Source organism: Bacteroides sp. OM05-10AA, from assembly GCF_003439055.1.
Lineage (GTDB): Bacteria > Bacteroidota > Bacteroidia > Bacteroidales > Bacteroidaceae > Bacteroides > Bacteroides intestinigallinarum.
In genome coordinates, this window is the sequence record NZ_QSUR01000014.1 from 115,343 (window position 1) to 156,379 (window position 41,037).

A 41,037-nucleotide genomic window follows, 5' to 3' on the forward strand; every position below is an offset into this window, starting at 1 on the left:
CGTACTATGTGCGTCGGCAACTCACGCAGACTACTCCGTTACTGCCGCTCGACCTGTTGCGGATTCCGATTTTACGGTTATCCATCCTGACTTCCATTTGTTCCTTTATCGCTCAAATGTCGGCAATGGTTTCCCTGCCTTTTTTCCTGCAGAACACTTTAGGACACAGTGAGGTGATGACCGGACTTTTGCTTACTCCGTGGCCGTTGGCTACGCTGGTCACGGCTCCATTGGCAGGGTATCTCGTGGAGCGTATTCACCCCGGTATACTGGGAAGTATCGGGATGGCTCTGTTTGCCATCGGACTTTTCTCGCTTTCCAGTCTGACTGCCGAATCATCTGATATAAGTATTATCCTGCGTTTGATGTTATGCGGTGCGGGCTTCGGATTGTTTCAGACGCCGAACAACAGCACGATTATTTCTTCCGCTCCTACGCAGCGTTCGGGAGGGGCCAGTGGGATGCTGGGAATGGCCCGCCTGTTGGGACAGACCACCGGAACAACATTGGTTGCCTTGCTTTTCAGCTTTGTCACTCATAGCCGGAGCACGGCTGTTTGCCTGATGGTGGGGAGTGGATTTGCCGTTGTGGCAGCTATTGTCAGTAGCTTGAGGCTATCGCAGCCTTCCACCCTGAAAAGAAAATAATGAAGTCCTGAAAGAGGATTAAGTCTTTCAGAACTTCACAGGAACATCATACAACATATTAGTAAGTAATCATTCAAGATGAACTTGAAAGATTTGACTTTCTAGTATTTCGTTTCCCGTATGACTTCTACCAGACGGCGGAAGTCTTCCGGATGCACATCACCGATGTTTCCGATACGGAAGGTATCTGCTTTTGAAATCTTTCCCGGGTAAATCACGAATCCTTTATTTTTCAGTGCGTAATAGAATGTTTTGAAGTCGAATCCTTCATGCGGATAAAGGAAAGAAGTGATGATAGGCGACTGGATGTCATCTTCGAGTAATGTTTTGAATCCGAGTGCACGCATACCTTCCACCAAAATACGGTGATTTTCGCAGTAACGTTGGTAACGTGCTTCTACACCTCCTTCTTCAATCAATTCGGTCAGGGCTTGTTTGAAAGCACGGACAACATGTGTCGGTGAAGTGAAGCGCCATTTTCCGTGTCCTTTTTCCATTGTTTCCCATTGGTCGTAGATGTCCAGGGAAAGAGAGCGTGCCACTCCTTTGCAATATTTTAATTCCGAACGGCGGGCGATGATGAATCCGAATCCCGGTACACCCTGAATACATTTGTTGGAGCTGCTGATTAGGAAGTCGATACCAAGTTCGTTTACATCTAAGGGGATACCTCCGAAGCTGCTCATACAGTCTACAATCAGCTTTTTACCGTGCATCTTGACGATGTGGGACAGTTCTTTGATCGGATTCAGGATACCGGTCGTTGTTTCGCAATGAACGAAAGCGACATGTGTGATATCGGAGTTATTGCTAAGATAATCGTCTACATATTCAACTGATACCTGCTCTGTTTCTTCAAAAGCCAGCATGTCGTAGTCGAGGTGGTAATATTCTGCAATGTTGCCCATACGGTCGCCATAGGCTCCGTTGCTACATATCAGGAGTTTGTCTTTCGGGGTGATGGTGGCGCCTAAAACGGCTTCCACGCAATAGGTTCCGCTTCCTTGTAAAAGGATGGAGGTGTATTCTTCCGGTTTTTTAGTGGCGATGTTAACCAGGTCTTTGCGGAGTTCCTGAACGATGCCGAGGTTGTAGTCTTCGTCCCACGTACACCAGTCGGTCATCATGGCTTCTTTTACTGTTTCAGAGGTGGTTAGAGGTCCGGGGGTTAATAACAAATATGGTTTCATAATGATGTTTTCTTTAGAAATGAATAAATAAATGATTTTGATTTTTCTGATTGTTGGGTGCGGGCGTGAATGTTAGTTGCCGGCGTTGATCGTTTCAATCAGTGCGGGAAGTTCTTCGATAGTGCGTATCACGTAAGAAGCTCCTGCGGCAAGCATGCGCTCTTTGACGTCGGCGATGCGGGCTTCGAGTTCGGAGGCAGGCATTGATTTTGTTTCTGCTTCGGTAAGTGCCATTTCATTGCTGCCGAGAATCACGCCTACACTATACACTTTCGCGTTCACCCCTTCGCGAATATCGGCAATCGTGTCACCCACTTTTATAACGGCGTCGAGGCTGGGGATTGCTAATTTCGTCAGGTTCTCAAAAATCATGTAAGGAGCGGGACGTCCGGCGGGAAGCAGGTTGGGAGTGGCGCAATAATCCACGCGATATCCTTTTGCCTGTGCGGCGGGGAGAACTACATCCATCATTTCGCGGGTATAGCCGGTGGTCGATCCTATTTTAATACCTGCGGCACGCAATTTCTCCAAAGTCGGGATTACTCCCGGAATAGGGTCTGTGTAGTTTTCGAGAGAGGCGAAGAGGTGCTTCTCGAAAAGGCGGTTTAGTTCTACCACGTCTTCTTCCGTCCAGGCGCGTTGGTAACGGGCGGTAAACTGTTCGTTCACGTCAGACATGGAAAGTAGTTCGCGGATGTGTTGAATTTTGGGTAGTCCCATTGGTTTGCGGGTCTGTACAACATCGATTACCAGTCCTTTTTCGGCAAATGCTTCGATAAAAGCAGCCACGGGGGCAAAACATCCATAGTCAACGGCTGTACCAGCCCAGTCCATAATAATACATTCAATCTTTTTCATTCTTGTTTCTATATAATATTGGTTTATTCGTCGGAAATTAATAAGAAGCGAGGGAGGGGACGGGGCAGGATTCGTTCCCGCGTATTTCACCCTGTTTCCCTTTTCTGTATTTTTGTGTCAGATAAATCATTGCTAAGGTGAACGCAAAGGTGCAGACGATTCCTACGGTCCCTGCCATCGTATTGTAGAACTCCAGCCAATTCAAATCCGGGTTGAAACATTCTTTCACTACCAATACCACCACTGTGCCTGTGTAGCCGATGGAATCGACCATCGCTATGAAGAAACCTACATTTCCCTTGATGCGGAAACAGGCGATGAAGCGGTCGAAGAAGATGGTTTGAAAGCTCAAGTAGGAAAAATAGAGGCAGAGGCTCTGGATAAATAACCACACGAGCGGAGAAAGTTGCAGGGTGTGATAGTTGAATGCCACAGTGCTAAGTGTGATTGCTCCGGCAATGACAAGGGTCAATAGGACGGAAAGTACTTTGATGTGGCTTTTCATCACTGCCAGGGTGGCGAAAATGGCCAGGATAATCAGTGTGACTATACCGTCTACTTTGGCGAATACCCACGGGGAAAGTCCGGCGGCATTGACGTCTATGATTTTCACCAGAAAGTCTTCCTTGACATCTTGCAAAACGGTGAGAAAGAGGTTGGCGAAGAAAAGCAGTGTCAATATGGGAGCAAAGCTGCGGAACAGGTTCCAGCGTTGTTGCTTGTCGAGGGTGACACGTTCCACACGCAGCGCCTTGTCTTCGGCAGTCGGTTTGGGCAGGTGATCGAGGATATAGCCCAGTCCTGCCAGCAGGGGCAATGCTACCGCACCGATCAGTGCAGGCATCCAGAATTCACTGACGTGCAGGGTGTCGACAACGAAAAGTCCGATGGATTTGGCTGTGCCGCTACTGACTGCGATACTGAGTCCGAAAAGGGAAGCGAGCAGATCCGTCACCCGGCGTCCTTCGAGGAAGCTGAAGATGACTCCCCACATGCAGCCAAGTGACAGTCCGTTGAAGAACAACGCCAATACATTGAACGGGCGGGGCAGGCATCCGAAAAGAACCAAAGAGAGTTCGGCCACTAAAATAGAAACAAGAATGAATTTCAGGCGGCCTTCTCTCTTTAGTTCGGAAATAAGTTTGATCCCGATAAACTTGGATACCATATATCCTAATATCTGGATGATGCTGGTGGCTATCTTATAGTCCATACCAAATAGTTCCATGCCGTCGAACGTGGCGGCAGTGAACGGTTTGCGTAGTGCATAGACTAATGAATAGGACAGCAGTGCCGCTCCTCCCGCATAAAGGATAAAGAGTAAATCGGAAAGTTTCTTTTGGGCCGAAGGCGACAGTTTTTCTTTGAAATTCATAATGCTATTTTTTTGTTTCCGGTGCAAAAGTAGGGTGTCGGAGCGAACGAAAAAATGAATTTCAATGAATCATATTGTATATATGAGCCTTTATGTGTACTGAAATATTAATGTAATATTCATGCAATACAAACATAATACTTTAGTCATTCCTTTGCAACGGAATCAATTAACAAACCGAAAAATCATGGACGAACTTACGGATATTTATAAAAGAATAGAGTACCTGCGTAACAATGGGGTGAAGATGAAAGAAATTGCCGACCGGGTGGATATGGCTCCGAGTGTGTTGTCTGCTTTGTATTCGAGTGTGCTTCCCGCTTATATCGACTTATTGAAAACACGTACACCGGACGAGGCGCTGGATGAGGCTTTGGCGCTGGTGAATAATGTTTCCAAGAAACGTTTATTAAATAATGTGGGATCGGTGAGGCTGTTGCTTCAGGAGATGGAGCCGGACGTGCAGAGCGAGGCGGAGAGTGGCAACTCTTTTATCAAGTTGCTGGGGAAGGAGGCGAAGGAGTCTGTGCAGGAGGTGTATAATTATAGTGGTATGTATCTTAGTTACAGTTTGTCGTCTTCTACGGATAGCCTGAAGATCGAGCCGTACATGATTTGTGCTTCCGAGAATAATGAGTATGTGAAAGTGGGGATGATTAATGCGTATAAGTCGGTGCATTGGGGGAGCGGGATTATCAGTAATCATCAGAACTCTTACCTGATGTTCAACGAAAGGGATTTGCCACAGTTTGCGCTGGTGACTATTTACCTGCAACTTCCGCATTATGAGTTTCCGAATATGCTGAAAGGGCTTTATCTCTGTCTGGACTACAATCATAATCCGATTGCACGTCGTATTGTGCTGGTGAAACAGTCGGATAGTACGGATGTTAATCAGTTTCTGGAGATGGAAGGGTGTCTGGTTCCGCGGGCGGATTTGACTCCGGAATTGGAGGTGTACTATAATTATACGTGTCAGGAGGGGGATTATATCAAAACGTGCACGGTACCTTCACCTAAGTTGGATGAGACGGATTTGGAGAGAGAGAAGAAGATGTTGAAGATTTAAAGACAAACAACAATAAAAAGAGGAGCTGTCAAAACATCTGCATTGATATAATTTAGGCACGGATTACACAGATTTCGCGGTCTTTTTTAAACTAAAACCGTGTAATCTGTGTAATCCGTGCCTAAATTATATTCCTCTTATTCTTTGTGTATACTTTCTATTGTTGCGCTCACTAGAAGAAGAATCGCAAAATATCATTGAAGTTAGCCCATATCAACAGACCGAAGAGCAGAATCATACCGGTCATCTGGGCGTATTCCATAAACTTGTCGCTCGGTTTGCGGCGGGCTATCATCTCGTAGAAGAGGAAGAGCACGTGGCCACCGTCTAATGCGGGGATAGGGAGGATGTTCATGAAAGCCAGGATGATGGAAAGGAAGGCAGTCATATACCAGAACTGATGCCAGTCCCAGGTAGCGGGGAAGATGCTGCCGATCGTTCCGAAGCCGCCCAGCTGTTTGGCTCCTTCTTTCGAGAAGAGGTATTTCATGTTTCCTACATAGCCTTTCAGGGTTTTTACACCGAGGGAGACACCTGCGGGGAAGGATTCAAAGAAGGCATATTCTTTTTTTACCATAGGGAGCAGACGGTCTGTGACGAGACAGGCGGTTACCCCCATCAGGTAGGCGGAGTCTACACGCATACTTAGTGTGTCTGTTGCACCGTTACGCACATAAGTCAGCGTGATTAGGCGCGGGTCTATGCTGTCTTTGAGCAGGGTCGCTTCGTTTTTCTTGCGTTCTGCCATCGCTTCTTTGAAGTCGGAGAAAGAGATCGGGGTTCCGTTCAGGGCGATGATGCTGTCACCTGCCTGGATTCCTGCTTGTGCGGCAGGAGAGTTCACCATTACGCTGTCTATAACATACGGGAAACGGTAGGAGGCGAAGCGGACGCTGTCTGCCAAGAGGCGTTGCATCAGGTCTTCCGGGATATAGACGGAGGCTTTTGCTCCGTTACGGATGACGCTTACTTCACGTGCATCGGCAATCTGGCTCAACATGTCGCCATCATAACGTTCGAAAGGAACACCGTCGGCAGAAAGGAGGATATCACCGTCCTGAAAACCTACCGCTTTGGCAGTCTCGTTGAATTCCATACCAAGAGGAGCTTCCTGTACCTTTATATATTGGTCGCCCCATGCAAAAAGGATCATGGAGTAGATGAACAGTGCCAACAGGAAGTTGAACAGTACGCCACCCACCATTATCAGCAGACGTTGCCACGCCGGCTTGGAGCGGAACTCCCACGGTTGTTCGGGTTGTTTCATCTGTTCGGTATCCATCGATTCATCAATCATACCGGCTATTTTGACATAACCGCCCAATGGCAACCACCCTACTGCATACTCTGTGTCACTTTTCTTGGGTTTGAACTTAAAAAGGGTGAACCAAGGGTCAAAAAATAAGCAGAATTTTTCTACACGCACCTTAAACAAACGGGCAAAAAGAAAATGCCCGCCTTCATGAACGATAACGAGCAAGGATAAGCTCATAATCAATTGCAGGGCACGAATCAAAAATGTTTCCATATAGTCTATTTACAGTTTAAAGCCTTCAACGAATTCTCTACCAAAGAGAGGATATAAAGGCTATTTTCAATTTATATTAATACTAATCAATTTCTTTATTTTCTTTGTTCATCAATGGGATGAAGCGGATCATATCAGACTGGCTGCTATTTTCCTTGCTTCCGCATCCGTAGCTACATAATCGTCGTATGTCGGATTGGCGATGAAGGCAACCCGTTCCATTGTTTTCTCTATTACGTCGCTCATGCCGAGGAAGCTGATGCCGTCTTTCAGGAAAGAGGCTACCACTACTTCATTGGCAGCATTGACGATACAGGGCATATTCCCTCCGCGATACATCGCTTCGTAGGCGAGTGCCAGGTTGCGGAACCGTTTCGTATCGGGTTGCTCAAACGTCAGATTCGTGCATTGGGAGAAATCGAGTCTGTCGAAAGAAGAGCTGATACGGTCGGGGTAGGAGAATGCGTACTGGATGGGCAGGCGCATATCCGGCATCCCAAGTTGTGCCTTGACAGCTCCGTCTTCAAACTGCACCATCGAGTGGATGACTGATTGTGGATGTACCACCACTTCGATCTGGCTAGGCTGAACACCGAACAACCATTTGGCTTCGATTACCTCAAAACCTTTATTCATCATGGAAGCGGAGTCGATTGTGATTTTTGCTCCCATTTCCCAGTTGGGGTGTTTCAAGGCTTGCGTCTTTGTGACGGATTTCAGCTGTTCCAAGGTGCAAGTGCGGAACGGACCTCCGGAGGCTGTCAATATCACTTTCTCAATCGGGTTACCCACTTCTCCCGCTAAACACTGAAAAACAGCAGAGTGTTCAGAGTCTACCGGCAGAATCGGAGTGCGATATTGTTGTGCCAACTGATTAATCAGTTCACCCGCTACTACCAATGTTTCTTTATTGGCCAACGCAATCGCTTTCTTGGCGCGGATGGCGTTGATGGTTGGTTTTAGTCCGGCATAACCGACCATGGCTGTCAACACCATGTCGATGGGACCTGCTTCTACAATCTGACAGATAGCGTCTGTGCCTGCGTACACTTTGATAGGCAGGTCGCTCAATGCTTCTTTCAGTTCGGAATACTTTTCTTCGTTGGCTATCACTACCACTTCCGGCTGGAACTTCCGTGCCTGGGCAATCAGTAGTTCCACGCGGTTGTTGGCTGTCAGCGCATAGGCTTCGTACAGGTCGGGATGTTCTTCGATGACTTGCAGAGCCTGCGTCCCGATGGAGCCTGTTGAGCCCAGGATAGCTATTTGTTTTTTCTTTTTGTTAGTCTCTATATTCATTTTTCTATTATCACTTAAAATACGATGTATTTTTCGGGATTTACCGGATGACCTTTATACCAAAGTTCGAAATGGAGGTGCGGCCCTGTACTAAGTGTGCCGCTGTTTCCTACCAGAGCGATGGCTTCGCCTCCTTTCACGCGTTCACCTTCCTTTTTCAGGAGGGAGCCGCAGTGTTTATAGATTGAAATTAAATCCTGGTTATGTTGTACGCCAATCAGGTAACCCGTCTCGGCGGTGTATGTGCTTAGGATGACGGTTCCGTCCATGGTTGCCAGTACGCTTTCGTTGGGATTGGCGGCGATGTCGGTGCCGTAATGTTTCTTTTCGGCATTGAAGTGGTCGGACACCATACCTCGTGTCGGACGGTATAAAATGAGTCCGGTCACGTCCGGTTGGGAAGTGATGGAGGTCAGGTTATATTTTTCATTCTCTTCATACTGACGACGGAATTCTTCTTCACGTTTGGTACGTTCCATCAGTGTGTCTTCGCGGGCAGCGGTCAGCGAATCGAGTGTCTGTACGCTGTCGATGGGTACTTTTCCACTGAAGATATCCTGAATGTTCATGATGTAAAGATTCTGCTTGTTGAGCACTTGTTGCAAAGAGTCTACACGCAGGGCATTGTCCACGATTTGTGTACGGACTTCACTGTTCATGTATCCGGGGAGGTAGTTGCGCAGCGGGGTGAAGGCGATGATGCAGGAAGCGATCAGGAAGAGCACCGCCAGCACGCAAAGTAATACGGAAAGTCCATTGAGCTTGGATACACGAAGTCCGACAATTTCTTCAAGTGTATTTTCATTAACGATCGTTAGTTTATACTTGAACTTGAAATTTTTCCAGAAAGCTTTACTTCGTCTTCTCTTTGGCATCTCGGGTATTTACTGTTTTTACGATTTACTATTTACTATTTTCAGTGGATGAGCGGCTCATCGTTTGATTCGTTCTCACCGGTCATCTTCCAATTCCTCCAGATTGAGCAACCCTTCGGGAAGTTCCACCGTGATGAGTTTCTGTTTCTGGTCTATTCCTACGATAAATTCCTCCTGGGCGGGAACGAGCAGTTCCTCTTCTTCCGCTCCTTCAACCACGAAAAGGGTGTTTACCGTAGTGGTATCTACATCTATGACTTCTCCCAGAAGTCCGTGATGGATGTCTTCCATCCGGAAACCGATGAAGAAGTTCCATGATAGTTCGCCGTCTTCCGCTTCTTCGGCGTGTTTCACAGGGAAGTAGACTTCAATGTTGGTGAACATTCGGGCACGTTCGGCGCTGTCGACTCCTTCCAGTTTCACCAAGGCGGTGGAGTCTGAACGGAAGCGGTATTCTTCGATGAAGAAAGGCACGAAGATGCCATCGAGCAGGCATATCAGGTAATCACAGTCCACACGGTCGAAAATATCGTCCGTGAAGGTAAACTGCAATTCGCCGTGGATGCCGTGCGGTTTATTGAATAATCCTATCTTGTATACTTCTTCTTTCTTTATCATATCCGGGTGATTCTGGCTCCGATAGCGTTCAGACGTCCTTCGATGTTCTGATAACCACGGTCTATCTGTTCAATGTTACTAATGGTACTGGTTCCTTCGGCACTCATGGCGGCAATCAGAAGGGCGATACCGGCACGTATATCCGGTGAAGTCAGGCGGGCACCGCGCAGCTTGAAGCCGTGGTTGTGTCCGATGACTACGGCCCGGTGAGGGTCGCAGAGAATGATCTGTGCACCCATGTCGATCAGTTTGTCCACAAAGAACAGGCGGCTTTCGAACATTTTCTGATGGATCAGTACGCTGCCTTTGGCTTGTGTGGCTACAACGAGCATCACACTTAGCAAGTCGGGAGTCAGTCCCGGCCAGGTGGCGTCGGCTATCGTCATGATGGAGCCGTCGATAAATGATTCTATCTGGTATGTTTCCTGTGCGGGAACGTAAATATCGTCTCCTCTCTGTTCGAGCTTGATGCCCAGGCGGCGGAAGCTCTCGGGGATGATTCCAAGATTCTCGTAAGAAACATTCTTGATGGTAATTTCGCTTTTCGTCATTGCCGCCATGCCGATGAAGCTGCCCACTTCAATCATGTCGGGCAGTACGGTGTGTTGCGTGCCGTGCAGTTCTTCCACACCTTCGATGGTGAGCAGGTTGGATGCGATACCGCTGATTTTGGCTCCCATCCGGTTGAGTAACCGGCAGAGTTGTTGCACGTAGGGTTCGCAGGCGGCATTGTAAATGGTGGTCGTACCTTTGGCAAGTACGGCTGCCATGACGATGTTGGCTGTTCCGGTGACGGATGCTTCATCCAGTAGCATATAGCTTCCTTGAAGTCTGTCGGCCGTTATTTCGTAGATACCCCGCTCTTCGTCGTAGCGGAAGTCGGCCCCTAAATTCTGAATACCTACAAAGTGAGTGTCCAGACGGCGGCGACCGATTTTATCTCCTCCCGGCTTGGAAATCAATGCCTTGCCGAAACGTGCCACCATGGGACCTATAAGCATCACAGAGCCTCGCAGACTGGAACATTTCTTCAGGAATTCATCGCTTTCCAGATAAGCCAGGTCTACATTTTCTGCTTTAAAACTATAAGAATCAATGCCTTTCTTTGCAACCGTCACTCCCATCTCCCGCAAGAGCTGAATCAGGTTGTTGACATCAAGAATGTCAGGTATATTGTTCACCGTTACTTCCTCTGCGGTCAGCAACGTGGCACAGATTATCTGCAAAACTTCGTTTTTAGCTCCTTGCGGGTGGATTTCTCCGCTAAGCCGATGTCCTCCTTCGATTACAAATGAAGCCATTAATTTTTTTAGTATTAAGTATAAAGTGTTTAGTATCTTCTTTTATTGTTCTGACGATTGTTGGTATAGTTCGTCTTCGGACGATAGTTCTGGTTCAGGCGTTCTGCCATCAGCCGGACGATATCGTCGGTCATTTGGAGTTCCCCGTTGGACAGTTCGTACAGGTCTTCGGCAATCTTTTTGTCGTCCACTGTATCTTTGTTCCATGCCAGGTAATCCTTCTTCATGTGGTTGCAGATAAGGGCGATCAGGTTTCTCTTTTCGTTTCCTTCAGGGAATTCGATCGCTTTTTTTATCAGTACTTCCAGCGTATGTCCGTAGTGACGGTAACGCATACGGGCGGTGGAGTAGGGGATATGGTCCGGGCGGGTCACCAGATTGTCCTTGCGGATGATTTCATACGGGTAGTCAATATCCAGCTCAAAACCGGACATGATAGCCAGGTGATCCCAAAGCTTGTGTTTGAAATCGGGTACATCACGCAAATGAGGGAACATATTTCCCATAATGTTGATGATGGTGTTGGCACAACGCTGACGTTCTGCACGATCCTGAATGGTCAACGCATAATCTACCATGTTCTGGATGCTACGTCCGTATTCGGGAAGCGGCATTCTTTTCTGTTGAGTATTGTATTGCATCTTGTGACAATTAAAGATTAAAAATTAAAAATTAAAAACTTGACGAGTGAACCATTGATCGTACCATCTATCATTTATCACCTGTCATCTATCATCTAAAGAAGCTTTTTCGGCATGGAGGCAACGAATTCTTTCAGGTAGAAAGGTTCGAAGTAAGCCACGTCTTTATAGTCTTCATCGGCCACTGCTTTTTCTGCCAGTGGGAACATCATTTTAGCCAACGGATGGATATTGTCGATAAAATGTGCGTTCGGATGCGTGATCTGTTCGCGGCATTTGTCGGCTCCGTCTCCAAAGAAATAAACCGGTTGTTCGTTCAGGAACTCCAGGTAAGAGTTCTCATCTACGATGTCGGCGGCAACTGCACGTTTCACTTGTAGACGACGGTCATAGACGGCTGCATATACTTCCATGCGGCGGGCGTCGATCATCGGACAAAGCAAAGCGTTTTCGGGCAAGTCGTGATACAACAGCACCGGAACACTCAATACTTCCAGCGTCGGGATACCGATCAAGGGGATATTGCGCCCGTAACAAACTCCTTTCGCCATAGAAACCCCGATTCGGAGTCCGGTGTACGAACCCGGTCCGCAACTCACTGCAACGGCATCCAAAGGGATGGCATGACTGTCTATGAATGACAATGCTTCATCTACAAAAACTCCTAAAGACACGGCGTGTGAAGGGCCTTTCAAGTCTTCTTTCACAAAAATCGTCTGTCCGTCTTGACTGGCCGCTACCGAGCAAACAGAGGTAGAGGTTTCAATATTCAGTATACACGACATAAAAATCAGCTTATTAAATTGTCGCAAATTTACATGATTATTTCCAATTCTTAAAATATTCGTGTACTTTTGCACAAAACTTTAAGGTTATGATACAGTCTATGACAGGATACGGTAAAGCTACGGCCGAACTTCCTGATAAAAAAATAAATGTAGAAATCAAGTCGCTCAACAGCAAGGCAATGGATTTGTCCACTCGCATCGCTCCGGCGTATCGTGAAAAAGAGATTGAAATCCGTAATGAGATTTCTAAAGTTCTGGAACGTGGAAAAGCTGACTTCAGCCTGTGGATAGAGAAGAAGGAGGGCGCGGATGCTGCTCCCATCAATAAGGATGTGCTGAAAAGTTATTATAGCCAGTTGGATTCGATAAGCCGCGAACTGGGGATTCCTTGTCCCGCACCGGAAGACTGGCTTCAACTATTGCTCCGCATGCCGGACGTGATGACGAAAACGGAAATCCAGGAACTGACGGAAGAGGAATGGAGCGTGGTGCATGCTACCATACTTGAAGCCATCAGTCATTTGGTCGATTTCCGCAAACAGGAGGGGGCTGCATTGGAAAAGAAATTCCGTGAGAAGATTGCCAACATCAACAGCTTGCTCGAACAGATTGCTCCTTACGAGAAAGAACGTGTAGAGAAAGTGAAGGAACGCATCACTGATGCTCTCGAAAAGACGTTAAGCGTAGACTACGACAAGAATCGTCTGGAACAGGAACTGATTTACTACATCGAAAAGCTGGATGTCAACGAAGAAAAACAACGTCTTAGCAACCATCTGAAATATTTCATCAGTACGATGGAAGGTGGTAGCGGACAAGGTAAGAAACTCGGTTTTATCGCCCAGGAAATGGGTCGGGAGATCAACACGTTAGGCAGCAAGTCCAATCATGCTGAAATGCAGAAGATCGTAGTTCAGATGAAGGATGAACTGGAACAGATTAAGGAACAGGTGCTGAACGTGATGTAAAGCAGTATCTATCATTTTTAATTCTTAATTCTTCATTAAACTTATGACCGGTAAGCTAATTATTTTCTCTGCTCCGTCGGGTTCGGGCAAATCTACTATCATCAATTATCTGCTGACGCAGAATTTGAATTTAGCGTTTTCAATTTCTGCTACCAGCCGTCCTCCGCGTGGAACGGAGCAGCATGGGGTTGAATATTTCTTCCTTACACCGGAAGAATTTCGCCAACGCATTGAGAACAACGAATTTCTGGAGTATGAGGAGGTGTATAAGGACCGTTATTACGGAACGCTGAAAGCGCAGGTAGAAAAGCAATTGGAAGCGGGTCAGAATGTGGTGTTTGATGTAGATGTGGTTGGCGGATGCAATATCAAGAAGTTTTATGGTGATCGTGCGTTGTCGGTGTTTATCCAGCCGCCTTCGGTGGAAGAATTACGCTGCCGGTTGGAAGGACGCGGAACGGATGCGCCGGAAGTGATTGAAAGTCGCATCGCTAAGGCGGAATATGAATTGGGTTTTGCTTCGCAATTCGATCGTGTGATTGTCAATGACGATTTGGAAGCTGCTAAAGCGGAAGCTTTGAAAGTTATCAGAGAGTTTTTAAATTCTTAGGGTTTTCTAAATGAGTATCTCTTCATAGAGAAACTAAAAGCATTAGAATATGTTTGTGTTAATTTTGACCTATAAAGCTCCTATCGAAAAAGTACTCGAATTATTGGATGCACATTGTCGTTTTCTTGATAAATATTATAATGCTGGAAACTTTCTTGCCTCTGGTCCACAAATTCCTCGTACAGGAGGTGTGATTCTCTGCCGGGCTACAGATAGGGTAGAGGTGGAAGAAATAATTAAAGAAGATCCTTTTAACGAAATTGCTGATTATCAAATTATAGAGTTTGAGCCCAATAAGTCGATAGAAGGATTTAAAGATTTGCTGAATGTGTAAGTTCTATTTTCTCATTTGAGCAAATCGCAGTAATTGAATCATCCATAAAGGTGACTCTAAAATTGATTATATAATGACTAAACTTAAAACCGGAATCTTCAGCGGATCATTCAATCCGATTCATATCGGACATCTTGCTCTTGCCAACTACCTTTGCGAGTATGAAGGGTTGGATGAGATCTGGTTTATGGTGAGTCCACAGAACCCTTTGAAGGCACAGGAGAAGTTATGGAATGATGAATTACGTCTCGAACTGGTAAAGTTGAGCATCAGTGACTATCCTCGTTTTCAGGCTTCAGATTTTGAGTTTCATTTGCCTCGCCCCTCATATAGTGTATATACGTTGGAGAAACTGCGCGAGACATTTCCCGATCGCGAGTTTTATTTCATTATCGGTTCCGATAATTGGGAACGTTTTGGATATTGGTATCAGTCCGAACGTATCATTAAAGAGAATCAGATTCTTATTTACCCCCGTCCCGGCTTTCCCGTCAAAGAGGAGGAATTGCTGGAAACGGTGCGTCTCGTTCATTCCCCTGTATTTGAAATCAGTTCTACTTTTATTCGAGAAGCATTGGATGCAGGGAAAGATGTTCGATATTTTGTGCATCCAAAGGTCTGGGAAGCTATCAGTTTACTCCGTCAATCGATGAAGAGTAATAACGATGATTTCTGCCGGAGCACCAACACGGATTGGTAATTTGGAGGTTCCTATTCCGTTTGTTATAATCAAAGGTATTTTTGCAGAATTATATGCCAGTCCGGTGATGAAACGATTGCCATAGTGTGAGTTAAGTGCCGGGGCAACTCCGAATACACGGACTTGTCCGCCGTGGGTGTGTCCTGCCAGGGCAAGGTCGGTGTTAGCTACTGAAACATCTTCTATGTAATCCGGAGTATGAACCAGTAAGATGACAAAATCTTTGGGAGAGAGTGCCAGAGTAGGCGATACTCCGTTGCGCCCCAGATCAAAAGGATTGCGCACTCCAGCGATAATGATCTGCTGCCCGTCTTTACGAAGCGTATCTACTTCATGTTCTAACGGACGCATGCCGTAATGTTTCATTGTATTCACAATATCGTCGTGGCAACGTTCGTAGTCGTTATTGCCCATTACCCCATAAGTTCCCATCGGCGTTTTTACGCGTGCCAGTGCGGAAAACAAAGGTTCCACATATTCACAACCTTCCTGATAGTCACCACCCATTAGAAGAACATCAGCCTTTTGAGCAATCAGTAGGCGGACAAGGTCGTTCAGACCTTTTTCTTTCAGCAGACTTTTGTAGTGTAAGTCGGAAATGAAAGCGATACGGAAACCTTCGAAGGCTTCGGGAACATCGCGGTGGGTAAAGTCATATTTTACTACACGGTCCACTCCGGTATAGACAGAAGATACATCTACGCTGGAAGAAGTGATTTTTGTTCCCCGCAGTACCAGATCCGATGATTCGTGTGTATCGGTAGAAGTCTTTTTCTTTGTATTCTGCTTTTTGTTTTTGGAAACATTCAGCTCTTTGAGTTGCGAGTGGTCGGGGGAGAATAACCCGGCTATGGCATTAGCCGTATCCGGATAAATAGAATCTGAATTTAAAACAGGGCGTGGCAAGGTAGACACCATATTCTTTTTCGATTTACAGGAAACCAGCAAAAGCAATGTCAACAGGATAACAGGGTAGATTGTTTTTATTTTCTTCATCTTCTCTTAGTTTGAAGTTTTTCGGGGTGCAAAGATACGAAAAATCATGTATCTTTGTCCGTCAAAACTATTTATAATATATTAAAGTATGGAAGAAGTAAAGCGTAACTCGCTACAAGCATGGATATTAGCTGCACGTCCCAAAACGCTGACAGGGGCCATAACTCCGGTTATGATAGGTACTGCTCTTGCTGCAATGGACGGACGTTTTCACTGGTTGCCTGCACTGATCTGCTGTCTGTTTGCAAGTCTGATGCAAATTGCCGCTAATTTCATCAATGACCTTTTCGACTTCCTCAAAGGAACAGACCGGGAAGACCGGTTAGGCCCCGAACGTGCTTGTGCGCAAGGATGGATTTCTCCGCAAGCGATGAAAACCGGGATTGTTATTACAGTTGCTCTTGCCTGCCTTATCGGCTGTACGTTACTCTTCTTTGCCGGGTGGGAATTGATTATCGTAGGAGTGCTTTGTGTGTTATTTGCCTTTCTTTATACCACCGGTCCTTATCCTCTTTCTTACAACGGTTGGGGCGATGTATTGGTGATTGTCTTTTTCGGCTTTGTACCCGTAGGCGGAACATATTACGTACAGGCGCTAACTTGGACACCGGATGTCACTATCGCCTCTTTAATCTGCGGACTGCTTATCGATACATTGTTGGTAGTCAATAATTATCGTGACCGCGAAGCGGATGCACGCAGTGGAAAAAGGACAGTGATCGTTCGTTTCGGCGAGAAATTCGGTCGCTATTTTTATTTGATGCTGGGGATTACCGCTTCTCTTCTCTGCTTGTGTTTCCTTCGTGAAGGTCATTTCTACGCCGCTTTTCTTCCGCAACTTTATCTGATCCCTCATTTCCTTACCTGGAAACGGATGGTGAAAATATACAGCGGTAAAAAATTAAACAGCATATTAGGCGAGACTTCGCGTAATATGCTGCTTATGGGTATTCTTATTGCAATAGGAATGTTGATAAATTGAGAATTGAGAATTAAAAATTGAGAAATGGCTGCGCTTATAATGCTGTGCAATAGTATTATTTTTCAATTCTCAATTTTTCCCGTACATCTTTTCGTAGTAACCTTGATAATCTCCGCTGGTAACTTCTTCCACCCAAGCTTGGTTGGCTAAATACCATTCGATTGTTTTTACGATACCGACTTCGAATTTAGTTTCGGGATACCATCCTAAGGCATTTGTTATCTTGGTGGGGTCGATAGCATAACGTTGGTCGTGTCCCAGACGGTCTTTAACGAAAGTAATCAGATCTTCGTTGATCCAGTCGATTGAAATATCTCCGTTTTCGTCTTTCACTTTCTTTTTGAGAACCTGACGATATTCGGGATTTTCTGCCATCAGACGGTGGATAGTCGAAATTGTCAGTTTCACGATTTCGAGGTTTGTTTTCTCGTTGTGTCCACCAACGTTGTACACTTCTCCGTCTTGACCTTCACGCACAACGAGGTCGATTGCTTTGCAGTGGTCTTCCACATAAAGCCAGTCGCGCACATTGCTACCGTCACCGTAGACGGGGAGATGCTTTCCTTCGAGGATATTCTTGATAATCAACGGAATCAATTTTTCCGGGAAGTGGTACGGACCGTAGTTGTTGGAGCAACGGGTAATCGTTACCGGCATTTTATAAGTGTCGTGGTAAGCCATTACCACCATGTCTGCACTTGTCTTAGAAGCACTGTACGGGCTGTGAGGACAAAGCGGAGTTGCTTCAGTGAAATACCCTTCGGCTCCCAATGAACCATACACCTCATCGGTAGATACCTGATGATAGCGTACACCTTTTCTCCAGGTCGGATATCCTTGTTCGTCTTTCCCCATCACCCATGCACGGCGTGCACAATCCAGTAAGTTCTGTGTTCCGAGAATGTTGGTAATCAGAAACAGTTGCGGATTTTCAATGCTGCGGTCCACATGGCTCTCGGCAGCGAAATTCACCACATAGTCAAAACGATACTCAGCAAAAAGACCGTCTACCACATCGCGGCTACAAATGTCTCCTTTGATAAAGACACAGCGTTCGTTGTCGATGTCTTTGGCAATCGTTCCTAAGTTACCTGCATACGTCAAAGCGTCCAATATCACGACTTTGATGTCGTTATGTTTGGCTAAGATGTACTTGATGTAATTTGCCCCGATAAATCCTGCGGCACCGGTCACTAGATAAGTTTTCATATTTTATTCTTTATGTTGATTTTAGGATTGTTTAGCCAATTCGATAAGGTACTTTCCATACTCGGTTTTTTCGAGCTGTTGACCCAGTAGAAGCAACTGCTCCGTCGGAATCCATCCCTGACGCCAGGCGATTTCTTCAATGCAGCTGACGTAGAAACCTTGGCGGTTCTGAATAGTGGCCACGAAGTTGGAAGCTTCCAGCAGACTGTCGCAGTTACCCGTATCGAGCCATGCAAATCCGCGTCCGAAGAGTTCCACTTTCAATGTACCTTCTTCCAGATACAGACGGTTCAAGTCTGTTATCTCATATTCTCCACGTGCTGAAGGACGAAGAGCCGCTGCTTTTTCCGTCACACTGGCATCGTAGAAATAAAGTCCCGGAACGGCATAATTACTTTTCGGCACTTCCGGCTTTTCTTCCAGTGAAATCACTTTTCCCTGTTCGTCAAATTCCACTACACCATAAGCGCGCGGGTCTTTCACGTAGTAACCGAAGATGCAGGCGCCCTTTTCTATATTGGCAGCCCGGCGGAGCATGGCGGAGAAGCCCTGTCCGTAAAACATATTATCCCCAAGAATCAGACAGCCCGGTTCGCCGTTTAGGAAATCGGCTCCCAATACGAAAGCTTGTGCCAGTCCGTTAGGTTGTTCCTGAATTTTATAGGAGAAAGACATACCCAGTTCCTCACCCGTTCCCAATAAGTCGCGGAACATCGGCAAATCGCGTGGAGTCGAAATAATCAACACTTCGCGTATTCCTGCCAACATAAGTGTTGACAACGGATAATAAATCATCGGCTTGTCATACACAGGCATGATTTGTTTGGAAATCGCTTTAGAGAGCGGATAAAGTCGGGTGGCACTACCACCGGCTAGAATAATTCCTTTCATGTTCGTCTGAGTTATTCATTAACTGCGTGCAAAGGTCGGAAAGAATTCCGACGTGGCAAAATTTTAAAATAATTTTTCAATCTGGCAGGAACATTTATTTTATTTGTCCGCCAATTCGATGACTTCCAAGTCCTGAAAAGCCCCCTGGTTGATAACAAAACGTACCAAAGTCCGCACCTTGTGGAAACCGGACATGCCGGCAGCTCCCGGATTAATATGCAACATATCCAGCGTTTTATCATATTTCACCTTTAATATATGAGAATGTCCGCTGATAAAAAGTTTGGGCGGACGTGTCATCAGACTGCCGATGATGGAAGGATCGTATTTCCCCGGATAACCGCCGATATGTTTAATCAGTACTTCTGCACCATCCACCGTGAAACGGTTTATTTGCGGATACAGCTTTCTGATTTCCTGTCCGTCAATATTTCCATATACCGCCCGGAATGGACGGAAGGCGGCTAACCTTTCCGCTACTTCCAGCGAACCGATGTCTCCGGCATGCCAGATTTCGTCACATGGTTCAAAATATTCCAGATATTTCTCGTCCCAGTAAGCGTGAGTATCAGATAATAATCCAATTCTTGTCATAAATTTCTTTGTTTAATCCCACAAAGATACTATATTTGGAAAAATCTTAAAGCACATGGAAAGCAAATATAATTATTTCAAGCGAGATATTAGTTGGCTCTCATTTAATTATCGCGTATTGTTGGAGGCTCTGGACGAGCGTCTACCGCTCTACGAACGTATCAACTTCATCTCTATCTACTCTTCCAACCTCGAAGAATTTTACAAAATCCGTGTAGCCGACCATAAAGCTGTTGCCTCCGGCGCTACGGAAAGTGATGAAGAAACCGTACAATCCGCCCGCGAACTGGTAGAAGAAATAAATAAAGAAGTCACCCGCCAGTTGGATGACCGTGTACGCATTTATGAAGAGAAACTATTACCTGCCCTGCGCAAGAATCACATCATCTTTTATCAGGACAGACATGTAGAACCGTTCCACCAGCAGTTTGTTAAAGACTTTTTCCGGGAAGAAATTTTTCCCTACCTACAACCTGTGCCTGTATCCAAAGATAAAATAGTCTCCTTCCTGCGGGATAACCGCCTTTACCTGGCCATACGAGTCTATCCGAAGAAAGAAGGAAATGAAGGAACTACCAGTTTAACAGAATCCCGGCAACCCCTTTACTTCGTGATGAAGCAACCCTACGCCAAAGTGCCCCGCTTCATCGAACTTCCATCCCGCGAGAAAAACCATTACCTGATGTTTACCGAAGATATAATCAAAGCAAACCTCAACCTTATTTTCCCCGGCTACGATGTCGATTCCAGCTACTGCATCAAAATCTCCCGTGACGCTGACATATTGATTGACGACACCGCCAGCAGTGCCGACCTTGTCGCTCAACTCAAGAAGAAAGTGAAGAAACGTAAGATCGGTGACGTCTGCCGTTTCGTCTACGACCGTGGTATGCCTCATGACTTTCTGGACTTTCTGGTAGACGCTTTCCATATTCAGCGTGATGAACTTGTCCCCGGCGACAAGCACCTGAATCTTGAAGACCTGCGTCATCTTCCCAACCCGAACAAATCTCTTCACAGCCTCGAAAAGCCGAAACCCATGAAGCTGACCATTCTTGACGAAAAAGAATCTATCTTCAACTATGTCGCCAAGAAAGACCTGCTATTATATTACCCTTATCACTCTTTCGAGCACTTCATCCACTTCCTGTATGAAGCCGTGCACAACCCGGAAACCCGTGAAATCATGGTAACCCAATACCGCGTAGCTGAAAACTCCGCCGTCATCAACACCCTGATAGCCGCCGCCCAAAACGGCAAGAAGGTCACCGTATTCGTGGAACTGAAAGCCCGTTTCGACGAAGAAAACAACCTTGCCACGGCCGAAATGATGCAAGCCGCCGGCATTAAAATAATATACAGCATACCCGGTCTGAAAGTACACGCCAAAGTAGCCCTTATCCGCCGCCGCGGACTGAACGGTGAAAAAATACCCAGCTACGCCTATATCAGCACCGGTAACTTTAATGAAAAGACCGCTACCCTCTACGCCGACTGTGGCCTTTTCACCTGCCGTCCAAAGATAGTGGCCGACCTCTATAACCTCTTCCGCACCCTGCAAGGCAAAGAAGACCCGAAGTTCACCACCCTTCTTGTCGCCCGTTTCAACCTCATCCCCGAATTGAACCGCCTGATTGATCGGGAAATCGCCCTCGCCAACGAAGGCAAACAAGGCCGTATCATCCTAAAAATGAACGCCCTCCAAGACCCCGCCATGATCGACCGTCTCTACGAAGCCTCCGAACACGGCGTACAAATAGACCTCATCGTCCGTGGAATCTGTTGTCTTATCCCCGGACAGTCATACAGTCGTAACATCCGTGTCACCCGTATTGTAGACAGTTTCCTCGAACACGCCCGCATCTGGTACTTCGGCAACGACGGCAAACCCAAAGTCTTCATGGGCTCCCCTGACTGGATGCGTCGTAACCTCTACCGCCGCATCGAAGCCATCACCCCCATTCTCGCCCCCGACCTGCGTGACAGCCTCATCGAAATGCTTAATATCCAGCTCGCCGACAACCAAAAAGCCTGCTGGGTAGACGACAACCTGCGAAATATATTCAAAAAAAGAACGCCCGGCACCCCCGCTGTACGAGCCCAATACACCTTCTATGACTGGTTAAACCAAACAAATAACTAACCAACCAACTAACTAACATAAGAATCCCATACCCGTGTCCAGCAACCTACAACGCCCCGCACGGCCTTCCCGCAACGTTCCCGCTGCACATCCCTGCTATACGCCCTTGCTACATGGCTTTCCTCGCAACAACCACACCGACATCTCACACAACCTCCCCTACAACACCCATCCCGCACGCCCCTCCGACCTACTTTTTTCTCCGTCAAGCGAGCTCCCGTAACGGAGCGTTAAAAAGGGCAGACTGTTTGAGCGTAGCGAGTTTCTGCCCTTTAGCGCAGTGCAGGGAGCGAGTAGGAGAAAAAAGTCAGCCTTGAATTTTTCTTTGCTTCTTTCTTTTGTTTCAAGACAAAAGAAAGACGATTGTAACATAAATGTAACATGTATGACACCTCCCTGCAACGTCAAATCCCGTCCTTTGCAGCCGGAAACAACATACACATATATTTATTATGGAGACTATTTATTTATGCATTATCATCTTCCTCTTTGTACTAGCTGTTTTCGATCTGATAGTCGGAGTCAGTAATGATGCAGTTAACTTTTTGAACTCTGCGGTAGGCGCCAAGGCCGCTTCGTTTAAAACCATTCTTTTCATAGCCGGTATTGGTATATTCATTGGCGCTTCCCTGTCCAATGGTATGATGGACATTGCCCGGCACGGCATCTACCAGCCCGAGCACTTCTACTTTGCCGAAATCATGTGCATTCTGCTAGCCGTCATGTTGACCGACGTAGTACTGCTGGACGTCTTTAACTCTATGGGAATGCCTACCTCCACCACCGTATCATTAGTCTTTGAACTACTTGGAGGAACATTCGCCCTCGCACTTATCAAAGTGCACAATAGCGACACCCTTGCTTTGGGAGACCTCATCAACACCGACAAAGCCCTCTCCGTCATTATGGCTATTTTCGTCTCCGTCGCTATCGCCTTCTTCTTCGGAATGCTTGTACAATGGCTTGCCCGTGTGATTTTCACCTTCAACTATACGAAAAAGATGAAATACAGCATCGCCCTCTTTGGGGGGATAGCCGCTACTGCCATCATCTATTTCATGCTTATCAAAGGACTGAAAGACAGCTCCTTCATGACATCTGAAAACAAACACTGGATACAAGACAACACACTGATGCTAATCACCGTTTTCTTTGTATTCTTCACCGTACTGATGCAAATCCTTCACTGGATGAAAATCAATGTTTTCAAAGTCGTCGTACTGATGGGAACCTTCGCTCTGGCTCTCGCTTTTGCCGGTAACGACCTTGTCAACTTTATTGGTGTTCCCCTCGCAGGTTTCTCCTCTTTTTTAGATTACACCGCCAACGGAGAAGGAAATCCGAACGGCTTCCTGATGACCTCCTTGCTGGGACCTGCTAAAACACCGTGGTATTTTCTTATCGGAGCCGGAGCCGTCATGGTCTACGCCCTCTGCACCTCTAAAAAAGCACATGCTGTAATTAAAACATCTGTCGACCTTTCCCGCCAAGATGAAGGAGAAGAAGCATTCGGAAGTACTCCGATCGCCCGCACAGTAGTCCGCATCAGCATGACACTTGCCAATGGAATCTCCCGAATAATGCCGGACGGCAGCAAAAAATGGCTTGACTCCCGCTTCCGCAAAGACGAAGCAATCATTGCCGACGGAGCTGCTTTCGACCTTGTCCGCGCTTCTGTCAACCTGGTATTGGCCGGTCTGCTCATCGCCTTGGGAACCTCCCTGAAACTTCCCCTTTCCACCACCTACGTAACCTTCATGGTAGCTATGGGTACCTCTTTGGCCGACCGCGCCTGGGGACGTGATTCAGCCGTTTACCGTATCACCGGCGTATTAAGCGTCATCGGAGGCTGGTTCATCACCGCCGGAGCCGCCTTCACCATCTGTTTCTTCGTAGCTCTCGTACTCCATTATGGAGGTAACATCTCTATCATCGCCCTCATCGGTATAGCTGTATTCATCTTGATCCGTAGCCAGGTGATGTACAAGAAACGCAAAGCGAAAGAACAAGGTAACGAAACGCTGAAGCAACTGATGCAAACCACAGACAGCACAGAAGCCCTGCAACTGATGCGTAAGCACACCCGCGAAGAACTTTCCAAAGTATTGGAATATGCAGAAACAAATTTTGAACTGACTGTCACTTCATTCCTTCATGAAAATCTGCGAGGATTGCGTCGTGCCATGGGGTCCACTAAATTTGAGAAACAGCTCATCAAACAGATGAAACGTTCGGGCACCGTCGCCATGTGTCGTCTCGACAATAACACCGTACTCGAAAAAGGACTTTATTACTATCAAGGCAACGACTTCGCCAGCGAATTGGTCTACAGTATTTCCCGCCTCTGCGAACCTTGCCTCGAACATATCGACAACAACTTCAACCCATTGGACGCCATCCAGAAAGGTGAATTCAGCGATGTTTCCGAAGATATCACCTATCTGATTCAGCAGTGTCGTAAGAAAATGGAAAACAACGAGTACAACGACTTCGAAGAAGAAATCCGTCGTGCCAACGACCTCAACGGACAGCTTTCACTATTGAAACGTAAGGAACTGCAACGCATCCAAAGCCAATCAGGAAGCATCCGGGTAAGCATGGTGTATCTCACGATGGTTCAGGAAGCACAGAACGTAGTCACTTACACCATCAATTTGATGAAAGTAAGCCGTAAGTTCCAGATGGAAACTGAAATGCCGTAAGGACGAAAAGCAAGGATCGTCCACAGAATAACGGACGAATCATAATCTGCGAGGAAAGGACTGTTTGATAAACCCTGTTTACATAGGAGGGGGTGTATCAAACAGTCCTTTCTTTTTCAGAAATAGGTTTAAAAAAGCTCTATTCTTTAGTATTTGATCTGGTAAAATTGTATATTTATAGTCGATAAGATACTTGAGACGATTTTAGATGCAATGATATAAAAACGAAATGAATGAAATATCAGTTAGAAATAACCACCTTATTGGTTCCTGTCAATGTGCATCAACTGTTTGAGAAATGTGAATGGCCTGAACTAAACTGTTTTGACAGAGAAATGGTTGAAGGCTATTTCTCTGATTTGGTGAATGGTATTCAAACCGATGAGGCTTTGGACGATTGGACGCTGACCGTTGTCCTTTATATCGGCACTTATTTGGGAGCCAACCATATCAGTATCTGGAAACATGGAATCACCGATACGGTAACTAAAGAAAAAGTACTGACGATAGGTATACCTCTTCCTTGTAGTAAAACCATTCGTTGGGGAGTGAAGAAGAAAGGACGTTTTACGGGTAAAATACCGGATGAAAGCTTTAGGAGGAATAACAGACTCCTTCCCGTCAACTTTGCAAAATATGATAATATGGAAACCTATATAGAAGATAACATCCGGATAGCCCTTTTGAACCTGTTTGAAGTTGGCTTTACACTGAAAGGATATAAAGTAAAGAAGCGGTAATTGTGGCCAAATCGTAAAATAGAATCAATTTTAGCGGCATATATAAGGAACTAACATAGTTGTATGCTGTCGCAAAGAGTCGTCGATTATTGAATTTAGACTCTTTGCGGCAGCTCTGTTTTTTCTACTTTTCTATGAAAGTGTTCAAAGAATGAGGTTGCAAGGTTACATTCAAATAGCGAGTGCCTAATTTCACAGTAAGCTCTTTGGTTTCTTCGTTAAAATTACCGGCTATCACCACCTGTTTCTTTTGTGGAGTCATGACGATCATTACCGGCATCTTATCTCCTCTATCTTTATATGCCAGCACTTGCGAGCCGGGTGTTACATAATGGCTGTAATGTTTTACCGCATAATATTCGGGAGTGTAGGTCGCAGTCCCTGTCTTTGAATCCACATGAATCAAAGCATTCTGTTTCCATCCCCATCCGCTGAAACCTCCGTCATACAAAATAGCATTCCAGAAAGTATATTCTTCACAACCATTACCCAGATAATGATTCATTAGTCCGAAAGTGTGTTCGGCCGCTTTCCAATCAAAAGAGCCCCAACCACATTCACTTTCCGTTTGCACGTACTTGTATTGCGGATATTTGGCACGGAGTTTGGGTAAAATCTGTCCGCCTTCCCATTGGAAGCCAACCCCTTCTATTGTTTCCGGCATTCGTGGGTCGGAAAGTACCTGATCGATCACCTCATAGCGGTTGGTGTTGATCGTCCCTAAATATAATTTTACTTCCGGATGCTGCTTTTTCAGAGTAGGAGCGAGGTACTCTGCATTGAAGCGGATAATACCTTCTGCCGTCCAGGCACAACCCGGATAGTTGGTGTAACTCCATGACTCATTTTGGAACATAATCATGGAGATGGGGATACCTTGTTCCTTGTACGCATCGATGAATTTGCAAAAGTAATTTGCATAGGTTTGCAGGTAACGTGGGTCCTGGATAAAGTAATCATTTACAGCCAACTGTTGTGGAAATACCTGTGTGTTCTTTTCTTTACTATCCTCATAAAGTGCTACATCAGACAGAGGCGACATCTGATTTTGATTACGGTCACTGCGAACTGAATAGTAGTGATTGATTTTCATCCAGGAAGGAGGCGACCATGGAGACATCCAGAAAGTCATATCCGGATTATACTGTTGTGCAGCTTTGATAAAAGGAATCAACGTTGTTTTATCCCGATTGATATTGAAATGTTTCAATTGGAAGTCACCGGATACCTCATCGCAACTGTACCAGTCGCGGGCGTAGTCGTTGGCATTCATGGAGAAGCGTCCCATTGTAAACTTCAGATCTCCTTCAGAAGCAAACAACTGTTGAAGAACAATCTCCTGTTGCTTCCGTGGAAGCATGTTGAGTGCATCCCATCCAAGTTCATTAAAGCATGTCCCCCAGGCCTTGAAGAGAGTTCCATTCTCCGAACCGTTGACCTCGAGTAGGGGAGTGCGCCCGGTATTTGTCTGCAACTTGACTTTAGACTGTTGCCATGTGTTATTTTCCGTACTGCTAACCCATTCATAGGATTGCGCACTCATAGTCCCCATTGACAGCACAATGGCAAAACTACTTAATAAGGTGGTTTTCTTAATCATGTTTTTCCTGTTCTTATATTTTTTATATTACTGTTTAAACAATCTCATGCAGTACACTCAACTGTGTATCCTTAATCAAGATTGATTTATTAATAAGTCTCTATGGCAATAGCCGCTTCCGGCAATCCGTCTGCTGAAACAGTAAGAGTGATCGTCCCTTTTTCTGTATTTGGCTGAACGATAGCAATTGCTTTTCCCCGGAACGTTTTCGGCTTTAAGGAACGAAAGCTTCTCATATCATCCGCACTTCCATTACCTGCGGCAATGACGGACCCTTTTCCGGTAGATTTAATTTCCAAAGGAATGGAACAGTCAGGTATTAACTTTCCATCTTTATCCAATATTTCAACCTTTATATACGAAAGGTCATTTTTATCTGCCTTTATTTTCATACGATCGGCTGTCAAATGTATCATTGCCGGGATTCCGGTTGTGCAAAGTTCAGTCGATGTCATTTCTTTCTTTCCCTTCAAGTTGATGGCCTTCAGTTGTCCCGGTTCATAGGGAACCTCGAAAGAAGCCGTATAGGTATCGGGATTGACTTCTTTTTCTCCCAATAACCTGTCATTCAAATAAAGTCTTACTTTAGGGGAACGACTATACACATGTACTGCCATCGTTTCGCCTTCGTATCCTTTCCAGTTCCAACTAAGGAATTCGTTTTTCCATCCCCAGTAGTTGATATCTTCTCTTTTCCCTTTGACTACGGGAGGTTGTACTGCTAATGAAATATCACGTCTTTTCCAAAGAATGTCGCGATAATAAGATTGCGGTTTCTTGTCTCCGCAGAAGTCAATGTCACCACACCATGCATTATACCACGGCCATCCCATAAACTGCGGACTGTGTTCTCCCGGAGCAAGTTCGAGAGTATGTGCCAGACCGGCTTCACCCAGATAGTCGAGGGCAGTCCAGACAAAATCTCCAATCAGATAGGAATTCTTGTCGATCAGGTTCCAGTTTTGTGCTGCTTCTTTGGGCACCGATTCACTGCCGTACATAATCCGTTGCGGGAATCGTGCGTGATCTTTTTCATATTCCTTCCATTGATAATTGTAACCGGAGATATCCAGGTTCCGGAAAGCCCTTTCCGAATCTTTCTCCCAACTGAAATCTCTTCTGTCCCAAAACGAGTTAACAGCGGCAGTAGTGGCGCGGCTTGTATCATATTTGTGAATGGTTGCAATCAGTTTCCGGGCTATGATCTCTCCGGTGGGTTCGTCGGCGCGTTCAGCTATTTCATTGCCAATACTCCACATGATAATAGAAGGATGGTTTCTGTCTCTGCGCACCATGGTAGCTATATCGTGTTCGCTCCATTCATCGAAGAATTGGTGATAATCTTGCGGGCGTTTTGCTTGTTGCCATTGATCGAATACTTCATCAATCACTAGCAATCCCAGTCGGTCACATGCCTGTAGAAAATACTCCGATGGCAAGTTGTGTGAACATCTGACTGCATTGAAACCATTTGCTTTCATTAGCTCTACTTTGCGTTCTTCTGCCCTGTTGATAGCTACGGCACCCAACAAACCATTGTCATGATGCAAACAACCACCTTTTAATTTCAGCGGTTTCCCATTTAATAGAAATCCTTTTTCTGCGGAGAATTCGACGGTTCGTATTCCGAAAGGAACGGTTATTTCATCAGATAGCTTCTTAGATTTCACGGATAGATGTGCAGTATATAAACTAGGAGTATCTACCGACCATAATTCCGGCTTTTTTATATCAAAAGTGAGGGAAATGGGGATATTGGTTTCACTGGATATATTGACTGGTTGAGTAGTGGAATAAACCTCTTCCCCTTGTGGAGAAAATATCTGAATCTTCAGATGGGCGGTCACTTTTTCTTTGCCAGAGTTATGTAGAATGGAGTGAAGATCAACCGTCGCTTTTTTACCTTCTACTTTGGAAGCATCTATAAAAGTGTCCCATTCGTCTAAATGTACTTTGTCTGTTTTCATTAACCATACGTGTCGGTAAATGCCGGAACCGGCATACCACCGACTGTTCAGACCTTCATTCACCACTTTGACGGCTATTATATTCGGAATGCCGGGAGCATTGCAGTATGGCTGGATGTCGATCTTGAAAGGGATATATCCATAAGGATTAAAACAGGCTTTCTGCCCGTTTATCCAGACTTCTGTCTGGTTATAAGCTCCTTCAAAATAAAGGGAAATAATCTTATCGGCATCTTCAGGCTGTATGGTGAATTCTTTTCTATACCATCCTTCACCTCCTACGGTTTGTCCGGTATCTGCCCCGCCTACACTCATGCGCGAAAAAGGACCGATTGTTATACCTTCTCTTTGTACGGGCACAGGATCCATGCTCCAGTCATGAGGCAAGTCGAGTACTCTCCATTGAGTGTCTTTGAAAGATGTTTGTTCGGCATTGGCAATGCAACCCCGGTAAAACTTCCAGTTCTCATTCATACTGACTTTGCGTTCCGATGCGGAACTTTCAGTGATAAAACAGGGTATTAATGCTAAAAGAGCGAGTAGCCTAACAGAAGATTCGAAGTAGTTATTCATCATTTCCTATTCTTTGTTTAATAATGGGCAAAGATAGGAGAGTGACAGGTGATGTGCGGAATAGAAATGTAACAAGATGCTGCAACAAATGTATCAAACTTCCTTTTCATAGGGATTAAACTTGCTTGTCCCGGCAGGAAAACGTATCTTTGTTGGTAAGAAAACTATAACCGCAAGTTCTGATTATAAAACCGGAACTTTTGATTATGTAATCAGAAGTTTCAGTTATAAAACCAGAACTTGCGGTTTTAGTTTACCCTAAGGGAAAAACAACTTTTCCTCTAGGGGAGAACAAGTTTTCTACCTATAGCGAGTAAGTTTTCTATTAGTAATCAATATTTCAAATAAACTTTTGTATTATGGCAATGTATATAATGGAAGAAATGCCCGATATTCATGGAACGGGCGAACAGGTACTTTATCCGCGGTTTGCAATGATGGAACAGGTATCTACCGAGGATTTGATACGTCAGATAGCATCCAGTAGTGGTTTTAACGTCGGAGATGTGGAAGGCGTAATTACACAGATAGGTATTGAAATGGCACATCAGATGGCAGAAGGCAAGTCTGTGAAGCTGGATGGCATCGGAACATTCTCTCCTTCGTTGGCGTTATGCAAAGATAAAGAACGCGAAAAGGCCGGAGAGGGTGAAACCCATCGTAACGCACGAAGCATTGTGGTGGGAAACGTGAACTTTCGTGTAGACAGGAAGATGATGAGGCGTATTAATGGAAGATGTCTGCTGGAAAGAGCTCCGTGGAAGTCGCAACGTTCTTCACAGAAGTATACACCGGAGCAACGATTAGCATTGGCTGTTAGATATTTGGAGGAACATCCTTTTCTGACGGTCTACGAGTACCGGAAACTGACAGGTCTGCTGCGCACAGCGGCTACTAATGAATTACGCCAATGGGCGTATACGCCCGATTCCGGTATCGGGATTGATGGCAGAGGAACACATCGGGTATATATAAAGAAAACATAATTCATTATATTTGTATGATGATACGTTGAGAATTGGAATAAAGAGCATTGGGGGGAATTGCGGTGAGGGCGCTTTTCTTCAGGGACATGCTTGAGTGATAACTAAAATTAATAAAAATGGGGAATTTGATTTCATTTATGAAGGAAGTAGCTGAAGGGCTTCGAAAAAGTGGGAACTATGGAACTGCTCATGTTTACAGGAGTAGCATGAATGCTATCATTGCATTTAACGGGAGCAGGAATCTGCCATTCAAGAAAGTGAATCAGGAGTTTCTTAAAAGCTTTGAAACGTATTTGCGGGAAAAGGATTGTAGCTGGAACACAGTTTCAACCTATATGCGTACGTTGAGGGCGGTATACAACCGTGCGGTTGACCGTCGGATGGCGTCTTATATACCGCATCATTTCCGGTATGTCTATACTGGAACGCGTGCCGACAGAAAGCGTGCACTGGAAAAGGAGGACATGGAACGGTTGATGAAAGAGCTTCCCAAACAAATTCATCAGGGAAGAGGAGAATTACAACGTACGCGCGCGTACTTTTTCTTAATGTTCATGCTTCGTGGTATGCCGTTCGTAGATCTTGCGTATCTTAAAAAGCAGGATATAGTCGGGAATGTACTTACTTATCGTCGTAGAAAAACCGGAAGGCTTCTGACCGTGACGCTTCTGCCGGAAACTATGAAACTGATGAAAAAGTATATGAACACCGATTCTGCTTCTCCTTATCTTTTTCCCATACTGACTGGCGGAGAGAATACGGAAGCTACCTACAGGGAATATCAGATAGCTTTGCGTAATTTTAACTATCAGCTTCTGTTGCTGAAACAAGTACTTGCATTAACTTCAGATTTAAGCTCGTATACGGCTCGGCATACCTGGGCTACAATGGCATATTATTGCGAGATACATCCTGGCATCATTTCAGAGGCGATGGGGCATTCATCCATTATTGTCACAGAGACTTATCTGAAACCTTTTAAGAATAAGAAAATAGATGAAGCGAATGTGACGATTCTATCTTCGCTGAAAAGGAATTATATTTGTGGCAAGTAGCTGATTTTTAGTGCTGTTACTTTGTAGGTAACGGGAAGAAAAGACGCTGCAAATATGAGCATATTTCTTAAAACATCCAAACAAAATCGTACATTTTTTCTAATAAACTACTCAAAATAGGAATAAACACAGAAGAACACGTGGATTCTTTGTCTTAGAACTTTGTTAACGTCTAAATTTTGCAATAGATTTCCCGCCCCTCTACTTTTTCTCATAAGCAGGGGTAAGAAGATTCGTCATATATCGTATTATTTTCTAGTATAGACTACTCCAAAAGAGCAGGCACAAGGGTTTTCCCGTTACCTACAAAGTAACGGGAAGAGGGGGAGTGAAGCGAAATAAATCATGAATTAGTACAAACAAATTTTTTATTTATTAATTGTATAACATTTAATTTACTTTTATGAGAAAATGGACGTATTTAGTCGCAACCTTGCTCATGGCAGGTACGACGGCGACATTCACGGGATGTATTGATACCGATGAACCGGAAGGCATTGCAGAACTTAGGGGAGCAAAGTCTGAATTTATCAAAGCTCAAGCTGCAGTTGAGCTTGTAGAGGCTGAATTGAGAAAAGCACAGGTTGCAGAGCAAGAGTTAGTTAATGCAGGTTTGGCACTTCAGAATAAGTCTGCAGAAATTGATTTGCAGTTGCATGAACTGGATATTCAGTTGAAGCAACTCCTGATTGAAAAGGAAGAAGCTGCTACTGCACAAGCAAAAGCGGAAGCGGAAGCTGCCATTGCAAAAGCTGAAACTGACAAAACTAAGTGGGAAAATGAAAAGGCATTGATTGTTGAGCAGTATAAGGAAAAAATGCTTCTTGCCGAAACAGCCACTGCTAAAGCACAGGAAGCTTACAAACAAGCTATGGAACAGATTGAAGCTTCCAAGATTTTGCTGACAGATGAAGAACAAATTCGTTTAAATGTTGTAGAGGCAAAAGTTGCTTATGCTAAGATAGCTATGGATAAGGCTATGTATGGATATTCAACGACAGAAGTTAAGACTGAACAAAGGCTTGTATCTAAATCAACAAGTTCACAGACAAGTGTTGGCGAAGGAGCTGGGACAACAACTACTACTGGTACTGATGAAAAGTATATTACATATTATGTAATTACACAAAATCCAGATAATGCAAATAACGGATATGCAGAAGGTAGCTTGAAGAAACTTCAGGAACAGTTGGCGGACTATCCTAATTGGGTGGCTGATGGAAACATCGAGGCTAAATTGAAGAATGCTGTGGAAATCGCTGAATCCAATTTGAATATAGCACAAAAAACAGCTGATGGATATAAGGCTATTCTGGATAATGAATATACTACATTAGCCGATTGGGAAGCAGAAGTTAAAAAGCTGAAGGATGAAATGGCAACATTAGATGTCCAGAAACGACAGTATGAACTTAAAAAAGAAGAATTAAAAGTTGCTAATCCTAACTTGGAAAAGAACAAAACTGCTGCTAAGAAAAAATTAGATGATGCTAAGGATGCTCTCAATAAAGTTAATACTACTACTAATGTAGCTTCTGCTTACTCTAAAAAAGCAGATCAGAGCATTCTTAAAGGCCTGAATGATGCTTTTGATGGTATTTCTGATGGAGTAGATGGCTATAATAAATCAACAGGTGAATTCAGCTATGCAAAAACTGTACTGGTTACTAAGGCGCAAGAACAGATTGATGGCTGGAATAAACTTATTGATGCAGCTACTCAAGGAATTGATTTGGAAGATCTTGCATGGTCTAAACTTGAAGTCGTGAAAGCAGAGGCTGAAGCAACAAAAGCTAATGAAACTTACGATGCTGATTATAAGACTTGGGAGAAAGCTCGCGATAAATATATTGAAGTTGAAGCTATTGATATAGATGCTTCAAAAAAAGCTGCCGAAGCTGCAATAGCTGCTTATAATAAATTGGGTGATGCTGCTAGAACACAGGATGCTAATATCAGTAAATTAGCTACTGCTTTGGCTGAATACTATCAGGATGCTTTGGATAAGGAACTTAAAAGTACAAAAGCAGAAGCAACAGAGGCTTCTACCAATACTAAAAAAGCAATTTCGGCTTGGATAATAGCTAATCCTTTGGCAAACTTCAAGTCAATTGTAGGGCTAGAATTAAATTTAATTGAATGGACAGCTGGTGCTGTGACAAAAGCTAATAAGATAGAACAAGCTGATGCAAATAAGCTTCTTGAACTTGGAGCATCTGCTGGTGATATTCCATATGAGTCATGGAAAAAAGCTTCAACAAAAGTATTTGGTGATAAATTTAATCGTGATAATGAACCTAGAAGAGTTGCTGTGTCAGCTGATATGGTTCTTAAGGAAGTTAATGGCAATAGACTGGCAACAGAATTGCAAGATGGTGACTATGGAACTCTTGGTATCTCTATTTATGCAACGGCAGAAGCTGCACGTCTGACTGCTGTGATAAACCAGGCTGATACCTATAAAGCTTTGAAAGCAGAGTTTACAGCTCAAAAAGCTAAAGAACAAGCTACGCTGGATAAGAAAAAAACAGAATTGGCTGCAAATGTAACAAAAGCACAGACTGCTTTGACTGACGCTGAAGCAGCTTATGATAAAGTCTTTAAGGAAGTAGAGGCAAATATTAAGAAAGTTAGTGAGGACTATGACTATAAAGACGCTATAAAAGATAAGATTGAGTCTACAATTTCTGACTATATTGCTAGCCTTGACGAGTTAGGTGATGATTATAAAGATATGACTTTGGAGGAAATCAAAGAAGCTATTAATGCTGAATATTTAAAAGCTGTTACTAGCCTTCTTGATAAAAAAGCAGCTTTGGCTACTGCTGAAAGAAATTTAGAGAAGTTGGCCGAAGGTACGTATACTGATAATAATTATATCGAGGATACATTTGCAAATATTCAGGAAAATATCAAAGTAAAACAGGCTGAATATGATGCTGCCAAGGCAGATTATGATACTGCAAGCGCTCAGTTGAAAGCACTTCTTGCTATCTTCTTGAAATAATTCCCTAACTACGTAAAAGTAACAAGATGATAAAAAAACTATGCACATTACTTTTGCTGACCTGTATGACAGCTGCGCCTTCAATGGCGCAGCGTTACAGCAGCAGTGATGATGCGTCGTTTGCCCCGAAGAAAGGACAGTGGCAGGTTTCAGTTCTGCTTGGTAGCGGAAAGTTCTTTAACGAGAACACTTCTTATCTGCTTCCCAAGTTCTCCAATGACGGAGGAGTAGTCGGACTTCCCAATGGAGGGAAGGATAACTCCGGCGATCTGAACCGCTATCTGAACATCGGGAGTCTGAATAATAATAGTCTGGTCAATATAGCCGGAATTGAAGGTAAGTATTTCGTGTCTGACAACTGGGATGTAAATTTCCAGTTCAGCATGAATGTCAGCCTCACTCCTAAGAAAGACTATGTAGAAGGAGACAACAGTGTACCCGACATGATTATCCCTGCGCAAAGTTATATCAATGCGCAGATGACCAACAACTGGTATGTATCTGTCGGTTCCAACTACTATTTCAAGACTCGCAACGAACGTATTCATCCGTATCTTGGAGGCGCACTCGGCTTCCAGATGGCACGCATTGAAACGACCGAACCATACACAGGAGACACTTATAAGGATAGTGACGACTCGGAAGAACTTCCGTCACAGGTCTATGTTTCCGGAAGTAAAGCCGGTCAGATGTACGGTTTCAAAGTAGCTGCCGTAGCAGGTATCGAGTATAGCATTGCCAAAGGTTTTGTTTTCGGTTTCGAAATGCACCCTCTGGCTTACCGCTATGACCTGATACAGATTTGCCCGAAAGGATTTGATAAATATAACGCCAGTCACCACAACATCAAGATATTTGAAATGCCTGTGGTAAAACTGGGATTCAGATTCTAAGGATGAATGATTATACAAATGTATGAATGAAAAGAGAAAGCCGTTCAGCTGATAGTGCGGACGGCTTTTCTTTTTTAAAGAAGAATGAAGAGCTTAATGAACAGATATGTGAAACTTTTATCTTTTCTTTCGGGAGTATGCCTGATAGTGGCTTGCACCGGGCATCAGATAAAAGGTTACGAAATTAACGGCAGTGCACCTTTGCCCGAATTCGAAGGAAAAATGGTTTATATGAAAGATGCTTCGAGCGGGCAGCCGGTAGATAGTGCAGAAATAATCCACGGAAAGTTTGCTTTTGCCGATACGGTGACTATTGTGTCGCCCGTAGTAAAAGTGCTTTCTATTTGTGCCAGCAAATCGGGACTGGAATACCGCCTCCCTGTCGTCATAGAAAATGGTAGTATCCAAGCCGATATTTCCGATGTGGTTTGTACGGGAGGAACAATGCTGAATGAACGGATGCAGGATTTTCTCATGGCTGTTGATGAATATTCCACAGCCTGCGAGAACAAACAAACGGAACAGATAAAATCCGGATTTGCGGATTTATTGAAAAAATACATAGAAATCAATGATGACAATGCGGTAGGAGAATATATCCGGACTGCTTATCGTTCATCACTTTGATGCAATCAGATTGCTTTTAAGACTATAAACTAAATTTCCCACATAATAATATCCTCTCCAGATATTTCCTCCATATTTTTATAGAAGGAAATGTTGCATAAGAGAGACAGAAATGTGCCCTTGTGAAAGTCCGTATTTCTGTATTGTTATGTTTTGAGGACGTTCCCGTATTTCCCATTCCCTTTTTCCCCCGGGGACGTCCTTTTTTCCTTTAATCCTGCGAGTGATATTGTGTAGGCAACACTCCGAACATCTCCTTAAAACATTTACTGAAATAACTCGGTGTAGCGAATCCCACCTTTTCCGATATCTCAATAACGGTCAGTTCCGTATGAGTCAGTAATCCGGCAGCTTTCTTCAAACGGATGCTTCGGATAAATTCTGTGGGTTTCTGTCCGGTGATAATTTGCAGTTTACGGTAAAGATTCATTCGGCTCATACACATGTCGTCACTGAAAGCTTCCACACTATAATCACTGTTATCCAGATTCTTTTCGACCAGTTCGATTGCTTTTTCCAGGAATCGCTCGTCTACTTTGGAGGAAGTGAGATCTTCCGCATTAACCTCAATGCCTGACAAGAATATCTGTTTCCGTTTTTGCTGCAATGCCAGCAGATGCTGGATCCGGTTCTTTAAAATATCCATGTTGAAGGGCTTTGTCAGGTAGCAGTCTGCTCCCGATTGGTATCCTGCCAGTTCGTTTTCGTCACCTGTGCGGGCAGTAAGCAGAATAATGAAGATGTGTGAAGTCTTCATATTCTCTTTCAGCCGGAGACATAATTCAAACCCATCCATTCCCGGCATCATGACATCACTCACAATGATATCCACTTCTTTCTCATTGGCGATGGCTTCCGCTTCTTCTCCGTTGGAGGCTTCCCATACCTGATATTCTTGTGATAACTGCTGATACATGAATTGGCGGAATTCTTCATTGTCTTCTACAATCAAAATGGTCTTCCGGGCATCTGATGAGTTCGTTTCAGTTGCTCCGGATTCATCCGGTATGTTCTCCTCTCTCGGTAACAAACGTTTATCAACCAGATTGGTAGGAAGATAGACACAGAATTCAGTTCCTTCTTCCTTATTACTTTCCACTTCTATAAAGCCTTGATGCATGGCGACATATTCTTTCACAATATGCAATCCGATGCCGCTTCCTGCTGTTGCCTGTCTGTGGGTGTTTGCCCCGATCTGATAATAGCGGTCGAATATATGTGGAAGTTCATCTGCTGCTATTTCCTGGCCGGTGTTCTGCACGATGATGCAGACGTACTGTATCCCTCTTCTGTTCTCCATTTTGAAAAACACATCGATTCTTCCTTCAGGAGGTGTAAATTTGAAAGCATTATTGAGTAAGTTGTAGAGAATCCTGTGTACTTTATCCCGGTCAAGATATATATAAAGCGTTTGTTTCAGTGGTATGACTGAAAAGCGAATCTGCTTGTTGCTCGCATACGACTCGAAAGCTTCGCAAGTAGTTGTGACAAATTCACTGATATCTGCATTCGTCAGATTCAGTTTTTCTTCGCTCACTTCCAGTTTACGGAAGTCCAGTAATTGATTGACTAATTGCAGCAATTCTTCAGCATTGCGATAGATGGAAGATAACTGTTGCTTTAACTTGCCGTCCTGAATCTCCGATAGTAGACTGCTTAGAGGAGTGATAATCAGCGTCAGGGGAGTGCGTAAGTCGTGGCTGACATTCGTAAAGAAACGGAATTTCATCTGTGTCAGTTGTTCTTCCAACTGTTCCTGTTGCTTCCGGTGCAGACGGTTGAAGTAGATCTTTATGACTCCTGTCGCTATCAGAATAAAAGAAAACATATAGAGGGCATATGCCCACCATGTCTCGTACCATGCCGGTAGACGATTGATTTGCAGGCAGGACATGGGCTGTGCCCAACAACCGTGAATGTCCGTCGCTTTAATTTCCAGTGTGTAGTTGCCTTTGGGAAGTTTGGTGAAATATGCAGTGTTTACTCCCGGAGGAAGTGATTTCCAGCTTACATCCCATCCTTTCAGACGATAAGCATAACTGATTTGTCCGGCGTGCAAGTGTTCTAGCGTAGAAAAGGATATTTCTACATTGATATTATCAGGATTCAATTCTATTTGTCGGGTATTTATACCTGTTATTTGTGTTTTTCCGTCTATTTTGATGGAGGATATAACGGGCTTTATATCGTTGGGAGATTGATCCAGCTCTGCAGATGGGGTAATCAGACAAAAAGCACCGATCCCTCCGAGGCAAATCGCCCCATCTTCCATTTTGCGGATGGAAAGGAAATAATCCACTTGAATGAAGCGGTCGGAATTATACAGTATTCTAAATGAATGATTCGTAGGGTTGTACTCTTTTACGTATGGGTCTGCCAATATCCACAAATGTCCCAAGTTGTCTATTTCCATTCCTTTGATAGCATCTCCGTTTGTGTTGCAGGCATTCTCTTCCCGGGTGATAACTTTAGTTTGCGGATGATAGCTGTACACATTTCCTTCCAAAGTAGCTACCCACACTTTACCATCAGGAGCGATGAGGATAGATGAATAGTTTTCTCCTTTCCGAATCGTATGTCTTTCTCCTTCCGGGGAAAAATATTGGAACTCCAATGCTTCTGTAATGCAGAATATCGTTCCGTCCGGGGCAACTGCCAGGTCGTTTATCATATCCGTGCCCCCCTGAAACTTCTTAAGTTCCCCTTTGGAAAGAGAATATTGATAGATGGCATTTTCTGTGCCTATCCATAAGTTTCCCTGATTGTCCTTGCTCAATACACGAATCTGTCGGGCATCCGGCAATTGAATCTCTTTTGTCAGTTTCATCTTCATGCCTTCATGTTGCAGATGCAATAGACACGCATTATCGGATGCAGCCCAGATTCCAGATTGATTATGACACTTCTCGATACATTTTATGATATTATACTTTCCTGTTTCTTCGGAAAAATCCGATGCAAAAGAAATCTGTTCGGAAGCGGGGTGGTAGATGGATAATCCGGTTCTTCCCTGCCATATCCAATAATAGTCTTCTTCTTGAATCGTTCTGTCTGCCATCACCGGATAACCGGTAATAACAGACATGGCGGAAGTGGGGTAGCGTTTGATTTTGTTGGCGTCGAACGATAGGATAAACGTATGGGGAGAATATCCTGGAACCCATACATTGCCGGCACGGTCTTCAATGATTCTATCCAATATCTTTTTGCCTTTAGGAAGAAAACTTTCTGTATCGACAGGGTGAAGCGCATTATCTACAATTCGGTAAGCATATAAATCGTCCATCGCTGAAACCCACAACACTCCCTGCCGGCTGTCTTTAAGTAATCCCAGTATTTGAGTTTTATGCGGTGTCTGTTCGTACCCTTCTAAGGTGGCGGGTTGTAACTTGCAGATTACTTCCTCCGATTGTGGGTTGGAAGAAGGGATTAATTGTACAACTCCTTTTCCCCAAGTGGCCACCCAATAGCATTCATTTTGTACATCTTCAATCATTTGTATAGGCGATGCGTCACACGTCCATTGATAAGGCGAGAAGCTGTCTGTTGACGGATGATATTGTAGAAGACCTCCTGATCCTTGCAGTACCCAAAGTTGATGTTTTCCATCTTCGTAAAAGTCAGTAACGTTTCGTCTCGTGCCCTTCCATTCTGAAGGATAACTCCCAAGACATTTGCCTTCACTGGAAAAGTGGTAAATCATACCTTCGGCCGAAGTCCAGATAGTGCCGTCATGAATAGCCCGGACAGCATCGACTCTTTGCTTCTTGAGTTCCCCGTCTGTTATTTCGTAGATTTGATAATTAGCTTTATCTAATCTGTATAAACCACGTTTGGTGCCGAACCAGATATGATGTCCGTTGTCTTCTGTTATACAGGTAATGTCGTTGCTGGATAGCAGGTGAGGCGTATTTAAGTCTGAACGGAAGACGTTAATCTGATAACCGTTGTCACGGCACAGGCCTCCGCCTTCTGTTGCATACCACATATAACCTTCGCTATCCTGAAGAATCCGGTGAATATGTGCTACCGGTAACAATCTTTGAGTAGGAAGCTCTGTGACGACGACTTGTTGAGACGAAACGGAAAGAGTAGTCATTAGACTGAGAATGAGACTATAATAGTATTTTAAAGTCATGCTTTTTATTTTAATACAGATAGCTATGTTTTTTCCATACAAAGATAGTCTTTTTTTACAAATACTTTATATCTTTGCAAAATAATGGCATATGCCGCGATTTAACCATACCACTGAAAACATGAAAACAAAAACTTTATTAGGCTTCTTTCTTCTTTCTCTCATGGCTTTTGGTATATCAGCCTGTCAAGATGATGCAGAGATTATTTTATTTAGCGGTTCCGAATTAATCGACGAAACGGGAACCTGTACGAACACGATTTCTTCTACAGTCCTGTATCTTAATGGATGGGAAGCGGAGAATATCGGGATAGCTAATGGAAAAGGTGGTTACTCGGCACAAAGCTCCGATGAGACGATTGTGACGGCAACAGTCAACGATAACAGGTTATGGCTTAGCTCACACGGTAAAAAAGGGAAAGTGACGGTTACCGTTAGTGATAAAGACGGCAATTATGTCACGCTGCCTGTTACTGTTTCTTATGGTGTACTGACTTTTACATGTCTCGACCAACCTGAATTCCAAGTTTCCAGACCTAGTGAGGATATGTTGTTATTTGTTGGATGCAGAAGATGACTTGCAGGAGAAGGTGAATGTAGCAATGGCTCCTTATGCTTTTATTAATAGAGGAGATATCTGTGTGTTACGACCGGATGATGTGTATCGTTTGTCTGAAGAAGGAGAAGGAGGGAAATTCACCTATAAAACAAAGGATGAACAGGTGCTTGTTGAAGGGACATATCGGATAGAATGGGCTTCATTGGCCGGAAAAAAGAAAAAAGCTTTTGTCTTTACATATACAGGTGAAAATGATGTAGAGAAACAACACACCTTCTTTAATTTTAGTCCGTATCTAGGAACTCAAAGTCTTACAAGAGAAAGAGGTCCGATTACTACGGCATGGTTGGAAGATGTATCTGATTCGCCTTATCTCGAAGGTTTTTTACCTGAGGATAGAACAGTTGTATACTGGGTGGATACAATGATTTCCAGTTTATCTGCGGAGGAGATCTAAATGATTCTTTGATAAATAAATATCCTTTTTGTGGATAATAAAAAGGCACAAGAATGAAAAATTTCCTGTGCCTTTCTTTGTACGCTCGGCATGAGCATTATCTAACGGGTGTAAGTC

General features: G+C 44.4%; 32 protein-coding genes and 1 pseudogene (1 of these 33 running past the window's edge). 16 read left to right on the forward strand and 17 right to left on the reverse strand.

The window, feature by feature from the left end:
* Positions 1 to 647: the 3' portion of an MFS transporter gene (locus DXB58_RS12940; RefSeq protein WP_122136993.1), read on the forward strand. 757 nt of this gene lie to the left of the window's left edge; 647 of the gene's 1,404 nt are visible here — the last part of the coding sequence; the start codon falls outside the window, past its left edge; it ends in the stop codon at positions 645 to 647.
* Positions 648 to 748: 101 nt separating this feature from the next.
* Here DXB58_RS12940 and DXB58_RS12945 read toward each other — a convergent pair whose 3' ends face one another.
* The 3 genes from DXB58_RS12945 to DXB58_RS12955 form a co-directional block, all read right to left on the reverse strand.
* Positions 749 to 1,837 carry a 2-aminoethylphosphonate--pyruvate transaminase gene (locus DXB58_RS12945; protein WP_004306876.1) on the reverse strand — a complete coding sequence of 363 codons (1,089 nt, stop codon included), beginning with the start codon at positions 1,835 to 1,837 and terminating at the stop codon, positions 749 to 751.
* Between the two features lie 72 nt (positions 1,838 to 1,909).
* Positions 1,910 to 2,695, reverse strand: a complete 786-nt coding sequence (gene phnX, locus DXB58_RS12950; RefSeq protein WP_122136994.1) for a phosphonoacetaldehyde hydrolase — start codon at positions 2,693 to 2,695, stop codon at positions 1,910 to 1,912.
* A 37-nt stretch (positions 2,696 to 2,732) separates the two neighbouring features.
* Entirely contained in the window at positions 2,733 to 4,070 is a 1,338-nt protein-coding gene (locus tag DXB58_RS12955) for a DUF5690 family protein (RefSeq protein ID WP_122136995.1), read from the reverse strand.
* 187 nt (positions 4,071 to 4,257) lie between these two features.
* Here DXB58_RS12955 and DXB58_RS12960 point away from each other — a divergent pair, with 187 nt between their 5' ends.
* Entirely contained in the window at positions 4,258 to 5,139 is an 882-nt protein-coding gene (locus DXB58_RS12960; protein ID WP_122136996.1) for a hypothetical protein, read from the forward strand.
* 172 nt (positions 5,140 to 5,311) lie between these two features.
* On the opposite strand, the gene rseP is transcribed toward DXB58_RS12960, so the two are convergent.
* The 7 genes from rseP to tsaB all read right to left on the reverse strand — a co-directional run bounded on the left by rseP (position 5,312) and on the right by tsaB (position 12,186).
* Positions 5,312 to 6,667 carry an RIP metalloprotease RseP gene (gene rseP, locus DXB58_RS12965; RefSeq protein ID WP_004296792.1) on the reverse strand — a complete coding sequence of 452 codons (1,356 nt, stop codon included), beginning with the start codon at positions 6,665 to 6,667 and terminating at the stop codon, positions 5,312 to 5,314.
* 129 nt (positions 6,668 to 6,796) lie between these two features.
* Positions 6,797 to 7,966, reverse strand: coding sequence for a 1-deoxy-D-xylulose-5-phosphate reductoisomerase (locus DXB58_RS12970; RefSeq protein ID WP_004296793.1), 1,170 nt, complete (start codon positions 7,964 to 7,966; stop codon positions 6,797 to 6,799).
* Positions 7,967 to 7,980: 14 nt separating this feature from the next.
* Complete coding sequence (locus DXB58_RS12975; protein WP_122136997.1) at positions 7,981 to 8,841, reverse strand: M23 family metallopeptidase; 861 nt, start codon at positions 8,839 to 8,841, stop codon at positions 7,981 to 7,983.
* A gap of 75 nt (positions 8,842 to 8,916) precedes the next feature.
* Entirely contained in the window at positions 8,917 to 9,459 is a 543-nt protein-coding gene (rimM, locus tag DXB58_RS12980; RefSeq protein WP_122136998.1) for a ribosome maturation factor RimM, read from the reverse strand.
* On the reverse strand, positions 9,456 to 10,760 hold the full coding sequence (murA, locus tag DXB58_RS12985) for a UDP-N-acetylglucosamine 1-carboxyvinyltransferase (RefSeq protein WP_004296796.1): 1,305 nt from the start codon (positions 10,758 to 10,760) through the stop codon (positions 9,456 to 9,458). The genes rimM and murA overlap by 4 nt, the downstream gene beginning before the upstream one ends.
* Before the next feature lie 29 nt (positions 10,761 to 10,789).
* Positions 10,790 to 11,401: a DUF4290 domain-containing protein gene (locus DXB58_RS12990; RefSeq protein ID WP_004296797.1), complete on the reverse strand. Its 612-nt coding sequence runs from the start codon at positions 11,399 to 11,401 to the stop codon at positions 10,790 to 10,792.
* A 95-nt stretch (positions 11,402 to 11,496) separates the two neighbouring features.
* On the reverse strand, positions 11,497 to 12,186 hold the full coding sequence (gene tsaB / locus DXB58_RS12995) for a tRNA (adenosine(37)-N6)-threonylcarbamoyltransferase complex dimerization subunit type 1 TsaB (RefSeq protein WP_122136999.1): 690 nt from the start codon (positions 12,184 to 12,186) through the stop codon (positions 11,497 to 11,499).
* Positions 12,187 to 12,275: 89 nt separating this feature from the next.
* Between tsaB and DXB58_RS13000 the strand changes: the two genes are divergently transcribed.
* From DXB58_RS13000 to nadD, 4 genes are all read left to right on the forward strand, one after another.
* Positions 12,276 to 13,157, forward strand: a complete 882-nt coding sequence (locus DXB58_RS13000) for a YicC/YloC family endoribonuclease (RefSeq protein ID WP_122137000.1) — start codon at positions 12,276 to 12,278, stop codon at positions 13,155 to 13,157.
* Positions 13,158 to 13,200: 43 nt separating this feature from the next.
* The gene (gene gmk, locus DXB58_RS13005) at positions 13,201 to 13,767 is read left to right on the forward strand and encodes a guanylate kinase (protein ID WP_122137001.1); all 567 of its coding nucleotides are present in this window, start codon (positions 13,201 to 13,203) and stop codon (positions 13,765 to 13,767) included.
* Positions 13,768 to 13,816: 49 nt separating this feature from the next.
* Entirely contained in the window at positions 13,817 to 14,101 is a 285-nt protein-coding gene (locus DXB58_RS13010) for a YciI family protein (RefSeq protein ID WP_122137002.1), read from the forward strand.
* Positions 14,102 to 14,174: 73 nt separating this feature from the next.
* Complete coding sequence (gene nadD, locus DXB58_RS13015; RefSeq protein ID WP_122137003.1) at positions 14,175 to 14,801, forward strand: nicotinate (nicotinamide) nucleotide adenylyltransferase; 627 nt, start codon at positions 14,175 to 14,177, stop codon at positions 14,799 to 14,801.
* Here the strand turns inward: nadD and DXB58_RS13020 are convergent.
* A complete protein-coding gene (locus DXB58_RS13020; RefSeq protein WP_122137004.1) occupies positions 14,736 to 15,797 on the reverse strand; it encodes a metallophosphoesterase in 1,062 nt (353 codons plus the stop codon). The genes nadD and DXB58_RS13020 overlap by 66 nt on opposite strands.
* A gap of 88 nt (positions 15,798 to 15,885) precedes the next feature.
* Here DXB58_RS13020 and DXB58_RS13025 point away from each other — a divergent pair, with 88 nt between their 5' ends.
* Positions 15,886 to 16,779: a 1,4-dihydroxy-2-naphthoate polyprenyltransferase gene (locus DXB58_RS13025; RefSeq protein WP_008650392.1), complete on the forward strand. Its 894-nt coding sequence runs from the start codon at positions 15,886 to 15,888 to the stop codon at positions 16,777 to 16,779.
* 69 nt (positions 16,780 to 16,848) lie between these two features.
* Here the strand turns inward: DXB58_RS13025 and rfbB are convergent, their stop codons facing one another.
* The 3 genes from rfbB to DXB58_RS13040 all read right to left on the reverse strand — a co-directional run bounded on the left by rfbB (position 16,849) and on the right by DXB58_RS13040 (position 19,473).
* Positions 16,849 to 17,988 (reverse strand): dTDP-glucose 4,6-dehydratase, encoded by a 1,140-nt coding sequence (gene rfbB / locus DXB58_RS13030; RefSeq protein WP_008998738.1) that lies wholly within the window; start codon positions 17,986 to 17,988, stop codon positions 16,849 to 16,851.
* Positions 17,989 to 18,009: 21 nt separating this feature from the next.
* Positions 18,010 to 18,879 carry a glucose-1-phosphate thymidylyltransferase RfbA gene (gene rfbA / locus DXB58_RS13035; protein ID WP_004296806.1) on the reverse strand — a complete coding sequence of 290 codons (870 nt, stop codon included), beginning with the start codon at positions 18,877 to 18,879 and terminating at the stop codon, positions 18,010 to 18,012.
* A gap of 99 nt (positions 18,880 to 18,978) precedes the next feature.
* Entirely contained in the window at positions 18,979 to 19,473 is a 495-nt protein-coding gene (locus DXB58_RS13040) for a metallophosphoesterase (RefSeq protein ID WP_008650393.1), read from the reverse strand.
* Between the two features lie 55 nt (positions 19,474 to 19,528).
* Here DXB58_RS13040 and DXB58_RS13045 point away from each other — a divergent pair, with 55 nt between their 5' ends.
* From DXB58_RS13045 to imm9, 3 genes are all read left to right on the forward strand, one after another.
* On the forward strand, positions 19,529 to 21,616 hold the full coding sequence (locus tag DXB58_RS13045; protein WP_122137005.1) for an RNA degradosome polyphosphate kinase: 2,088 nt from the start codon (positions 19,529 to 19,531) through the stop codon (positions 21,614 to 21,616).
* Positions 21,617 to 22,068: 452 nt separating this feature from the next.
* Complete coding sequence (locus DXB58_RS13055) at positions 22,069 to 24,318, forward strand: inorganic phosphate transporter (protein WP_122137007.1); 2,250 nt, start codon at positions 22,069 to 22,071, stop codon at positions 24,316 to 24,318.
* Positions 24,319 to 24,551: 233 nt separating this feature from the next.
* Positions 24,552 to 25,058: an Imm9 family immunity protein gene (gene imm9, locus DXB58_RS13060; protein ID WP_004296812.1), complete on the forward strand. Its 507-nt coding sequence runs from the start codon at positions 24,552 to 24,554 to the stop codon at positions 25,056 to 25,058.
* A 124-nt stretch (positions 25,059 to 25,182) separates the two neighbouring features.
* Here imm9 and DXB58_RS13065 read toward each other — a convergent pair whose 3' ends face one another.
* Positions 25,183 to 26,658, reverse strand: coding sequence for a beta-glycosidase (locus tag DXB58_RS13065; RefSeq protein WP_122137008.1), 1,476 nt, complete (start codon positions 26,656 to 26,658; stop codon positions 25,183 to 25,185).
* An 89-nt stretch (positions 26,659 to 26,747) separates the two neighbouring features.
* Positions 26,748 to 29,201: a glycoside hydrolase family 2 TIM barrel-domain containing protein gene (locus DXB58_RS13070; protein ID WP_122137009.1), complete on the reverse strand. Its 2,454-nt coding sequence runs from the start codon at positions 29,199 to 29,201 to the stop codon at positions 26,748 to 26,750.
* A 356-nt stretch (positions 29,202 to 29,557) separates the two neighbouring features.
* On the opposite strand from DXB58_RS13070, the gene DXB58_RS13075 reads away from it, so the two are divergent.
* The 5 genes from DXB58_RS13075 to DXB58_RS13095 all read left to right on the forward strand — a co-directional run bounded on the left by DXB58_RS13075 (position 29,558) and on the right by DXB58_RS13095 (position 35,766).
* Complete coding sequence (locus DXB58_RS13075) at positions 29,558 to 30,184, forward strand: HU family DNA-binding protein (RefSeq protein WP_008998733.1); 627 nt, start codon at positions 29,558 to 29,560, stop codon at positions 30,182 to 30,184.
* Between the two features lie 116 nt (positions 30,185 to 30,300).
* On the forward strand, positions 30,301 to 31,239 hold the full coding sequence (locus DXB58_RS13080) for a site-specific integrase (protein ID WP_008998732.1): 939 nt from the start codon (positions 30,301 to 30,303) through the stop codon (positions 31,237 to 31,239).
* A gap of 403 nt (positions 31,240 to 31,642) precedes the next feature.
* A complete protein-coding gene (locus tag DXB58_RS13085; RefSeq protein WP_122137010.1) occupies positions 31,643 to 34,246 on the forward strand; it encodes a hypothetical protein in 2,604 nt (867 codons plus the stop codon).
* Between the two features lie 26 nt (positions 34,247 to 34,272).
* Positions 34,273 to 35,139, forward strand: a complete 867-nt coding sequence (locus tag DXB58_RS13090) for a BT1926 family outer membrane beta-barrel protein (protein WP_008026605.1) — start codon at positions 34,273 to 34,275, stop codon at positions 35,137 to 35,139.
* 84 nt (positions 35,140 to 35,223) lie between these two features.
* Positions 35,224 to 35,766, forward strand: coding sequence for a DUF4369 domain-containing protein (locus DXB58_RS13095; RefSeq protein ID WP_122137011.1), 543 nt, complete (start codon positions 35,224 to 35,226; stop codon positions 35,764 to 35,766).
* 211 nt (positions 35,767 to 35,977) lie between these two features.
* Here DXB58_RS13095 and DXB58_RS13100 read toward each other — a convergent pair whose 3' ends face one another.
* A complete protein-coding gene (locus DXB58_RS13100) occupies positions 35,978 to 39,904 on the reverse strand; it encodes a response regulator (RefSeq protein WP_233527289.1) in 3,927 nt (1,308 codons plus the stop codon).
* 91 nt (positions 39,905 to 39,995) lie between these two features.
* On the opposite strand from DXB58_RS13100, the pseudogene DXB58_RS28440 reads away from it, so the two are divergent.
* Positions 39,996 to 40,920 (forward strand): annotated as a pseudogene (locus DXB58_RS28440) (hypothetical protein).
* The last annotated feature ends 117 nt before the right edge of the window (positions 40,921 to 41,037 follow it).

What these genes read in the sequence shown, in the direction of transcription:
- DXB58_RS12945 (WP_004306876.1), bottom strand. Translation starts at nt 1,837, where the DNA reads ATGAAACCATATTTGTTATTAACCCCCGGACCTCTAACCACCTCTGAA.
- phnX (WP_122136994.1), bottom strand. Translation starts at nt 2,695, where the DNA reads ATGAAAAAGATTGAATGTATTATTATGGACTGGGCTGGTACAGCCGTT.
- DXB58_RS12955 (WP_122136995.1), bottom strand. Translation starts at nt 4,070, where the DNA reads ATGAATTTCAAAGAAAAACTGTCGCCTTCGGCCCAAAAGAAACTTTCC.
- DXB58_RS12960 (WP_122136996.1), top strand. Translation starts at nt 4,258, where the DNA reads ATGGACGAACTTACGGATATTTATAAAAGAATAGAGTACCTGCGTAAC.
- rseP (WP_004296792.1), bottom strand. Translation starts at nt 6,667, where the DNA reads ATGGAAACATTTTTGATTCGTGCCCTGCAATTGATTATGAGCTTATCC.
- DXB58_RS12970 (WP_004296793.1), bottom strand. Translation starts at nt 7,966, where the DNA reads ATGAATATAGAGACTAACAAAAAGAAAAAACAAATAGCTATCCTGGGC.
- DXB58_RS12975 (WP_122136997.1), bottom strand. Translation starts at nt 8,841, where the DNA reads ATGCCAAAGAGAAGACGAAGTAAAGCTTTCTGGAAAAATTTCAAGTTC.
- rimM (WP_122136998.1), bottom strand. Translation starts at nt 9,459, where the DNA reads ATGATAAAGAAAGAAGAAGTATACAAGATAGGATTATTCAATAAACCG.
- murA (WP_004296796.1), bottom strand. Translation starts at nt 10,760, where the DNA reads ATGGCTTCATTTGTAATCGAAGGAGGACATCGGCTTAGCGGAGAAATC.
- DXB58_RS12990 (WP_004296797.1), bottom strand. Translation starts at nt 11,401, where the DNA reads ATGCAATACAATACTCAACAGAAAAGAATGCCGCTTCCCGAATACGGA.
- tsaB (WP_122136999.1), bottom strand. Translation starts at nt 12,186, where the DNA reads ATGTCGTGTATACTGAATATTGAAACCTCTACCTCTGTTTGCTCGGTA.
- DXB58_RS13000 (WP_122137000.1), top strand. Translation starts at nt 12,276, where the DNA reads ATGATACAGTCTATGACAGGATACGGTAAAGCTACGGCCGAACTTCCT.
- gmk (WP_122137001.1), top strand. Translation starts at nt 13,201, where the DNA reads ATGACCGGTAAGCTAATTATTTTCTCTGCTCCGTCGGGTTCGGGCAAA.
- DXB58_RS13010 (WP_122137002.1), top strand. Translation starts at nt 13,817, where the DNA reads ATGTTTGTGTTAATTTTGACCTATAAAGCTCCTATCGAAAAAGTACTC.
- nadD (WP_122137003.1), top strand. Translation starts at nt 14,175, where the DNA reads ATGACTAAACTTAAAACCGGAATCTTCAGCGGATCATTCAATCCGATT.
- DXB58_RS13020 (WP_122137004.1), bottom strand. Translation starts at nt 15,797, where the DNA reads ATGAAGAAAATAAAAACAATCTACCCTGTTATCCTGTTGACATTGCTT.
- DXB58_RS13025 (WP_008650392.1), top strand. Translation starts at nt 15,886, where the DNA reads ATGGAAGAAGTAAAGCGTAACTCGCTACAAGCATGGATATTAGCTGCA.
- rfbB (WP_008998738.1), bottom strand. Translation starts at nt 17,988, where the DNA reads ATGAAAACTTATCTAGTGACCGGTGCCGCAGGATTTATCGGGGCAAAT.
- rfbA (WP_004296806.1), bottom strand. Translation starts at nt 18,879, where the DNA reads ATGAAAGGAATTATTCTAGCCGGTGGTAGTGCCACCCGACTTTATCCG.
- DXB58_RS13040 (WP_008650393.1), bottom strand. Translation starts at nt 19,473, where the DNA reads ATGACAAGAATTGGATTATTATCTGATACTCACGCTTACTGGGACGAG.
- DXB58_RS13045 (WP_122137005.1), top strand. Translation starts at nt 19,529, where the DNA reads ATGGAAAGCAAATATAATTATTTCAAGCGAGATATTAGTTGGCTCTCA.
- DXB58_RS13055 (WP_122137007.1), top strand. Translation starts at nt 22,069, where the DNA reads ATGGAGACTATTTATTTATGCATTATCATCTTCCTCTTTGTACTAGCT.
- imm9 (WP_004296812.1), top strand. Translation starts at nt 24,552, where the DNA reads ATGAAATATCAGTTAGAAATAACCACCTTATTGGTTCCTGTCAATGTG.
- DXB58_RS13065 (WP_122137008.1), bottom strand. Translation starts at nt 26,658, where the DNA reads ATGATTAAGAAAACCACCTTATTAAGTAGTTTTGCCATTGTGCTGTCA.
- DXB58_RS13070 (WP_122137009.1), bottom strand. Translation starts at nt 29,201, where the DNA reads ATGATGAATAACTACTTCGAATCTTCTGTTAGGCTACTCGCTCTTTTA.
- DXB58_RS13075 (WP_008998733.1), top strand. Translation starts at nt 29,558, where the DNA reads ATGGCAATGTATATAATGGAAGAAATGCCCGATATTCATGGAACGGGC.
- DXB58_RS13080 (WP_008998732.1), top strand. Translation starts at nt 30,301, where the DNA reads ATGGGGAATTTGATTTCATTTATGAAGGAAGTAGCTGAAGGGCTTCGA.
- DXB58_RS13085 (WP_122137010.1), top strand. Translation starts at nt 31,643, where the DNA reads ATGAGAAAATGGACGTATTTAGTCGCAACCTTGCTCATGGCAGGTACG.
- DXB58_RS13090 (WP_008026605.1), top strand. Translation starts at nt 34,273, where the DNA reads ATGATAAAAAAACTATGCACATTACTTTTGCTGACCTGTATGACAGCT.
- DXB58_RS13095 (WP_122137011.1), top strand. Translation starts at nt 35,224, where the DNA reads ATGAAGAGCTTAATGAACAGATATGTGAAACTTTTATCTTTTCTTTCG.
- DXB58_RS13100 (WP_233527289.1), bottom strand. Translation starts at nt 39,904, where the DNA reads ATGACTTTAAAATACTATTATAGTCTCATTCTCAGTCTAATGACTACT.